A 56,906-nucleotide genomic window follows, 5' to 3' on the forward strand; every position below is an offset into this window, starting at 1 on the left:
CTCACTGCACCGATGTCGGACCCCGACCGCGTGACGGACCTGCTGGTGTCGTTCCGCGAGGCCGGCATCACCCTCGCCGAGATGAGCGTGCAGAAGCCCACCCTCGACGAGGTCTTCCTGACGATCACCGGCGCACCGGCGACCACCGACGACGACGGCACCGACGACGACAACGACAGCACCGACCGCGAACTCGCAGGGAGCATCGCATGACCACCATCACCACCACCACGGGCACCGCTGCGCCCCGGATCACCCCGCGCCCCGGCGTCGGTGCGACCGGCCTCGGCGCCACCGTCCGGCAGTCGCTCACGATGGCGTACCGCGGGCTGATCAAGGTCCGGCGCACCCCCGAGCAGCTGTTCGACGTCACCCTGATGCCGATCATCTTCACCGTGATGTTCACGTACATCTTCGGTGGTGCGATCGCGGGTGACGTCGCGAGCTACCTGCCGATCATCATCCCCGGCATCCTGGTCCAGACGAACATCACGTCGTCGATCGTCACGGGCGTGCAGCTGCGCGAGGACATGGACAAGGGCGTCTTCGACCGCTTCAAGTCCCTGCCCATCGCCCGGATCGCCCCGCTCGCGGGTGCGCTGCTCGCCGACACCGTCCGGTACGCGATCGCCACGACGATCACCTTCACGGTCGGCATCATCATGGGTCTGCGTCCGGCCGGCGGCTTCGGTGCGGTCGTCCTGGCCGGGTTGCTGGTCATCGTCGTCGCGTGGGCGATCAGCTGGATCTTCGCCTACTTCGGCGTCGTCGCGCGGACGGCGTCGAGCGTCTCCGGCATCTCCAACATGGTGCTGTTCCCACTGACGTTCCTGTCGAACGCGTTCGTGCCGGCGGACACCCTGCCGGACTGGCTGCGCTGGTTCTCCGAGGTGAACCCGATCTCGCACCTCATCACGGCGGTCCGCGAGCTCGTGAACCACGGCACGGTGGGCGTCGACCTCTGGATCAGCCTGCTCGGCGCAGCGGTCGTGGTCGCGGTGTTCGCGCCACTGACGGTCCGCGCGTACATGCGGAAGGCCTGACGGGCGCGGATCAGCGCGCGCGGAACCGCAGCTCCTCGAGCAGGAGCCGCGCCTCCGAGACGGCCTCGGTCCGGTTCGATCCGGCCGAGGCCGTCTCGGCGTCCGCCAGCACCGCGTCGCCGAGGGCGTCGGCCAGCACCGACCGCATCCGTGGGTGCGCGAGCACGCCGAAGTCCTGCCGCGAACCGAGTCGGGTCGCCAGCCCCCAGCAGCGAGCGGCGTGCTCCGGCTGTCCGTCACGGGCGGCGGCGAGCGCCAGGCCGAGCAGGGCGGTCCCGATCACGGGCAGGTCCAGCCACCACGGGTGGACGCGCAGCATCACGAGCGCACCGACGCGCAGGCGTCTCGCGACCGCCACGTCGTCGACCGGGAGGCCCGGCGCGGCTCCGTCGGACCGGTGCACCGCCGCCTCGTCCCGCGCCGCGATCCGCGCCGAGCCCGCCATGAGCGTCCAGTGCGGCGTCTGCTTCCGCAGGGGCAGCACGGAGTCCCAGGCGCGGGCGTACTCCGCCGCAGCGTCGTCGAGGGCTCCTTCCCAGCGCGAGCACTCCGCACCGATGGCCATCGCGAGCACGCCGATCTGCACCCGGTCCTCGTCGAACCCGCCGCGGGCCTCGACCGGACGGTGCTGCAGGTCGTCGGCGACCTGCCGGGCACGGACGACGTCGCCGGTGCTCGCGGCGCAGAGGCCGACGGTCCAGCCGATCTCGTACAGGTCGTCGTCGGCCCCGAACCGTTCGAGTTGCTCGCGGGCGACCTCGGCGGACCGCAGTGCGTCGGCGTGCCGGCCGGTCTGCGCCAGGAGCTGGGTCATGGTGACGGCGATCGACCCGGTGGTCCAGGCGTCGTCGCTCGACCGCGAGAGCGTCTCGGCGCGGGTCGCGTACCGCAGGGCGACAGCGGACTCCCCGTCGTTCTCGGCGAGCGGCGCGCTGAGCATGTTCGCCAGGCAGGCGACCCCGGGCTCCGGGTCGTCGCGGTAGCGGGCGAGCAGGGCGTACCCGTCGGCCGGTCGCCCCAGGGTGAGGAGCAGCGCTGCCTGGGCGTCGAGCACCGCGAACCCGGTCGTGCCGTCGCGCATCACGCGGCGCAGGGTCGACACGGCGAGGGCTGCGGTGCGCTTGTCGCTGAACGCGGACGACCCGCCGGTGACGACGAGTCCGAGCACGGTCGCGGCACGGTCCTCGGTCGCGGGTCCGGTACGGCGCAGGACCGGGACGACCTCGGGGCCGAGTGCGACGACCTCGCCGTGGGCCCCGCGCAGCGACCAGTAGCCGCCGAGGGCCGCGAACAGGTGCGCGACCGCCGCGGTGTCGTCGGCCGCCAGGCTCCAGCGGAGCAGCGTGACGAGGTTGTCGGATTCGCGGGCGACCTCGCGGAACCGCTCGAGCTGGGCGGAACCCGTGATGGTGAGGAGGTTGCGCTCGGCTGCGAACCCACGGCCCCAGCTGATCATGGCCGCACGGACGGCCTCGGTGGCGCCACGGTCCCCCAGCCGGGCCGCACCGAACTCCCGCACCGTCTCGAGCAGCCGGTACCGCACGGGCTCGCCCTCCTGCTCGACGAGCTGCACGAGCGACTGCTCCACGAGCTCGGCGAGGTCGTCGAGCGCGTCCACCCGGCGGTCCGGGGCCGCGACGGCCTCGACGGCGTCGACCGCGAGTCCGTCCGGGAAGAGCGCCAGCCGGGTCAACAGGTCCTGGGCCCCGTCGTCGAGCAGGCGCCAGCTCCACTCGATCACGGCGAGCAGGGTGCGGTGCCGCTCCGGGGCGCTCCGGTCGCCGCCGCGCAGCAGCGCGAACCGGTCGTCCAGCCGGCGCTCGATCTCGTCGGCGCTCATCCCCCGGATGCGTGCAGCCGCGAGCTCGATGGCCAGCGGTGACCCGTCGAGCCGCGTGCAGATCCGGCGCACCGCGTCCACCGGCAGCACGGCTCCGGGTCGTGCGGCCCGCGCCCGCTCGGTGAACAGCCGGACGGCCGCCCCGTCGGCCTCGACGGGCAGGGGCGCGAGGGGAGCCACGACCTCGCCGGCGATGGCGAGCGGCGCGCGTGACGTCGTCAGGATCCGCAGCTCGGGCACGGTCGCGAGCAGGTCCGCGGCGAAGGCGGCGACCTCGGCCACCAGGTGTTCGCAGTTGTCCAGGACGAGCACGGTCGGCCCGTCGGCGAGCGCCCGCACGACCCGGGTGCGCAGGTCGGCCGCGACGGCGTCCCGGAGCGACCTGGTGGAGCGGAACTCGGCGATCCCGAGCAGCGCGCCGAGGGCTGGCACGACGTCGTCAGCCGTGGCGAGCGGCGCGAGCTCGAACACGACGACGCCCTGTGTCGGCGGCAGGCCGGCGGCGACCGCCTGCGCCAGGCGGGTCTTCCCCAGCCCACCCGCACCGAGGATCGTGACGAGCCGTCCGGCGGACAGCAGGTCCGAGACGGCGGCGAGGTCGGCCTCCCTCCCGACCAAGGTGTTCGGCGCAGCACGCAGGCCGACGCGGCGGACGCTGCCCGTGGCGGGGCCGGACCGACGCAGCAACTCGGCGTTGAGGCGGACCAGGTCGGCCGAGGGGTCGGCGCCGAGTTCGTCGGCGAGCCGGTCACGGTGCGCTGCGAAGGCCGCGATGGCCTCGCTCGTGCGGCCGGCCGCGGCGAGGGCACGCATCGAACCGGCGACCGCGACCTCGTCGTAGGGGTTGGCGACGGCCTCTGCTGCCCAGAGTGCGGCGGCCTCGTCGGCGTCGCCCTCGTCGAGCAGTGCACCGCCGAGCGCGCGTCGGAGTGTCCGCCGGAGCGCTGCCGCACGGTCCGCGAGTGCTGCGCCCAGGTCGCCGTCGACGTCGGCGCCCGGTTCACCACGCCAGAGGTCGAGGGCGGCACGGACCGCTGCCGGCTCTGCCTCGCCCACCGCACGCTCGGCGCGGGCGAGGTCGACGTCCTCGGGGTCGCCGCCCAACGCGTACCCGGTGCTCGTCGACACCACGAGGCCGTCCGCCACGCTCCGGCGCAGTCGGGACACGAGCGTCTGCAGCGCCGCACGGGCACCCCGCGGCTGCACGTCCGGCCAGAGGTCGTCGATCAGGGACTCGGTGGTCAGGGCGTGGCCGCGCGCGAGCACCAGCGCCGTCACGAACGACCGAGCGAGCGCACCGGGCACCGGCGACTGCCGGCCGTCCGCACCCGTCACCGTGACCGGTCCGAGGACGTTGATTCGGGGCGGGACGGTCACGGTGCGAGTCTACGGAGCGCCGGTGTCACGGGGTCCTCGCGTCAGCCGCGCGGACGGTGGAACGCCGACGGCCCCGTGCGGGTGTCGAGGTTGTCCGTCGCACGGCGCTCGGACTCCACGATGCCGCGGAGCGCCACGAGCGCGGACGCCGTCACCGCGACGTGCGAGGGGTTCTCGCGCGAAGCGTCGAGCGCCTGCTCGAGTCGCTCGATCGCCTTGTCGCCTTCGTCCTCGGGGCACTCCCCGCGGATCATGCACGCGAGCTGACGGAGCGCCTCCGTGAGGGGCTCGGTGAACGCCGGATCCGGACGCCCGATGTTCGCGGACACCGGACCCGACCGGGCGACGAGCTCGGTGAGGTCCGTCGTGTACCAGGCGACCCGTTCGAGCGCCCGGAAGCGTGCCCCGTCCTGCTGGAGCCGAGCCCGTGACCCGCGGAGCGCCCCGCGGGGGTTGATCTTCCGGCTCTCGTGCGCGACGGACACCCGCGCGCGCACGTCGGCGATCGCACGGTCGAGCTTGTCCTGCTGCCGGTTCCAGGCGTCCTCGTCGCGTTTGCCGGTCTCCAGCACGCGCGCGAGCCCCTCGAGGTGCTCGGCCAACACGGCGTTCACCTCGTCGATCCGACGTTCGGCGTCCCAGAAGTGCAGCGGTGGGAACACCAGGAAGTTCACGAGCAGGCCGACGACGACGCCGACGCCCATCTGCACCAGGTACCCGAACGAGTAGCCTTCGGCGTTCGCCCCGCCGACGAGCAGCACGAACAACGCCGCCGTCGAGACCCAGGTGCTGCCCTCGCCGAGCACCCGGAACCCGCCGACGAGCACGCCGATGCCGACCGCCAGGGCCACGGCGAGGATCCCCGGGTCGCCCACGATCATCGTGAAGCCCGCGACGGCGATGCCGAGCAGGATGCCGACGAGCGTCTGGATGCCGTTGCGCAGCCCCGCGTAGACCGTCGTCTGCATCGCGACGATCGCCCCGAGCGGTGCGTAGTACGGGTAGTCGGACGCGACCCCGGGCACGTGCCTGGCGATGAACCAGGCCAGTGCCGCGGCGCCGGCGGCCTTGGCTGCGTGCAGCAGTCGCGGCTGTGTGCCGGACGTACGGCTCCACCGCCACGCGCGGCGACCGACGCCCGCGATGTGTTGGAACTCCATGTGGTGACTCTCCCTGTCGGGCGGACACGCTACGGGGCGCCCACTGGGAAGGCGACGGTCCTGCGTTCTCCGGACGTCGGGGAGCAGGGGTAGCGCTCCAGAACGCGACAAAGCCCCCGCGACCTGGGTCGCGGGGGCTTCGTGGTGACGCGGGGTCCTACTTGGTGTCGTCGCTCTTCTCGGCGGCGTCGGCCTCGACCTCGGCGGCAGCCTCGGTCTCGGTCTCCGACTCGACCGGCGCGGACTCCTCGGTGGTCTCGGTCTCCTCGACCGGGGCCTCCTCGGTGGTCTCGTCGGCAGCCGGCTCCTCGACCGGAGCGGCGGCGGCCGGAGCCGCGGTGCGCTTCACCGGGGCGGGCGTGCCCGACACCGGCTCGAGGACGAGCTCGATCGACGCCAGCGGGGCGTTGTCGCCCTTGCGGAAGCCGAGCTTCGTGATGCGGGTGTAGCCGCCCTGACGGTCCTCGACCTGCGGGGCGATCTCCGTGAACAGCGTGTGCACGACGGACTTGTCGCGCAGGGTCGCGATGACCCGACGACGAGCGTGCAGGTCGCCGCGCTTCGCGAACGTGATGAGCCGCTCGGCGACCGGACGGAGGCGCTTGGCCTTCGTCTCGGTGGTCGTGATGCGACCGTGCGTGAAGAGGGCGTTGGCGAGGTTGCTCAGGAGCAGGCGCTCGTGAGCGGGACCGCCACCGAGGCGGGGGCCCTTGGTGGGCTTCGGCATGTCAGTTCTCCAGTGGTGAAAGTGGTGCGCGCGGTGTCAGCGCGCTTGCGCGTGAGCGCGAGATCAGTTGTTGGACTCGTCCTCGTCGTACCCGCTGTAGAAGTGGGCGCCGTCGAATCCGGGGACGGTGTCCTTGAGGGACAGGCCGAGCTCGGTGAGCTTGTCCTTGACCTCGTCCACCGACTTCTGACCGAAGTTGCGGATGTTCATGAGCTGCGTCTCCGACAGGGCGACGAGCTCGGACACCGTGTTGATGCCCTCGCGCTTCAGGCAGTTGTAGCTGCGGACCGACAGGTCGAGGTCCTCGATCGGCGTCTGCAGCTCGTTCGACAGGACAGCGTCGACCGGCGCGGGGCCGATCTCGATGCCCTCTGCGGCCGTGTTGAGCTCGCGAGCGAGCCCGAACAGCTCGACCAGCGTGCGACCGGCCGACGCGATGGCGTCGCGCGGCGTGATCGCCGGCTTCGACTCGACGTCGACGACCAGGCGGTCGAAGTCCGTGCGCTCACCGGCACGCGTCGCCTCGACGCGGTAGGTGACCTTGAGGACCGGCGAGTAGATCGAGTCGATCGGGATCTGACCGGCCTCGGAGAACTCGGAACGGTTCTGCGTGGCCGAGACGTAGCCGCGGCCGCGCTCGATCGTGAGCTCGAGCTCGAACCGCGCGGTGTCGTTCAGGGTCGCGATGACGAGTTCCGGGTTGTGGATCTCGACGCCGGCCGGAGCGGAGATGTCCGCTGCGGTGACCTGACCGGCACCCTGCTTGCGCAGGTACGCGGTGATCGGCTCGTCGTGCTCGCTGGAGACGACGAGGCTCTTGATGTTGAGGATGATCTCGGTGACGTCTTCCTTCACACCGGGAACGGTGCTGAATTCGTGGAGGACACCGTCGATGCGGATGCTGGTGACAGCCGCGCCGGGGATCGAGGAGAGGAGCGTGCGGCGCAGCGAGTTGCCGAGGGTGTAACCGAAGCCCGGCTCGAGCGGCTCGATGACGAAGCGCGAGCGGTGCTCGGAGATCGACTCCTCGGTCAGGGTGGGGCGCTGTGCAATGAGCACTGTGGGATTCCTTTCGGCGAAGTGTCCGCTATATGACACTTGGCGGTACGACGGGGCCGCGTGGGCCCCGACGGGTCTGTTGAGTTGTGATCACGCGCACCGATGTGCGCGATCGAACGACCAGGAATGGCCGCGGGCCCTGCCCGACCCCGTCAGGGGACGAGCAGGGCGCGGCCGGTTGCTCCTCGCGTCAGACGCGACGACGCTTCGGCGGGCGGCAACCGTTGTGCGCCTGCGGAGTGACGTCGTTGATCGAACCGACCTCGAGGCCAGCGGCCTGGAGCGAACGGATCGCGGTCTCGCGGCCCGAACCCGGACCCTTCACGAAGACGTCGACCTTCTTGACGCCGTGCTCCTGCGCCTGACGCGCAGCGGACTCGGCGGCGAGCTGCGCCGCGAACGGCGTCGACTTGCGCGAACCCTTGAAGCCCACGGCACCCGAGGACGCCCAGCTGAGGACGGCACCCGACGGGTCGGTGATGCTGACGATCGTGTTGTTGAACGTGCTCTTGATGTGGGCCTGGCCCACTGCGACGTTCTTCTTCTCCTTGCGGCGCGGCTTGCGCGCGGCAGTCTTGGGGGTAGCCATCGGGGTCTCCTATCGAGCCTTCTTCTTGCCTGCCACGGTGCGCTTCGGTCCCTTGCGGGTACGCGCGTTGGTCTTGGTGCGCTGACCGCGCACCGGGAGACCACGACGGTGGCGAAGACCCTCGTAGCTACCGATCTCGACCTTGCGACGGATGTCGGCTGCCACCTCGCGGCGGAGGTCACCCTCCACCTTGAAGTTGCCCTCGATGAAGTCACGGAGGGCGACGAGCTGGTCGTCGGTCAGGTCCTTGACGCGGATGTCACCGGAGATACCGGTCTCGGCGAGTGCCTGGACCGCGCGGGTACGGCCGACGCCGTAGATGTACGTGAGTGCGATCTCCACGCGCTTCTCGCGCGGGATGTCGACGCCTGCTAGACGTGCCATGTGATGGCTGCTCCTGTTGTCGATGGAGGTGTGGAGCAGTACCGGTGCCCGGGCCTCCGACCCGAGGTGTCCCCCGGCCGTCGTGCGACCGGGTTCTGGTACTGCGTTGTCGATCTTCAGTTGTGGGTCGTGCTCGAGCAGCCTGCTGTCCGAGGGACAGCGTCGGCGCCGGTCACGCGCCCGGGACTAGCCCTGGCGCTGCTTGTGACGCGGGTTGCTCTTGCAGATCACCATGACGCGGCCCTTGCGGCGGATCACTCGGCAGTGCTCGCACATGGGCTTGACGCTGGGGTTGACCTTCATTGTTCTTTCCTCGTGCTCGCTGGCTTCGTGCGCGGCAGGATTGCCGAGCCGTTCCTTTCCAGCTCGCGGATCACTTGTAGCGGTAGACGATCCGGCCGCGGGTCAGGTCGTACGGGCTCAGCTCCACGATCACGCGGTCCTCGGGGAGGATGCGGATGTAGTGCTGGCGCATCTTCCCGGAGATGTGCGCGAGGACCTTGTGTCCGTTCGTCAGCTCAACGCGGAACATCGCGTTGGGCAGAGCTTCGAGCACCGAGCCTTCGATCTCGATGACGCCGTCTTTCTTGGCCATAGCCTCACTGTCGCTTGGTTGTGGAACAGGTGTGATCCCCGAACCGGTCTGCGGGTCGGTCGCCACACCCGAGAGGGCATGACACGCCAAAGATCGATCTTATGTGGTAAACCCGCAATTGCCAAGTGCAGGCGCGGCACGCCCCCTCACCTGGGGCTTCCGCGAGCACGCCTGAGTGTTCCACAGTGGTTTGACGGCGTGCTCCGGGCCGGAGCTTGTGCCCGGACCGTAGCGTTGCTCCGCAGCCACGTCCGCCGCCCACGTACCCTGCGCGGACCACCGAACGGAGACCACGTGCCCGACGCCACACGACGCCCCTTCGCCGCACACGGCAAGCAGGCCCGCCGTCGCGGCTGGACCACGCTCGTGACCGTCGTGGCCTCGGCGCTGGCCGTCGTGCTCGTGAGCGGGACGAGCGTCGCCGCCATCGCCGGCGCCCAGCTGGCCACCGCACCGCAGACCGTGCAGCTCAGCACCGACGACCAGAGCACCGCGAAGACCGCCGACATCACGGCGATCAAGGGCGGGGCGAACATCCTGCTCATCGGCAGCGACACCCGCGTCGGACAGTTCGACTCCGACGAGGACGTCGAGGGCGCCCGCAACGACGTCACGATGCTCATCCACATCTCCGAGGACCACCAGCAGCTCACCGCGGTCAGCTTCCCCCGCGACCTGATGGTCCCGATCCCGGCCTGCACCAACCCCGCGAGCGGGACGACGTACCCGGCCTCGACCTCCGCCATGTTCAACACGGCGCTCGGCAACGGTGGCGTCTCGTGCGTCGTCGACACCGTCGAGAACCTCACCGGCCTGAGCATCCCCTACGCCGGGCTCATCACCTTCGACGGCGTGATCGAGATGTCGAACGCCCTGGGCGGCGTCGACGTCTGCGTCGCGGAGCCCATCGACGACACCTTCACCGGGCTGCACCTCACGGCCGGCTCGCACAACCTCGAGGGCTCCGACGCCCTCGCTTTCCTGCGCACCCGCCACGGCGTCGGCGACGGCAGCGACCTGGCCCGGATCAGCTCGCAGCAGGTGTTCCTGTCGGCGCTGCTCCGCAAGGTCACCTCCGACGGGACCCTGTCGAACCCCATCACGCTCTACAAGCTCGCCGGCGCGGCCCTGTCGAACATGACGCTGTCCGACGGCCTGGCCCAGACCCGCACCCTCGTCGGCCTCGCTTCGGCACTGCGCGGCATGAGCACCGCCAACATGCTCTTCGTGCAGTACCCCGTCGCCGACGACCCCGACGACAGCGCGCGGGTGATCGTCGACCAGGAGACCGCCCACACGCTCAACGTGGCGCTGCAGAACGACGTGAAGTCCTCGCTGAGCGACTCGAGCACCGGGCGCGCGTCCGAGGAGTCACCGACCGCCGGGGGCACCGCGACGACCGCACCGTCGACCGGCACCACACCGTCCGACACAGCGTCGGCGCCCGCGTCGAGCGGCGCATCGTCGGGGACGTCGTCCGCACCGAGCTCGTCCGCCACGAGCACGGCGACGTCGACCCCGCTGCCGTCGTCGATCACCGGGCAGAGCGCCTCCGAGCAGACCTGCTCCGTCGGCAACTGACCGCCGGACAGGGCTGACGGCGCGGCGCCCTCCGGGCACTGGGCAGACGCGTCTGCGCGCGGCGGGCGACGAGGCGGGGACGACCCGCGCCTCCTGGCCGTCGCGACCGAGGCAGCCTGGAGGCCCGTCCTACGGGATCGGGACGGGCGTCACGCCCAGCGGGGCCAGGCCCGCAGCGCCGCCGTCGGCGGCCGTCAGGACCCACACGCCGTCGGCGTGCACAGCGACACTGTGTTCCCAGTGCGCGGCGTCCTTGCCGTCCATCGTGCGGACGGTCCAGTCGTCGTCGTCCGTCGAGCTGTCGATCGTGCCCGCGGTGACCATCGGCTCGATGGCCACCACCAGGCCGGGCTTCACCGCCGGACCGGCACCGCGGACGCGGTAGTTGAAGACCGGCGGGTCCTCGTGCATGGAGCGACCGATGCCGTGCCCCGTGTAGTCCTCGACGATGCCCCAGGCGCCGGTCTCGTCGATCGCGTCCTCGACCGCGGAACCGACCTCGTGCAGGTTCTTCGCGTGGGCGAGCGCCGCGATGCCGTGCCAGAGCGAGCGCTCCGTGGTGTCGCAGAGCGTCTGGCGTGCTGCGGACACCTCCGCGTCACCACCGGGGACGACCGTGGTGAACGCGCTGTCGCCGTTCCAGCCGTCGACCTCGGCACCGGCGTCCACCGACACGATGTCACCGGGAGCGAGCACGCGGTCACCGGGGATGCCGTGCACGATCTCGTCGTTCACGGACACGCACAGCGTGTGCCGGTAGCCCGGCACGAGCTGGAAGTTCGGGATCCCTCCGCCGTCGCGGATCGTCCGCTCGGCGATCGCGTCGAGCTCACCCGTCGTGATGCCGGGACGGATCGCCGCACGCACGGCGTCGAGCGCCTCGGCGGTCAGCAGCCCGGGGCGCACCATGGCGCGGAGCTCGTCCGGCGTCTTGTAGATCGAGGGCTTGCGGAAGCGGACCACGCCGGGTCAGACGCCCGCGGTCAGCCCGCGAGCCGACAGCGCGGCCTGGATGCGGTCGCCGACCTCGTCGATCGCGCCGAGGCCGTCGACGTCGAGGACGAGACCACGGTCGCCGTAGGCACCGACGATCGGGGCGGTCTGCTCGGTGTAGACCTGCTGGCGACGACGGATCGTCTCCTCGTTGTCGTCACTGCGGCCCTGCTGCTCGGCACGCTTGAGCAACCGGCCGACGAGCTCGTCCTGGTCGGCGACGAGCTGCACGACCGCGTCGATCCCGGTGCCCTGCTCGGCGAGCAGCGCGTCGAGGTACTCGACCTGCCCGACCGTGCGGGGGTACCCGTCGAGCAGGAACCCCTCGGCTGCGTCGGCCTCGTTCAGGCGCGACTTCACGAGCTCGTTCGTCAAGGAGTCCGGCACGTAGTCGCCGGCGTCCATGATCGCCTTGGCCTGCACACCGAGCGGCGTGCCCTCTGCGACGTTCTTGCGGAAGATGTCGCCCGTCGAGACCGCCGGGATCCCGAAGGACTCGGCGATCCGCCCGGCCTGGGTGCCCTTCCCCGCTCCGGGGGGTCCGACGATGATGAGACGTGCGCTCAACGGAGAAGCCCTTCGTAGTGACGCTGCTGCAGCTGCGAGTCGATCTGCTTCACGGTCTCGAGACCGACACCCACGATGATCAGGATGCTCGCGCCACCGAACGGGAAGTTCTGGTTCGCGCCGAACAGCGCCAGTGCTGCCAGCGGGATGAGCGCGATGAAACCGAGGTAGAGCGAGCCGGGCAGCGTCACCCGGGTGAGGACGTAGTCGAGGTACTCGGCGGTCGGACGACCGGCACGGATGCCGGGGATGAACCCGCCGTACTTCTTCATGTTGTCGGCGACCTCTTCGGGGTTGAAGGTGATCGCCACGTAGAAGTACGTGAACCCGACGATGAGCAGGAAGTACAGCACCATGTAGAACAGGTTGTCGCCGGAGACGAGGTTGTTCTCGATCCAGGTGACCCACGCCGCGGGCTCGGAGCCGTCCGAGGGCTTGTTGAACTGCGCGACCAGGGCCGGCAGGTACAGCAGCGACGACGCGAAGATGACGGGCACGACGCCGGCCATGTTCACCTTGATCGGGATGTACGTGTTGTTGCCGCCGTACGTGCGTCGGCCGACCATGCGCTTGGCGTACTGGACCGGGATCCGCCGCTGCGACTGCTCGACGAACACGACGGCCATCATGATGACCAGTCCGACCAGGATGACGAACAGGAAGAGCTCGAACGACTGCGACTGCTCGATGGCCCACAGCGCCGACGGGAACTGCGCCGCGATCGACGTGAAGATGAGGAGCGACATGCCGTTGCCGATGCCGCGCTCGGTGACGAGCTCGCCCATCCACATGATGAGGCCGGTACCGGCGGTCAGCGTGACGACCATGAGCATGATCGCGTACCAGCTGTCGTTCGAGATGATCGACGAGCAGGAGGACGACGCGTTCGTGCCGAAGAGGGCACCCGAGCGGGCGACCGTGATCAGGGTGGTGGACTGCAGCACGCCCAGCGCGATCGTGAGGTAGCGCGTGTACTGCGTCAGCTTCGCCTGACCGGACTGGCCCTCCTTGTAGAGGGAGTCGAAGTGCGGGATGACCACGCGCAGGAGCTGCACGATGATCGACGACGTGATGTACGGCATGATGCCGAGCGCGAAGACCGAGAGCTTCAGCAGCGCGCCGCCGGAGAACAGGTTGATCAGGTCGTAGAGACCGCCGGACGACGAGGCGCTGGCGAGACAGCTCTGCACGGCCGCGTAGTCGACGAACGGTGCCGGGATGTACGACCCGAGGCGGAACAGCGCGATGATCGCGAGGGTGAAGCCGATCTTCTTGCGAAGATCAGGGGTGCGCATGATGCGCGCGACCGCTCTGAACACGAGGACTCCGAACTTCTGGGACCGGGGCCGTCGATCGCGGCCGTTCCGGTGTCGGTCGGCAGGGCCGACCAGGCTGGCGGATGCCGGCCACTGTCAAGGAAACCGTAACGGCGGCCCGTGCGCAAACGCACGGGCCGCCGACGGGGGTTACTGGGAGACGGTGCCGCCAGCAGCCACGATCTTCTCGGCGGCGGACGCCGAGACCTTGTCGACCGTGACCGTGATCTTCACGGTGATGTCACCCTGACCGAGAACCTTGACCTTCTCGTTCTTGCGGACGGCGCCCTTGGCGACCAGGCCCGCAACGGTGACGTCGCCACCATCGGGGTAGAGCTCCGAGATCTTGTCCAGGTTCACGACCTGGTACTCGACCCGGAACGGGTTCTTGAACCCGCGGAGCTTCGGGGTGCGCATGTGCAGCGGCATCTGCCCACCCTCGAAGCCGACCCGGACCTGGTAGCGGGCCTTCGTGCCCTTGGTACCACGCCCAGCGGTCTTGCCCTTCGAGCCCTCACCGCGACCCACACGGGTGCGGTCCTTCTTGGCGCCCTCTGCGGGGCGGAGGTGGTGCAGCTTCAGCACCTGCACGCGCTCGTTCTTCTCGTCGCTCATGCGTCGACCTCCTCGACCTTCACGAGGTGCGCCACCGTTGCGATGTACCCGCGGTTCTGGGCGTTGTCCTCACGCTCGACCGTACGGCCGATGCGCTTGAGACCCAGGCTGCGGAGCGTGTCGCGCTGGTACTGCTTCTCGCTGATAACGGACTTGATCTGCGTGATCTTCAGCGTCGCCATCACGCACCTGCCTTCTCGGTCGCGGCACGCAGTGCTGCGGCCTCGGCCTGGAGCAGACGAGCCGGGACGACCCGCTCGACGTCGAGGCCACGACGGCTCGCGACGGCGCGGGGCTCCTCGAGCTGCTTCAGAGCCTCGACGGTCGCGTGCACGATGTTGATGGTGTTCGACGAACCGAGCGACTTGCTCAGGACGTCGTGGATGCCGGCGCACTCGAGCACGGCGCGGACGGGACCACCGGCGATGACACCGGTACCCGGGCCAGCCGGACGCAGGAGGACGACGCCAGCAGCGGCTTCACCCTGCACGGGGTGCGGGATGGTGTTGCCGACGCGGGGGACGCGGAAGAAGTTCTTCTTCGCCTCTTCGACACCCTTGGAGATCGCCGTGGGGACCTCCTTGGCCTTGCCGTAGCCGACGCCCACGAGGCCGTTGCCGTCACCCACGACGACGAGCGCCGTGAAGCTGAAGCGACGACCACCCTTGACGACCTTCGACACGCGGTTGATGGTCACCACGCGCTCGAGGAACTGGCTGTCGCCACCGCGGTTGTTGCGGTCGCGGCCCTGCTGACGGTCACGACCGCCACCACGACGGCCGCGGTTGTCAGCCGAGTCGCGGTTGTTCGATGCGGAACCGGCAGCGGTCTCGACGGGACGCTCGGCGACGGCAGGTGCCTCCGCCTCCTTGCCCTTCGCGGCGGTGTCGGTGCCCTCAGCGGCTGCCTCGGTGCCCTCAGCAGTTGCCTCGGTGCCCTCAGCGGTCGCCTCGGTGGTCTCGACGGCGTCCGTGGCCTCGACGGCCTCGGTCTTGGCGTCTTCGTTGGTGTTCGCGTTGTCGCTCACAGGTTCAGCCCTCCTTCACGGGCACCATCGGCGATCGCGGCGACGCGACCGGCGTACTTGCTGCCACCGCGGTCGAAGACCACGGCCTCGACGCCAGCCGACTTCGCGCGCTCGGCGAGGAGCTCACCGACGCGACGGGCCTTGGCGGTCTTGTCGCCGTCGAACGAGCGGAGGTCTGCCTCCATCGTCGAGGCGCTTGCGAGGGTGTGACCCTTCGCGTCGTCGATGACCTGCACGAACACGTGACGCGACGAGCGGGTGACGGCGAGACGGGGACGAGCCTCGGTGCCGGTGATCTTCTTGCGGAGACGGTTGTGACGACGCGCCTTGGCGGCCGCCTTGCTCTTGCCTCGTGTCTTGAGGAGTCCCATGATCACTTACCTGACTTTCCGGCCTTGCGGCGCACGTTCTCGCCGGCGTAACGGACACCCTTGCCCTTGTACGGCTCGGGCTTCCGGAGCTTCCGGATGTTCGCCGCCACTTCGCCGACTGCCTGCTTGTCGATGCCGGCGACCGTGACCTTGTTGTTGCCCTCGACCGCGAAGCTGATGCCCGCGGGCGGCTCGACCGTGATCGAGTGGGAGTACCCGAGCGCGAACTCGAGGTTCGAGCCCTTCGCCTGCACGCGGTAACCGGTGCCGACGACCTCGAGGCCCTTGGTGTAGCCCTGGGTCACGCCGATGATGTTGTTGGCGATGAGGGTACGGGTCAGGCCGTGGAGCGAACGCGACTCGCGCTCGTCGTCCGGACGGGTGACGAGAACCTGGTTCTCCTCGACCTTGGCCTGGATGGGCTCCGCGATGACGAGCGCGAGCTCGCCCTTCGGGCCCTTGACCGCCACGCTCTGACCGTCAACGGAGACGGTCACGCCGGCGGGGATGTCGATGGGAAGACGTCCGATTCGTGACATTGTCGATCACCACACGTAGGCGAGGACTTCCCCACCCACGCCCTTCTGCTCGGCTTCGCGGTCGGTCAGCAGGCCGGACGAGGTCGAGAGGATCGCCACGCCGAGGCCACCGAGGACCTGGGGGATCTCCGTCGACTTCGCGTAGACCCGGAGGCCCGGCTTCGACACGCGCTTGATGCCGGCGATCGAACGCTCGCGCTCGGGGCCGTACTTCAGGTCGATGGTGAGGGTCTGCCCGACTCGGGCGTCCTCCACCTTCCACTCGCTGATGTAGCCCTCACGCTTGAGGATGTCGGCGATGTTCTTCTTGAGCTTGGAGCTCGGGAGCGCGACGGCGTCGTGGTGCGCGGAGTTCGCGTTCCGCAATCTGGTCAGCATGTCTGCGACCGGATCGGTCATCGTCATGATGTTCGTCCATTTCTCGCCTGGTTTCGACACCCGTTCCACGAATGCCGACCTGAGCGATCGAGTGATCCCGGGGCGGTTCCCCAGGATCGGTGTGTTCGTGCGTGCGGGCCGGAGGACGTGAATCCTCCGGCCCGCACCGCCCGAAGTAGTTTAGACCGTCTGCTCGTTGGAGCGGAACGGGAAGCCGAGCTGACGGAGCAGCGCGCGTCCCTCGTCGTCCGTCTTCGCGGTGGTGACGACAGTGATGTCGAAGCCGCGGACACGGTCGATGCGGTCCTGGTCGATCTCGTGGAACACGGACTGCTCCGAGAGACCGAACGTGTAGTTGCCGTTCCCGTCGAACTGCTTGTCGCTGAGACCGCGGAAGTCGCGGATGCGGGGCAGTGCGAGGGAGATCAGGCGGTCGAGGAACTCCCAGGCGCGGTCACCACGGAGGGTGACGTGCGCACCGATCGCCTGACCCTCGCGCAGCTTGAACTGCGCGATGGACTTGCGAGCGATGTTGACCTGGGGCTTCTGACCCGTGATCGCCGTGAGGTCCTTGATGGCCCCCTCGATGATCTTCGAGTCGCGAGCGGCCTCGCCGACACCGGTGTTCACGACGACCTTGACCAGGCCGGGGACCTGGTTGACGTTCGCGTAGCCGAACTGCTCGGTGAGCGTGGCCTTGATCTCGTCCTTGTACTTCTGCTTGAGGCGCGGCTGGGCCTTGGGGGCCTCAGTCGTTGCAGTCGTGTCAGTCATCAGAGCGTTTCACCTGACTTCTTGGCGTAGCGGACACGGACGGTCTTCTTGACCCCGCCCTTCTCCACCTCTTCGGTACGGAAGCCGACGCGGGTCGGCTTCTTCGTCTTCGGGTCGACGAGAGCGACGTTGGACACGTGGATCGAGGCTTCGTGCTTCTCGATGCCACCCGTCTTCGAGCCGCGCTGCGTCTGGCCGACGCGGACGTGCTTCGTGACGAAGTTCACGCCCTCGACGACGACGCGCTGCTTGTCCTTGAGGACCTCGATGACCTTGCCCTGCTTGCCACGGTCGCCGCCACGCTCCTGCGTCGCGCCCGTGATGACCTGGACGAGGTCACCCTTCTTGATGTTCGCCATGGCTTACAGCACCTCCGGCGCGAGCGAGATGATCTTCATGAACTTCTTGTCACGGAGCTCGCGACCGACCGGACCGAAGATGCGCGTGCCGCGCGGGTCGCCGTCGGCCTTGAGGATCACTGCCGCGTTCTCGTCGAACTTGATGTAGGAGCCGTCCTGACGACGAGTCTCCTTCTTGGTGCGAACGATGACCGCCTTGACGACGTCACCCTTCTTCACGTTGCCGCCGGGGATGGCGTCCTTCACCGTGGCGACGATGACGTCACCGAGACCGGCGTAGCGACGACCCGAACCACCGAGCACGCGGATGGTCAAGATCTCCTTGGCACCCGTGTTGTCGGCGATCTTCAGGCGGGATTCCTGCTGAATCACTGCTGTCTCCTATTCCGAAGCAGGCCGAGGCCTACTTGGCCTTCTCGAGGATCTCGACCAGGCGCCAGCGCTTGGAAGCGCTGAGGGGACGGGTCTCGCTGATCACGACGAGGTCGCCGACACCAGCGGTGCCGAGCTCGTCGTGGGCCTTCACCTTGGACGTGCGACGGATGATCTTGCCGTAGAGCGCGTGCTTCACGCGGTCCTCGACCTCGACCACGATGGTCTTGTCCATCTTGTCGCTGGTCACGTAGCCGCGACGCGTCTTGCGGTAGCCGCGAGTGAGGGCGGCGGAGGTCTTCTCTTCGTTCGCCATTACTTCTCCTCGGCGGTCTCGGCCTCGGTCGACTCAGCCGGCTTGTCAGCCTTCTTCGTCGTCTTCTTGGCCTTGGTGGCGGTCTCGACGGGCGCGGGAGTGGCACGGATGCCGAGCTCGCGCTCGCGGAGGACGGTGTAGATGCGAGCGATGTCGCGCTTGACGGCACGGAGACGACCGTGGCTCTCCAGCTGGCCGGTGGCCGACTGGAAGCGGAGGTTGAAGAGTTCCTCCTTGGCCTTCTTCAGCTCGTCAGCGAGACGCTCGTTCTCGAACGTGTCGAGCTCCGTCGGACGGAGCTCCTTGGAACCGATCGCCATTATGCGTCGCCCTCCTCGCGCTTGATGATGCGTGCCTTGAGGGGCAGCTTGTGGATTGCACGGGTCAGCGCCTCACGGGCGATGTCCTCGGTGACGCCGGAGAGCTCGAAGAGCACACGACCCGGCTTGACGTTGGCGACCCACCACTCGGGCGAGCCCTTACCGGAACCCATGCGGGTCTCAGCCGGCTTCTTCGTGAGCGGACGGTCCGGGTAGATGTTGATCCAGACCTTGCCGCCACGCTTGATGTGACGCGTCATGGCGATACGAGCGGACTCGATCTGACGGTTGGTCACGTACGCCGGGGTGAGGGCCTGGATGCCGTAGTCGCCGAAGCTAACCTTGGTACCACCGGTTGCCTGACCCGAACGCTTCGGGTGGTGCTGCTTACGGTGCTTGACTCGACGGGGAATAAGCATGGTTACGCCTCAACTCCTGCGCCGGCCGGCGCGTCCTGCGGGGCCTGCTGCGGGCGGCGGTCACCGCGGTCGCCGCCACGACGGTCGCCGCCACGGTCGCCACGCTCACCGCGCGGGCCGCCACGACGCTCGGGGCGCGACGAACGCTGGTTCGCCTGCTCGCGAGCGAGCTCCTTGTTCGTGATGTCGCCCTTGTAGATCCAGACCTTCACGCCGATGCGGCCGAACGTGGTCCGGGCCTCGTAGAAGCCGTAGTCGATGTTCGCGCGGAGGGTGTGCAGCGGCACACGGCCTTCGCGGTAGAACTCCGAACGGGACATCTCGGCGCCGCCGAGACGGCCCGACACCTGGATGCGGACACCCTTGGCGCCGGCGCGCTGTGCACCCTGCAGGCCCTTGCGCATGGCGCGACGGAACGCGACACGAGCGGAGAGCTGCTCGGCGATGCCCTGCGCGACGAGCTGGGCCTCGGTCTCGGGGTTCTTGACCTCGAGGATGTTCAGCTGGATCTGCTTCTTGGTGAGCTTCTCGAGCTCACCGCGAACGCGCTCCGCCTCGGCGCCGCGGCGGCCGATGACGATGCCCGGACGCGCCGTGTGGATGTCCACGCGGACACGGTCACGGGTGCGCTCGAGCTCGATGCGAGCGACACCGGCGCGGTCGAGGGTCTTCTTCAGGTACTCGCGCACCTTGATGTCCTCGGCCACGTAGTCGGCGTAGCGCTGACCGGCCTTCTTGCTGTCGGTGAACCAGTGCGAGACGTGGTCCGTCGTGATCCCGAGACGGAAGCCGTACGGGTTGACCTTCTGGCCCATTAGTTGCTCGCCTTCTTGCTCGTCGCGGCAGCCTCGGCCTCTTCCGGCGTCGCGAGGACGACCGTGATGTGGCTGGTGCGCTTGTTGATGCGGAAGGCCCGGCCCTGGGCGCGCGGCTGGAACCGCTTCAGGGTCGTTCCCTCGTCGACGAAGACGCGGCTCACGTAGAGGTCGCGCTCGTCGAGGAAGCTGTTCGTCGAGTCAGCCTTCACCCGGGCGTTCGCGATCGCCGAGGCGACCAGCTTGTACACGGGCTCCGAAGCGCCCTGGGGGGCGAACTTCAGGATGGCGAGCGCCTCGTGGGCCTGCTTGCCGCGGATCAGCTCGATGACGCGACGGGCCTTCTGAGGCGTGACGCGGATGTGTCGCACGCGTGCGATCGACTCCACCATTTCGTTCCTCCTCTGCGTCCCCGCGTTAGCGGCGACGGCCCTTCTTGTCGTCCTTCACGTGACCACGGAAGGTGCGGGTCGGCGCGAACTCGCCGAGCTTGTGACCGACCATCGACTCGGTGACGAACACCGGGATGTGCTTGCGGCCGTCGTGCACCGCGATGGTGTGACCGAGCATGTTCGGGACGATCATCGACCGTCGCGACCAGGTACGGATCACGTTCTTGGTGTTGGCCTCGTTCTGCGTGACGACCTTGCGGAGCAGGTGCTCGTCGACGAAGGGGCCCTTCTTCAGACTGCGTGGCATCTTCTGAACTCCTACTTGCGCTTCTTGCCGGCGTTACGGCGACGGACGATGAGCTTGTCGCTCGGCTTGTTCGGCTTGCGCGTGCGACCCTCGGCCTGGCCCCAGGGGCTGACCGGGTGACGACCACCGGAGGTCTTGCCCTCGCCACCACCGTGGGGGTGGTCGACCGGGTTCATCGCGACACCACGCACGGTCGGGCGGACGCCCTTCCAGCGCATGCGGCCGGCCTTGCCCCAGTTGATGTTCGACTGCTCGGCGTTGCCGACCTCGCCGATCGTGGCGCGGCAGCGTGCGTCGACGTTGCGGACCTCGCCCGACGGCAGACGGAGCTGCGCGTAGGGGCCGTCCTTGGCGACGAGACGCACCGAGGCGCCGGCCGAGCGGGCCATCTTCGCGCCGCCACCGGGGCGGAGCTCGATGGCGTGCACGACGGTACCCACGGGGATGTTGCGCAGCGGCAGGTTGTTGCCGGGCTTGATGTCGGCGCCGGGGCCCTGCTCGATGACGTCGCCCTGCTTGAGCTTGTTCGGCGCGATGATGTACCGCTTCGTGCCGTCCACGTAGTGCAGGAGCGCGATGCGCGCAGTGCGGTTGGGGTCGTACTCGATGTGAGCGACCTTGGCGTCCACGCCGTCCTTGTCGGAGCGACGGAAGTCGATCACGCGGTACTGGCGCTTGTGGCCACCACCGATGTGACGCGTGGTGATGCGGCCGGAGCTGTTGCGACCACCGGTCTTCGGCAGCGGACGAAGCAGGGACTTCTCCGGAGTCGAACGGGTGATCTCAGCGAAGTCGGCGACCGACGAGCCGCGACGACCGGGGGTCGTCGGCTTGTAGTTACGAATAGCCATGATTTATCCCTCTGGTCCTCAGCCGACAGCCGTGAAGATGTCGATCGAACCGGACTTGAGCGTCACGATGGCGCGCTTGGTGTCCTTGCGCTTGCCGAGACCGAACTTGGTGCGACGGGTCTTGCCCGGGCGGTTCAGCGTGTTGATGCTCGCGACCTTGACCTCGAAGATCTTCTCGATGGCGAGCTTGATCTCGGTCTTGTTCGAACGGGGGTCCACGATGAACGTGTACTTGCCCTGGTCGATGAGCGCGTAGCTCTTCTCCGAGACGACCGGCGAGATGATGACGTCGCGCGGGTCCTTGTTGAAGCCGCTCATGCGGTGATCTCCTTCGCGGTCTTCGACGCGATGAAGGCGTCGAGGGCGCTCTTGCTGAAGACGACGGCGTCCGACTTGAGGACGTCGTAGGCGTTCAGCTGGCCGTACGAGAGCGCGTGGACGTTCGGCAGGTTGCGGATCGACTTGAGCGTCAGCTCGTCGTTCGACTCGAGCACGATCAGCACGTGCTTGACGGGCGCGACCTTCTCGAGGAGCGTGCGAGCGACCTTGGTCGACGGCACGTCGGCCTCGACGAAGCCGTCGACAGCCGAGATGCGGCCACCGCGGGCGCGGTCCGAGAGCGAGCCGAGCAGCGCTGCGGCGATCATCTTCTTGGGGGTGCGCTGCGAGTAGTCGCGGGGGGTCGGCCCGTGGACGACGCCACCACCGGTGTGCTCGGGAGCACGGACGGAACCCTGACGGGCGCGGCCGGTGCCCTTCTGCTTGAACGGCTTGCGACCGGCACCGCGGACTTCGCCGCGGTTCTTGGTCTTGTGGGTGCCCTGACGCGCGGCTGCGAGCTGCGCGGTGACGACCTGGTGGATCAGCGGGACGTTGGTCTCGACGTCGAAGAGAGCTGCGGGCAGCTCGACGGTGCCGGACTTGACACCCGATGCGTCGAGGACGTCGATCGTGGTTGCGGTCGTGGTGGCCATGATCACTTACCCTTCACGGCGGTGCGGACGAAGACGGAGCGGCCACGAGCACCGGGGACGGCGCCCTTGACGAGCAGCAGACCCTTCTCGGCGTCGACGGCGTGCACCGTGAGGTTGAGGACGGTCACGCGGTCGCCACCCATACGACCGGCCATGCGCATGCCCTTGAAGACACGCGACGGGGTCGAGGAAGCACCGATCGAGCCGGGCTTGCGGTGGTTGCGGTGTGCACCGTGCGAGGCGCCGACGCCGTGGAAGCCGTGGCGCTTCATGACACCGGCGAAGCCCTTGCCCTTGGAGGTACCGACGACGTCGACCTTCTGGCCCGCCGTGAACGTGCCGTCCACGGTGAGCTCCTGGCCGAGCGTGTACTCAGCGGAGTCGTTGGTCCGGATCTCGGTGAGGGTGCGACGCGGGGTCACGCCAGCGGCCTCGAAGTGGCCAGCGGCCGGCTTGTTGACCTTGCGCGGGTCGATGGCACCGGCGGCGATCTGGATCGCCTCGTAGCCGTCGCGCTCAGCGTTGCGGATCTGGGTGACCACGTTCGGGCCGACCTCGATCACGGTGACGGGGATGAACTTGTTGTTCTCGTCCCACACCTGGGTCATCCCGAGCTTCTTGCCGAGGAGGCCCTTGACGGTCTTGGTTGAGTTCGCCATTGGTCAGCCCCCTTACAGCTTGATCTCGATGTTGACGTCTGCCGGCAGGTCGAGTCGCATGAGCGAGTCAACGGCCTTCGGCGTCGGGTCGACGATGTCGATGACCCGCTTGTGCGTGCGCTTCTCGAAGTGCTCGCGCGAGTCCTTGTACTTGTGAGGGGAACGGATCACTGCGATCACGTTCTTCTCGGTGGGGAGTGGCACCGGGCCGACCACGGTTGCACCGGCACGGGTCACCGTGTCGACGATCTTCCGGGCCGACGTGTCGATGACCTCGTGGTCATACGACTTGAGCCGGATGCGGATCTTCTGTCCCGCCATGTGTCTCTTGTCCTCTCTCTGCGCCGCGCACCCGCAGGCCGCCTGACGCCGCTCGGCTCCGCATTGCTGCAGACCGTGCTGTTTTCCTGAACCAACCGGCCGCATCCGCTGGGGATGACCGCTGTTCACCTGTCAACCGCGCGGGCGACCTTGGCCGTCCAGCGTGGGCAATCGACTTCCTCGCACTCCGGGCGCAACAGTGTCGCGTCCGTCATGACCTCGGGGAGTCGTGTTCTGCTGCCTGCGGCCCAACCCAGCCCTGCTGAACAGGGGGGTTGTGCACTGCCAGAGCAGTGATCCTGCGGACTCGCACCCGCGGGGAATTCGGAACCGGACAAGTCTCGCATGTCCCGAGCCCACGTGCAACCCGGGCGTGTCGCGATGTGCCGGGCGTGTCGACACCGGCTCGCTTCCCCGGATCCACGCGGATCGGACGGCCTGGAGGCACGGGTCGCCGCCGCAACGCGGAGCGCCCTCCGGACATGGTCCGGAGGGCGCTCGTGGAGACGGTTACTCGGCCGTCACCGGAGGGACGAACCACGGCGGGAAGACCGCCACGCGCGGCGCGTGGCCGCCGTGGTCGGCGAGCACCGCACGGACCGTCTGACGGGCCTTGTCGTTCGGGACACCGATCACCGCGACGGACGAGAACGGCACGCTCGGCCCCGCGAGGAGCTCGAGTCCGAGCATCTCGGGGTCGGAGAAGTCGGTGCGGCGGATCAGGTTCGTCCCGGCGTCGGGGCCGACGGCGAACCGGACGTCGTCGGCGTCGGCGTCCTGGTCGGCGACGACCACCGAGTCACCGAACGCCGAGACCGGGACGACGAGCACGACGTAGTCCACCGCGCGCGTGCGTCGGGCGGCGTCGGACCACCGCTCCCCGACGGCGCCGGTGCGGAGTTCGTCCCACCGGACGGCATCCGGCGACAGGGTGAACGGCACGTGGCTCGCGATGGTGCTGCCGTCGGGCGCTTCGGCCTCGGCGCGTGCGGCCCGGGTCTCGGGGCTGCTGACGTCGACGGCGGGCTCCGCCTGGTCGGCCGCCAGGATGGCGCCGGACCCGACGATGCCGTCGAGGTTGTCGATGTGGGTCACGTGGTGCGCACGCAGCGACGCGAACACCCGAGCCTCGGGCAGGTCGGCCGACGACGACCGGAGCGACGTCGGTGAGCGCAGCGACGTCCCGGGGCCGGAGGCCGGCGGGTCGACGCGCAGGTTGGTGGTGATGCGGGTCCGCCGTGGCGCCGGAGCGGCTGGGATCGCCGACTCCTCACGCTGCCGGGGCGCGCAGATGTCGCAGAGCTCGGTGGGGAAACCGTGGATGCACTCGTCAGTCACGACTGTTGTGGGTCCTTCCGTGCCGTGTGGGGTGGTCCGGCACGTCGACCAACGCTACGTCATCCGGACGCTCCCGGGGTCATTGTCGGTAGAGCAGTGCCCGGACCTCGGACTCGGCGGCGTGGATCCGGGCCGGATCGATGGTCTCGCCGTGCTCGTAGGCGTCGAGCAGCCGCGGGTCGATGTAGCTCTGCCGGCACACCGTCGGGGTGTTGCCGAGCTCGTCGCTCGCGGCCTTCACGGCATGGGACACCGCACGCTTCCGCTTCGCCTGCGACGACAGCGGACCGGTCTGGGCAAGGTCGACGGCCGCGGCCACCGTGCCGTGCAGGGTGCGGAAGTCCTTCGCCGTGAAGTCGTCACCAGCACGCTCCTTGACGTAGGCGTTGATGTCCTCGGCGGACAACGGCTCCCACTCGTCACCGCGGCGTTCGCGGAACGACAGCAGTCGGGCGTTCGGCCCACGGCGCTTCATGCCGGCGATCACCGTCGCGAGGTCGGCGTCGTGGATCGACGACGACCACTCCTGCCCGCTCTTGCCGGGGAAGTCGAGCTCGATGTCGTCACCGGAGACGTGGGCGTGCGCGCACAGCAGGGTCGACAGTCCGCGGCTGCCGTGCTCGCTGGCGTACCGCTCCGATCCGACCCGCAGCGAGCCCTGGTCGAGCATCCGGAACGCTGCGGCCAGCGCTCGGCGGCGATCGGGTTCCGGTCGTCGGAGGTCCTGCGTGACCCCGCGCCGTGCGACCGGCAGCGACTCCGCGAGGGCGAGCGCCCGGTCGTACTTGATCCGGTCCATCCGTTCGCGCCACGACGGGTGGTACATGTACTGGCGGCGTCCGGCTCCGTCGATGCCGGTCGCGAGGACGTGCCCGTTCTCGTACGGCGAGATCCAGACGTCGTCCCAGGCCGGCGGGATGACGAGGTCCTCGAGCCGCTGACGCACCGCGGCATCGGTGACGGTCGCACCGTCGGGGTCACGGTACGAGAAGCCGCGGCCGCTCCGGACACGGTGGTAGCCACGACCGGAGGTCGTGGAACGGCGCAGACGAGTCACCCGGCCGAGCCAACTCCCCGCTGCCTGGGACGCCGTACGGGGCGGACGGACGCCGTCGTGGCGGGCGTACCCCGGGCCTCCCGTCCGCCGCCCGCCAGGGCCGTGAGCGGCCGACAGTGGCTCCGAGCGCTGCCACGTCGACCGGGGCAACGACACAGCGGGGCCGAGCCCGAAGGCTCGACCCCGCTGCGGCAGGTAACCGGAGTTACTTGAGGATCTTCTCGACCGTACCGGCGCCGACCGTACGACCACCCTCACGGATGGCGAAACGGAGGCCCTCTTCCATGGCGATCGGCTGGATCAGCTCGACGGTCATGGCGACGGTGTCACCGGGCATGACCATCTCGGTGCCCTCGGGCAGCGTGATGACGCCGGTGACGTCCGTGGTGCGGAAGTAGAACTGCGGACGGTAGTTCGCGTAGAACGGGTTGTGACGCCCGCCCTCTTCCTTGGTCAGGATGTAGGAGTTCGCCTGGAACTCGGTGTGCGGCGTGACCGAACCCGGCTTCACGACGACCTGGCCGCGCTCCACGTCCTCGCGCTTGAGGCCACGGATGAGCAGACCGGTGTTGTCACCGGCGACCGCCTGGTCGAGCAGCTTGCGGAACATCTCGATGCCCGTGACCGTGGTCTTCTGCGTCGCGCGGATGCCGACGATCTCGACCTCGGCGTTCAGGTTGAGCGTTCCACGCTCGACACGACCGGTGACGACCGTTCCACGACCGGTGATCGTGAAGACGTCCTCGATCGGCATCAGGAAGGGCTGGTCGGTGGCGCGCACCGGGTCCGGCACGTGCTCGTCGACCTGGGCCATGAGCTCCTGGACCGACTTGACCCACTTCTCGTCGCCCTCGAGCGCCTTGAGCGCCGAGACCTGCACGACGGGGGCGTCCTCGTCGAACTGCTGCGAGCCGAGGAGCTCGCGGACCTCGAGCTCGACGAGCTCCAGGATCTCCTCGTCGTCCACCATGTCGGACTTGTTCAGCGCGACGACGATGTAGGGGACGCCGACCTGGCGGGCGAGCAGCACGTGCTCACGCGTCTGGGGCATCGGGCCGTCGGTGGCGGCGACCACGAGGATCGCGCCGTCCATCTGCGCCGCACCCGTGATCATGTTCTTCACGTAGTCGGCGTGACCGGGGGCGTCGACGTGCGCGTAGTGACGCTTCTCGGTCTGGTACTCGACGTGCGAGATGTTGATCGTGATGCCGCGCTGGCGCTCCTCGGGAGCGTTGTCGATCTGCGCGAAGTCACGGGCCTCGTTGAGGTCCGGGTACTGGTCGTGCAGAACCTTGGTGATCGCCGCCGTGAGCGTGGTCTTGCCGTGGTCGACGTGACCGATGGTTCCGATGTTGACGTGCGGCTTGGTGCGCTCGAACTTGGCCTTGGCCACTGTGGGTCCTCCTCAGGACTCGGAAGCGTCATCCCCGGCCGGCCCTGGATGGGCTCGCGACCGTTGATGCGCGGTGTGTGTCTGTACTTTACTTGGTGGCGAGGGGCCCGTCGCCGGGCACCCCCGCCTGTGGAGAAGCGCTGAGCGCTACTCCCCCGCGTTCTTCGCGATGATCTCCTCGGCGACCTTGGCCGGGACCTGGCTGTAGGTCTCGAAGGTCATCGAGTAGACCGCACGACCAGAGGTCTTCGACCGCAGGTCGCCGACGTAGCCGAACATCTCGGACAGCGGCACGCTCGCGCGGACCACCTTGACGCCCGAGGCGTCCTCCATCGAGGCGATCTGGCCACGACGGGAGTTCAGGTCACCGATGACGTCGCCCATGTACTCCTCAGGAGTACGGACCTCGACGGCCATGATCGGCTCGAGGATCGCGGGACCGGCCTTGCGGGCCGCTTCCTTGTAGGCGATGGAACCGGCGATCTTGAACGCCATCTCGGACGAGTCGACGTCGTGCGCCGCGCCGTCCTTGAGGATGGCCTTCACGCCGACGGTCGGGTAGCCCGCGAGGATGCCGACCTGCATGGCGTCCTGGATACCGGCGTCGACCGAGGGGATGTACTCGCGCGGGACACGGCCACCGGAGGTCGCGTTGACGAACTCGTAGACCTTCTCGCTCGTGACCTCCATCGGCTCGAGCGCGATCTGCACCTTCGCGAACTGACCGGAACCACCGGTCTGCTTCTTGTGGGTGTAGTCGTAGCGCTCGACGATCTTGGTGAGCGTCTCGCGGTAGGCCACCTGGGGCTTGCCGACGCTCGCCTCGACGTGGAACTCGCGCTTCATGCGGTCGACGAGGATGTCGAGGTGGAGCTCGCCCATGCCCTTGATCGTCGTCTGACCGGTCTCGGCGTTGAGCTCGACGCGGAACGTCGGGTCCTCTTCGGCGAGCTTCTGGATGGCCGTGGAGAGCTTCTCCTGGTCAGCCTTCGTGTTCGGCTCGATCGCGACCTCGATGACCGGCTCCGGGAACGTCATCGACTCGAGGACGACCTGGTTGGTCGGGTCGCACAGGGTGTCACCGGTGGTGGTGTCCTTGAGGCCGATGACCGCGTAGATGTGGCCAGCGGTCACGTTGGCGACCGGGTTCTCCTTGTTGGAGTGCATCTGGAAGATCTTCCCGATGCGCTCCTTCTTGCCCTTGGTCGAGTTGATGACCTGTGCGCCGGACTCGATCGAGCCGGAGTACACGCGGACGTAGGTGAGGCGACCGAAGAAGGGGTGCACCGCGACCTTGAACGCGAGAGCCGAGAACGGCTCCGACGCGTCGGGCTTGCGGATGATCTCCTTCTCCTCGTCCTTGACGTCGTGGCCGATCATCGGCGGCACGTCGAGCGGGGACGGGAGGTAGTCGATGACGGCGTCGAGCATCGGCTGGACACCGCGGTTCTTGAACGCGGAACCGCACAGCACCGGGTAGAGCGTGCTGCTCACGGTGAGGGCGCGGATCGCGGCCTTGATCTCGTCGACCGAGAAGTCGGTGTCGCCCTCGAGGTAACGCTCCATGAGGACGTCGTCCGCCTCGGCCACGCGCTCGATGAGCTTCTCGCGGTACTCGGCGGCGCGGTCCTGCAGGTCGGCCGGGATCTCTTCGATCTCGTACTTCGCACCCATCGCGACGTCACCCTTGGCGTCGCCGCGCCAGGTGAGTGCACGCATCTGGACGAGGTCGACGACGCCTTCGAACGAGCTCTCCGAACCGATCGGCAGCTGGAGCACGAGGGGCTCCGCACCGAGGCGGTTGATGATCGTGTCGACGGTGTAGTAGAAGTCCGCGCCGAGCTTGTCCATCTTGTTGACGAAGCAGATGCGCGGGACGTTGTACTTGTCAGCCTGACGCCACACGGTCTCGGACTGGGGCTCGACGCCCTCCTTGCCGTCGAAGACGGCGACCGCACCGTCGAGGACGCGGAGCGAACGCTCCACCTCGACCGTGAAGTCCACGTGACCGGGGGTGTCGATGATGTTGATCTGGTTGTTGTCCCAGAAGCAGGTCGTCGCGGCCGACGTGATCGTGATGCCGCGCTCCTGCTCCTGCGCCATCCAGTCCATCGTGGCAGCGCCGTCGTGGACCTCACCGATCTTGTGCGTGATGCCCGTGTAGAACAGGATGCGCTCGGTCGTCGTGGTCTTGCCGGCATCGATGTGCGCCATGATGCCGATGTTGCGGACCTTGTTCAGGTCGGTGAGCACGTCCTGTGCCACAGGGTTCCTCCGGAAGAGTTGTAGGAGAGGTTGGCGGCCGTCCGGGCGCCGGGGTTCTTGACCACCGGTGCCCGGACGGTGCCGGGACTACCAGCGGTAGTGGGCGAAGGCCTTGTTCGACTCGGCCATCTTGTGCGTGTCCTCGCGGCGCTTGACCGCGGCACCGAGACCGTTCGACGCGTCGAGGATCTCGTTCATGAGACGCTCGGTCATCGTCTTCTCGCGACGGGCCTTGGCGTACGAGGTCAGCCAGCGGAGCGCGAGGGTGTTCGCGCGGTGCGGCTTGACCTCGACCGGGACCTGGTAGGTCGAGCCACCGACGCGGCGGCTGCGGACCTCGAGGGTCGGACGGACGTTGTCGAGCGCCTTCTTGAGCGTGACGACAGCATCCTGCTGGTTCTTGGCAGTGACGCCCTCGAGTGCACCGTAGACGATGCGCTCGGCGAGGCCCTTCTTGCCGTCGAGCAGGATCTTGTTGACGAGCTGGCTGACGATCGGCGCACCGTAGACCGGGTCGGCGACGACGGGACGCTTGGGGGCGGGACCCTTACGAGGCATCTAACTCAACCCTTCTTCGCGCCGTAGCGGCTACGAGCCTGCTTACGGTTCTTCACGGCCTGGGTGTCCAGGGCGCCACGGATGATCTTGTACCGCACACCGGGGAGGTCCTTCACACGACCGCCACGGACGAGCACCATCGAGTGCTCCTGGAGGTTGTGGCCCTCACCGGGGATGTACGCCGTGACCTCGGTGCCGTTCGAGAGCTTCACACGAGCGACCTTGCGCAGTGCAGAGTTCGGCTTCTTCGGGGTGGTGGTGTAGACGCGGGTGCACACACCACGCTGCTGGGGGTTCGCCTTCAGGGCGGGCGCCTTGGTCTTGGTGACCTTCGGCGTACGACCCTTGCGAACCAGCTGCTGAATAGTAGGCAACTGTTCTCCTGGTTCTTCGCTCGTGCTCTCTGGCCGGCGCGATCCGCCGGCTTCCTCGTCCCACGCTGATGACCGCCTGACGGCGGAGGAACCTGCGGGGGGACGGAGTGGTCCGACTGGGCGATCTCGCTCGCCGGACTTTTCGGGCGCGCCCGAGGGCGCACACCCAGAAGAGACTACCCGCGTAACGGGACGAAATCAATCCGGGCCGGCACCACGCCGGACACCGTCATGAGCCGGTGTCCGAGGACCCGTTGCCGACCGCCGACCGGAACGTCGCGCCCGAGCTCGAGAACCCCGTGATGTACCCGCTCGCGTTGACGTTGAGCGGTCCGGCCGTGGCCGTCCCGGTACCGCCCGCGCCGGCGATGTCCGCCGTGAAGGTGGCCCGGCCGAAGGTGGTGGTGGAGACGAGCCAGCCGTTCGTGGTCCAGCTGCCGACGGCGACGGTCGGCCGCGACTCGAGCGTCCACTTCTCGTTCGTGTAGGTGTACGCGGGGTTCTCGCCGTACGCGTAGAAGCTGCACCCGGCCGGTGCGGCGTCGTTCGAGGCGATGCAGCCGTCCACCCAGGCGTCCACGGCCCGCTTCGCCGCCTGGTCGCCCGCGTTCGTGAGCGTCGCGGTCATCTGCACGGGCGTCGAGGTGCTGCCACCGAACCCGCCCACGACGGCGCTGCCACCCGTGGCCTTCGTCCACTTGCCGCCGTCGTACGTGACCGCGTAGGTGCCGGGGAGGGCGCGGAGACCGACGGTGCCGTCCTTCGGGGTCTTCGTCGACGTGCCCGCGACCTGCACCGAGGCGCCGGCCGGACCCCGGACGCTGACGTCGACGCTGCCGAGCTCCGGCGCCTGCAGCTCCCACACCGGGAACACGCCCCAGTCGGTGCCGGTCTTGTCGAGCGTGAAGGTCGCCGCGACGTCACGGCCGGCCTGGCGCAGGTAGGCGCGGACGGTGGCGGTGTCGCCGTCCGTGCGCGTCGCGGCCACCCGGTAACCGGTGACCTTCGCGGTCGCCTTCGCGTACGCGGCGTCGGTGAGGAGCACGTCCGACTTCGTCCGGTCGATGCCCGCTGCGTCGAGGGCGTCGGTGACCTTCCCCGCGGTCAGGTCGTCGAGGAACGCCCGCACGGGGCGGTCGGCCGAGTGGGTGGCCGATCCGATCAGCGACCCGGCGATGCCGCCGACCAGGAGCAGCGACAACGCCGCGATGCCCGCGATGATCCCGACGACCTGGCCGCGGCGGAGCTTCCGGCGCGGAGCGCGCGACGCGGTCGGAGCGTACTGCGCGCCGTGCGCGGTCGTCCCGACCTGCGCCGTCGACCCGGCCGGCGCGTTCTGCGCGGCCGCGGGCGTCTCTTGCGTCCCGCGGATCGACGCCACCGACGGCACGGCTCCCCAACCGTCCTGCTGGTCCGGATCCGGCGTGTGCTGGTCGCTCATCGTTCCCCCGTTGCGTGTGCGTCGTGCCCGGGCAGACTACCGCCCGACGGTGTCGTCACCCGCGACGGTCGGCTCCTGCCGCTGCCCTGCCGTGGATGTCGAGCCCGTCGTCCGGGCCTGGTGCCGGGCCATGGAGATCCCGCCGATCACCGACAGGAGCGCCACCACGACGGAGCCGACGACGAACGGCCCGAGTGCGTAGCCGGCCGGGAAGACGAGGAGCTCGGTCAGGTCGCGGCGGATCGCCGCGTACCCGACGGCACCGACGCCGAGCATGACCAGGTAGGCGGTCGCGGCGGCGACCAGGCCGGTGACACCGGGGTTGCCCTCTCGCGCGCCGACCGCGGTCGCGAGGAACACCACCACTGCGGCGCCGATCACCATGGCCGGGCCGAGGTACGGGGTCGCGTCCGGCTGCGCGATCGCCTCGACGTCAGCGAGGAGCGCTTCGAACCCCGCGACGGCGACGACGAGCGCGATGAAGAGGACGGACGTCATCGTCGCGATCAACCACCGGGACATGAGGTGATCGTATCGCCGACGGGACGGTCAGCGGGTGGCTTCGGTCCGCTCCGCGTGGTCGGCGCCTTCAGGGGAGACTGCGCTGTCCGCGGTGTCCGCACGCTCCACGTGCCCCTGCGCTGCGGCGACCAGGGCCAGTGCGATCGTCGCGGTGATGATCGGGACGGTCTCGGTCATCGGAGCGACCTGCGTCGTGCTCGTGGTCGGCGCTGCCTGGAGGCCCGGGGCTGCGTCCGCCTCGAAGGGCTCGTCAGGCTCGTGGTCACGCAGGGCCGGGCCGATGATCGGCAGGACGCCGGTGGTGGCCGCCGGCTCGGCGTGCAGGACGGTCGCCTCGGAGGCCGCCGGCTCGCCGCGCTTCGCCGCACGACGGGCGCGTCCCATCTTCACCAGGACGACCACGGCCACGATCGCCCAGATGCCGTTGACGATGGTCGACGGCACCGCGTGGTGCGCGGCCACGTTGACGGCGACGGCCAGCCCGCCGACGAGGTTGAAGAGCTGGTAGACCGGCCCGTTCGGGAGCTTCCCCGTGGAGAAGAGAATGTAACCAGCCAGCACGGTTACAGCACCGAACCAACCAAGGAATTCCACGATTCCGACCAACACGCGCGACTCCGGGCACGACGGGAACGGCCGGTTCGAGCCGACCGTTCGAGAGGGAGATGAGCAGCCGCGATCACGGCGCCGTGAGCATCGTACGCACAGCGACGGGTGTCGCGGAAGAGGGGTCGGCGTGGCGCGTCACACCCCAGTGGGAGGGGGTCGGATCAGCTCTTCGCGGAGGCCGTGCCTGCGGTGTCAGCACCCGCGTCAGGGGACCGGTCGAGCACGTAGACCGATCCACCGAAGGTCCATGAGCTGCTGCTGCTTGCAGTGCCGTCGTCCCCGCTCTTCTCTGCAGACGAGACGGTCGTGATCAGGAACAGTCGATCGCCACCCTGGACTCCCTTGACGAACTGCAGCGCCTGGTCGAACGAGCCGTCGACCGCGACGGTGACGGGGATCACCGAGAAGTTCTGGCCGGTGACCGCCGCGTCCGTGACGAGGCTCGGCGCCTGCGGGGCGGACGGCACCGCTCCGGCCGTCGCGGACGGCGATGCCGACGGCGTTGCAGCGCCCTGCCCCGCAGCCGCGGGCTCCGCCGCGACCGCTGGCGAGTACGCCGTCGCGTCGCTCGCCGTGAACGACGACACCTGCATCCCGGAAGCCGCGGCGATGGTGTTGAGCTCGTCGATGAACGCCGACAGCCGAGCGGTGTCCGGCACCGAGGCCGCACGGGTCGACAGCTCGCGCTTCATGGCTGGCAGGTCCGCCGCCTGCTCGCGCAGGCGTGCGAGCTCGCTCCGGCTGGTGTCGTTCGTCTGCTCGACGGACGCCGTCTGGGTGTGCGCTGATGCCGTCTGAGCGAGCTGCGGCTGCACAGCGAGGAAGAACCCGCCGACGGCGACGACCGCCATCGCGAGGACGGCGAGCAAGAGACTCAGGCGGTTGCGCGACATGGTCAGTCCTTCTCCGCGTTCTTGACGGCGTACCGACCGTCGAACGCCTTCTCGTCGAGGTGGATGGTCATGTTGACCGCGTACCCGCCGCCGTCCTGCGACCGGGCGACCGAGTTGGCGTTCGCATCGACGAACCCGTTGACCCCGCCGACGGCGGTCAGCCAGTCCGGGATCGAGGGCAGGGCGTCGCTCGTGGCGTCGAAGGTGAGCGTCGCGATGCGTTGCCCCTGCAGGGGGTCGTCCGACTGCGCGTACGCTTCCTCGGCGCCGGCGGAGTCGATCGTGAGTCCGGTGATCTGCACCCCGGCCGGCAGTCTCGACCGCACCGACGCCAGCGTCGTCGCCCAGTCGATCTCCGTTGATCCGCCGACCGTCTGCGCGCTCTGCAACAACGCGCTCTCGGATTCAGCCACACGGACGTCCCGGTACTGCCCCTGCTGCTTGGCGAGCGTCGCCGTCTCACTCTGGGCTGCGGCCAGGTCCTGCTCGGCGGACATGCGGTCCGCCATCGCCCAGGCAGTCGCCAGTCCGACTACGACGGCGACGACCAGCACGCCCGCCCACGCACGCCGGATCGTGGCGCGCTGCCGCCGGCTGACGTGGACCTCGGTGGGGAGCAGGTCCACTCGCGGCGGTCCTCCGACCACCAGGACACGCGACTTCGCGCCGGCTCTCGCCGTGCGAGAGGTCGCCTCTGTGCTGCTGCCGGGAACCGCCTTGGCTGGCCGGCGTCGGGCGGTCGAACCGGTCTCGATCATCTTGGTCATGCTGCTCGGCCTCCGACCGCGAGGCTCCAGGCGACCGAGATGGAAGCCGACCGCTCACGGAGGAGTTCCGGGGTGATGCCCCGTGCCGTCCGAGCGGACACGAACGGGTCCCCGACGGCGACCGGCAGGCCGGAGTAGTCACCGAGACTCTCCCGGAAGCCGGGGAGTGCCGCACCGCCACCGACGAGCACGATGCCCCGCACGACATCGGCTGGTCGGGTGTTGGCGTAGTAGGTCACCGTGTTCCGGACGCTGGTGAGCAGTTCACCGACCGTCTCACGCGTCACGGCCACGGCACGGGCGTCGTCCGGCGTCTGCGCTCGTCCGACCAGACCGAAGTGCCGCTTGATCGCCTCGGCTTCGGTGAGGGAGACCTCGAGCCGGGTGGCGATCGTCTTGGTCACGTGATCGCCACCCGTCGGGATGATGCGCACGAACGTGGGGACCCCGTCGTTGGCGATCACGACCGACGTCGTGTTGCCACCGCAGTCGACGATCGCGACCGTCCCGGCACCGGCGACCCGGGGCGCCAGGACCCGTGACAAGGCGAACGGGATCAGGTCGACACCCACCGGGCGCAGTCCGGCCAGCTCCGCAGCGCGCACGTTCGCGAGGACCGCGTCCTTGATCGCGGCGACGAGCAAACCGTTCACGACCGGTCCGGACTCCCCGACGCCCTCGGACACCGGGTAGAAGTCGAGGATCGCGTCCACGACCGGAACGGGGAGCATGTCCTGGACCTGGAAGGGGAGCGACTCGCGGATCTGCGCGAGCGGCGCCTTCGGCACGGTGAGGTCACGCGAGAGGACGCGCTGGTTCCCCATGCCCAGGACGACGTCCTTGGTCCGGAAGCGGCCGATCGACCAGAGTTCGCGGAATGCCGCCGCGACCGTGTTCGCTTCGAGGACCTCGCCCTGCTTCGTCGCATCCTTCGGTACCGGGACCTCAGCGACGCGCACGATCGTCGGGTTCGCCTTCTCGGCGTCGGCGACCTCGACTGCGCGGATCGACTCGGCGCCGATGTCGATGCCGACGATGTTCTTCGTCATGTCGTGTTCCTTCCGGTCGAGCCGGGCTCTGGGGGGGGGGTGTCAGCCCGGTTCGTCAGGCGAGACCGAGGAGTCGGAGGTAGGCGTTCCAGATCGGGACCCCGGAGAACGCGCCCACCCACGCGCCGAGGAGCATCCACGGGCCGAACGGGATCCCCGTCGAGCGACCCGCACGCCTGGTCAGGAGGAGGACGATCCCGAAGGTACCGCCGAGGAGGAACGCTCCGAAAGCACCCACAGCGAGGGGTCCCCATCCGAGGTACGCGAGCAGGAGTCCCAGTGCACCGGCGAGCTTCACGTCCCCGAACCCCATCCCCCGTGGTGCCGCGATCGCGAGGACCAGGTAGACGCCACCGAGGATCACGAGACCGAGCAGACCCCGGAGCATCGCACCCCAATCGCCGGTCAGGACACTCGAAGCGGCCAGCAGCCCGACGAGCACCGGGTACATCGGCAGGACGATCCGGTTGGGCAACGTGTGCGTGTCGATGTCGATGAGCGCCAACGCGACGCTCACCGCCATGACGAAGAGCAGGGCGACGAGCAGGACCGTCTGACCCGCGACAACCGCACCGGGTGAGCCGTCCTGTGGCAGGAACCGGAGCACCACCGCGATGAACAACACCCCGGTCGAGGCCTCGACGATCGGGTACCGGACGGAGATCGGTTCGGCGCAGTCACGGCATCGGCCCCGGAGGACCAACCAGGACACCAACGGAACGTTGTCGAAGCCCCGGATCGCGCGCCCACACTTCGGACACGCGGATGCGGGGGCGACGACGGACATCCCAGCCGGGACCCGATGGACGACCACGTTGAGGAACGAACCGACGGCGAGCCCGAACACCGCTCCGAACGCAGCCACGAACGCCGCGAGGGTCGAGACGGCGCTGGTCACGAGATCGGGGCTCCGTTCCGGTCGTACGCCGTCTTCGATTCGACCTGGGTGGCCACTCGGTACGTCGTCACGGTCGGCTGCGGGAACTTCGGCGGCGTGTAGGTCGCCAAGCTCGAGTCGAACGTGTACGCCTTCGTGTAGCCCTGCCCGCTCGCCAGACCGACCGCACCGCGGAAGTTCTGCGCGATCGATCCGCTGACCGTGAGGGTCCCCCGGCCGTTCGACGAACCCCGTGTCCAGTTCTGCACGACGAACGTGCCGGTGTTCGAGAGGATCGCTGCGTCGATCTCGCGATCGTTCGACAGGATCGCAGCGTTGTTCGTGTTGATCGGGTTCCACACCCAGACCGCACGCTGACCGATCAGCCCGAGGACCGTGGACGCGGACCGCGTCGCCGGGTACCGGATGTCGCCGGTGACGTAGAGGTAGTTCTCGGCAGCGATGGTGACCGCCTTGTCGACCGTGCCCTGCACGAACGCGTCACCGCGATCGCAGCCGTACGGCGCCGTCACCGAGGTGCCACCGCCAGCGGTGGGGTCCGTCTCGGAGTTGTTCGCCGAGGAACCGACGAAGGGGAAACCGACACCGTTCGGCTTCAGGGTGGTCGCGGTGCTCGCGGCCGAGGTCGCATCACACGCTGTCGCGACGTTCTTGAGGGTGGCGTTGCCCTTCCAGTAGTTCGGGTCCGGCGTCGTCCCGGCCGCACGTGCGCTCGGCTCGTTCTGCACGAAGATCAGGTTGTTCTTCGGGATCGTGACCCGAGCCCCGCTGGCGCTCCGGAGGTCGGTGGGAGCACCGCACTTGGCCGCGGCTGCCGACGTGTCGCTGTTCACGCCGGTGATCTGCGCCCCCGGTGTCGCGGTCGCTCCGGTGACCTGCGTCGCGATCGTCATCGGCGAGCGCACCGTCATCGTGCCGTCACCGTTGAACGTGATCTTCGTCGGCCCGGTGTAGATGCAGCCGGCTCCCTCGACGGTGCTGGTGGTCGAGGGCAGATCGGAGCGCGTGTAGTCGCGCAGGTCACCGATCGTGGCCGGCGGGGTCAACGTCGAGGACGTCGTCGGGTTCGAGGCGTACCGCCCGAGCGTGCACCCGCTGCTGCTCACGCCGTAGACGCTCTGGACCGTGCTCTTGAACTGCGCGCCGCACACCTTGAGTTGATCGTTCGACCGCACCGGGCCCTCGAGCACGTCACCGCCGCCGAACTGGATCTGGTCGCAGGTCGCCGACGTCGCGACCGGTCGGTACACCGAGGTGCACGGCAGCGTCCCGACGCCCTTCTCGTTCGTGACGGTCGGGTCACCGGACTCGAAGTTGGTGAAGTAGAGGTAGTTCGAGAACCCGTCCGGCCGCACGTTTGCGACGACGGTCCTGGTCGTCGTGCCGGAACGCCCGGTCGACTGCACCCGGATCACGCCCTGCGACGAGAGCTTGCTGTTGTCGACGGCGTACCGGAACGACGAGTCGCTGGCGGAGCCGTCGCCGGTGGGGACGGACACCCACTGCTGACCGGTCTGGTAGTTGAACGCCGCGTTGTCGCCGGTGCCCTTGCTGAAGGTGCTGTTCGACGCGGCGCTGAACGGTGCGCTCGACTGCCCGTAGTTGCCGTAGGTGTTGTCGGCGTTGAGCCGCGACTGGTAATCGGCGACGCCGGCGTAGGCCGCCGCGATGGCTCGGTTCCAGGATCGGTCCGTCGACGTGACCTTCGCGCCCGACGTCGCGATCGCGACCATCGTCGCGACCAGGATCATCACGACCATGCCGATGCCCACGACGGCAACGAGGGCGACACCACGTTCGTCGTCCCGGGAACGGATGACGCGGAGGAGTCGGATCACGAGGAGGCTCCCATCACGATGTTCGGCATGCTGGCCCTGTTGGTCAGGGTCACGGCGTTCGGGTCCGTCGTGCTCGACCCGACGGTCAGCGTCACGCTGACCGATCGGATGTTCGGCAGGTCCGTCACCGCGACCGGTGATGTCAGCGTTCCGAGCACGTTGTTCGACGCATCGGTGAACGAGAACGCGACGCCGTTCACCGCGGAGGACACCAGCGTGCGCTTCGACGTGGGAGTCGACGTCAGCGTGGCACCGAGGGCCAGCGGGAAGGAGAAGTACGAGGAGTTGCCGGAGACGGCGGTACCCTTCCAGGTCGTCTCCGTGATCCGGTTCGTGACCGGATCGAGCGTCAGCTGGACCTGGACCGGCTGGGAGAGTGTCGAGTCGAGGTTCACGTACGCGAAGAAGCGGATCGACGTCGCGCTGGCGTACTGGAAGGCGAACTGCGAGTCGTCGCCGGTCGGCACCGGGTTGTCGGTCGCCGCCCGGAGCATGCGGCCCATCTCGTTCATGGCTGTCGACGCAGCTCGGGTGTTCTGACTGATCGAGCTCGCCGTCACGGAGGCCTTCTGGGACGCGACGAGGAACGAGCCCGCGATCGTCAGCACGAGGAGCGAGAGACTCATGCCCACGATGAGCTCGACGAGCGTGATGCCCCGTTGGTCGGTGCGGGCGCGGTCGAGGACTCGGCGGATCCGGCCGATCACGAGGTCGGTACCGTTCGCGGGTCGAGCGTCACGACGTTGCCGCTCGAGGAGACCTTGAGGTTCGACACGTTCGGGTTCGAGGCGATGGTCTGCGTGTTGCTGCTCAACACGCCACCGAGCACGGTCGTCCCGCGCAGCGTCCAGGTTCCGAACGGCAGCGCGATCGTCGTCGCGACGGACGGGCTCATACCGGTGAACGTGTACGTCGTCGACGGTGCGCATCCAGGATCGCCGTTGGTCACCGCTGCCGTGTTCTTGACCGTCGCGACGAGGACGGTGTCCACGCCGCCCATCTTCACGTCGAACACCCCCATGGGAGCCCGCGCGGTGGCGGTGAGCGCGGTCGTCGGGTTGTAGCCCGGGGTGGCGCCGTCTGCCGCGTTGAAGATGTTCGGTGACGTCGTCAGGTTGCTCGCCGTGGGCCACGCCGTCGGGTCGACGTCCTTGCACGTCGAGGTGTACGCGCCGGCGATCGCGGTCCACTGGTAGGGGAAGAGCACGGTGGACGTGGTGGTGACGGTCCTTACCGTGTCGTCGTAGCGGTAGGTCATCGGGAGCGACGTCGGCAGCTTCGCCGTGACGCCGTCCTTGAGGTTCAGCGGCGCACCGGCCGTCACGGTGATCGCCTGGTCGTAGAGGAACGTCGCGTTGCCGACGCCGCCGGCGGTGGTGGCCACCGACGAGGACGGAGCGGTCGCTCCGTCCTTGTCGATGTTCCCGGCCTTGGCGATCGTCACCTTGTAGGTTCCCGGGGTGACCCCGACCGCGTAACTGCACCCGTTCGTGTCGGTCACCGCTGGCGGGTTCGACAAGCCGGTCGCGCCGCCGGACACGGGCGTGATCGTGACGGCGACGCCAGGGTTCGGTCCGCCCGTCGCGGTCTGGACCCCGACCACGATCGTGGACGCGCTCGCGCTCGACACCGCAGCGGAAGGCGAGATCAGGGTGTCGAGCACGACGTTCTTCTGTCGCGGCGACGTCCCACTCGTCCAGGAGACGGTGATCGACACGCGCTTGTAAGCGAGGACACCCGACCCCGCGCCGCACGAGTTGTCGGAGCCGTCCGAGTTGATCCAGTTCGTGGTCTGCTTGATCGTGTACGCCTGGTTGCCGACCGACTGCAGCGACGTGTCGTCGTCGAGCGTGAAGACGTCCTTCGTGCTGCGTGCCGCGTCGAGCGCCTGGTTCGCAAGGTTGAGCGCTGCTTCGCGCGAGCGGTTGTCCTGCGTGAGGTAGAGCGTGGAGACGATGCCCGCTGCGACACCCGCGGCGATCATCGCGAAGACGGTCATCGCGACCATCACCTCGATGATCGAGAAGCCCTCGTCGGACTCACGGGCCGCCCGGAGGCGGTCGACGATGCGCAGCAACACGTTCTGCCTCTCTGTCGGAGCGGTGGTCGCGACGAGCCGTGACGGACGTCACGGCTCGTCGCTGGACGGCAGGTCAGCAGGTCGAACCGCTGACGACGCCGGAGGTGTCCGACGTGCAGAAGGTGCTGTTGGTCGAGCTGGTGCCGACGATCTTGAACGTCGGCGCAGCGGTGGTGCCGCCGATCGTGTAGACGATCGACGACGTGTCGCTGCCGAGGCTCGCCCCGGCACCCTTCAACGCCGTGGTGAGCGCGGTGGTTCCGTTGTACGTCCCTGCGGCGGGGAACGAACCGCTGGTCGACTGGATGCTGATCACCGCGGTCTTGAAGTTGGTGATGTCCGACTTCGTGCTCGATTCCTTAGCGTTGTTTGTGATGCCCAGGTACACCGGGATGGCGATCGCGGCGAGGATACCGATGATGATCACGACGACGAGGAGCTCGATGAGCGTGAAGCCCTTCTCGTTCTCTTCGAGAAGACCCTTGCGGCGAGCGTTCAGCTTGCCCATGAGAGCGAAGTACATGGTGTTTCCATTCTTTCGGGAATGTGATGGGGAAAGTGTCCGGCACTTGCTCGGCCGCCGGTGACGAGCGTATTCACACGAGGTTCGGTGCAGAATCCCGAGAACGGGGGTGATCGGGGGTGCGAAATACCCCCAGTACCGGGGGTGGAACAGCACGGGCCACCCCCGTCAGAGGGTGACCCGTGCTGTTGGATCCGTTACTTGACGAGCGACGAGATCTGGAAGATCGGCAGGTACAGGGCGACGATCATGCCGCCGACCACCACCCCGAGGAACCCGATGAGCAGCGGTTCGATCAACGAGGTCAGCGCTTCTGTCGATGCCTCGACCTCGTTGTCGTAGAAGACCGCGATCCGCTCGAGCATCAATTCCATCGAGCCGGCGTCCTCGCCGACGGCGATCATCTGCGTCACCATCGTCGGGAACACTGATTCCCGCTCGAGCGGGGCGGCGATTGATTCCCCTTTCCGAACCGCTTCAGAAACGCGCCCCAACGCCTGCTCGACGACGAAGTTGTTCGACACCTGTCCGGCGATCTGCAATGCCTCGAGAATGGGGACGCCAGCTCCGATCATGTTCGACAGGTTGCGCGCGAACCGGGCCATCACGATCTTGCGGTTGAGTTGCCCGAACACTGGAAGGCGCATCCGGAGCGGATCGATCACCCGACGCACACGGTCGGTGTTCTTGTTCGCGCGCCACCAGAACCAGCCGACGACCACGGCGACCGCGAGGACCGGCCCGACGTACACCATCGCGTGCGACAGGTAGACGAGCATCAGCGTCGGCAACGGCAGCTGCCCGCCGAGCGACTCGAACATGCCTTGGAAGATCGGCACGATGAACACGAGCATGATGACGACCGCGGCCAGCGACATGCACAGCACGACCACCGGGTAGGTCATCGCCGACTTGATCGTCGAGCGGAGCTTGTGCTCCTTCTCGAAGTTGGTCGCGATGGAGTCCATGGCCTGGTCGAGGAACCCGCCGGTCTCGCCCGCACGGATCATGTTGATCATGATCGGCGGGAAGTCGACCGGGAACTTCGCCACCGCGTCGGAGAACGAAACACCGCGTTCGACGTCGTCGCGGACCTTGCCGAGGATGTCCTTGAGCTTCTTGTTCTCGGTCTGGTCGGCGAGGATCGACAGCGCGCGCAGCAGCGAGAGTCCCGAGGTGAGCATCGTCGAGGCCTGCCGCGACATGATCGCGAGGTCCTTGAGCCCGACGCCCTTCTCGAACCCGGGGATCTTGATCTCGGTCTGCAGGCCGGTGCCGGCCTTGGACTCCGTGATCGCGATCGGTGAGACGCCCATGCCCCGGAGCCGCTGGACGACCGCTCCTTCGGACGAGGCGTCGAGACGGCCCTTGACGAGCTTGCCGGCACCGTCGCGCCCGCGGTAGTCGAATGCGAGGGACATCAGTAGCCTCCGGAGAACTTGTCGCCGAAGTCGATCCCGCTGGCGGCGATCGCGGCTGCCGAGGAGTCGGACGGGGACTCGACGCGCTGCACCAGCCGGTCGAAGCCCTCTTCGTCGTGCACCTTGTCCATCGCGGCCTTGCGCGAGATCGTGCCGACGTTGACCAGTTCGGCGAGGTCCTGGTCCATGGTGTGCATGCCGAGATCACGCCCGGCCTGCATGGCCGAGGTGATCTGGTAGGTCTTGCCTTCGCGGATCAGGTTGCCGATGGCGGGGGTGATCGTCATGATCTCGGTGGCGACGACCCGGCCGACGCCGTTGGCCTTCGGCACCAGGGTCTGGCAGACGACGCCCTGCAGGGTCGCCGCGAGCTGCGTGCGGATCTGGCCCTGCTGGTGTGGCGGGAAGACGTCGATGACACGGTCGATCGTGCCGGGGGCGCTCTGCGTGTGCAGGGTGGCGAACACCAGGTGACCGGTCTCGGCCGCGGTGAGCGCGACCGAGATGGTCTCGAGGTCGCGGAGTTCGCCGATCAGGATGACGTCGGGGTCCTGACGCAGCACGTGCTTCAGCGCGGCGGCGAAGGAGTGCGTGTCGGCACCGACCTCGCGCTGGTTGATGATCGCCTTCTTGTGCTCGTGCATGAACTCGATCGGGTCCTCGACCGTCACGATGTGGTCGGCACGGCTCTCGTTCACCAGGTCGATCAGGGCGGCGAGGGTCGTGGACTTGCCGGAACCGGTCGGGCCGGTGACCAGGACGAGTCCGCGGGGCAGGCCGGCGAAGTCGCCGACGTGCTCGGGGATGCCGAGCTGCTTGAGCGTCTTGATCTTGGTGGGGATGATGCGGAAGGCTGCGCCCCAGTTGCCGCGCTGCTGGTAGAAGTTCACGCGGAATCGGTACTCCGGCGACAGCGAGTAGGCGAAGTCGAGTTCCTGCTCTTGGTCGAACTGACCGGCCTGTTCGGCCGACAGCATGGTCTTGAGTGCAGCGATCACCTTGCCGCGCGACCACGCGCCGCCGGGCACCGCGGGACGGAGCGAGCCGTCGACGCGGACGGTGGGCGGGGCGTCGGCGGTGACGTGCAGGTCGGACGCGCCCTGGTACACGACCTGGGCGAGCGCGGTGATCAGGTCGGGGTCGGCGACCTCGCGCGCGTGGCGGGAGAACTCGATGTCGCCGCCGATCGTGGCGGTCGGTGCCGGGGCCGCAGGCGCCGTGGGCAGCTGCTGCGTCGGGGCCTCGGCGTAGCCGTAGGTCGCGATCGACGACGGCACGCCGGCGGGCGGCGTCGCCGGAGCGGCGAGCGGCTGCGCGACGGGCACGGCGACGGGCGACCCGGACGGTGCCGGCCAGCCGGCGGTGTCGTCCCCGAGGTCGTACACCTGCTCCGGAGGGGCCGACGCTGCGGCGGCAGCCAGGCGTGCTGCACGGCGGGAGCCCACCTCGGTGCCGGGGTTGCCCGGGTGCCAGCCGGCGACGGGTTCGTCGCCGGGGTGCGTGATGTCGTACACGGAGTCGGTCATCTGCTGCGCTCTCTCGTGACTACGCGACCACGCGCAGGATCTCGTCGACGCTCGTGAGACCGAGCTTGACCTTCTCGAAGCCGTCCTGGCGGAGCGTCAGCATCCCCTGCGCCTGGGCGACACGGCTGATCTCGGCGCTCGAGGCGCGCGAGACGGCGAGGCGTTCGATCTCCTCGGTGACGGTCATGACCTCGTGCAGGGCGATGCGGCCGCGGTACCCGGTGTTCGAGCAGACCGCGCAGCCGATGGGGGCGAAGAACGCCGGGACCTCGTCGCCGGGGCGCAGGAACCCGAGGGTGCGGAGCTGTTCGGCCTCGTACACGGCGGGGGCCTTGCACCGGTCGCACAGCCGTCGCGCCAGACGCTGGGCCACGACGGAGTCCAACGCGGAGCCGACCAGGAAAGGCTCGATGTCCATCTCGGTGAGTCGGGTCACGGCGGAGGGGGCGTCGTTCGTGTGCAGGGTGGACAGCACCAGGTGGCCGGTGAGAGATGCCTCGATGGCGATCTGGGCGGTCTCGTGGTCGCGGATCTCACCGAGCAGGACGACGTCGGGGTCGGAGCGCAGGATCGAGCGCAGCGCCGAGGCGAAGGTCAGCCCGGCCTTCGGGTTGACCTGCACCTGGTTGATGCCGGCCATCCGGTACTCGACCGGGTCCTCGACCGTGATGACGTTGATCTCGGGCTTCGCGACCGCGTTCAGGGTCGTGTACAGCGTCGTGGACTTGCCGGAGCCGGTGGGCCCGGTGACCAGGATCATGCCGTACGGCTTCGAGTACGACCGCTGGTACGCCTGGAAGTTCTGCTCGAGGAGGTTGAGGTCCTTGAGGGTCAGCGACGTGTTCGTGTTGTCGAGGATCCGCATGACGACCTTCTCGCCCCACACGGTGGGCAGCGTCGCCACACGGAGGTCGATCTGGCGGCCACCGTGGCGGACCGACATGCGGCCGTCCTGCGGCTTGCGACGCTCGGCGATGTCGATGTCGCTCATGATCTTCAGGCGGCTGATGACGCCGTTCTGGATGTTCTTCGGCGCCGGGGCCATCTCGTGCAGCACACCGTCGATGCGGTAGCGGATCCGGACCTCGTGCTCACCGGGCTCGATGTGGATGTCCGAGGCGTGGTCCTGGATCGCCTGCGAGACGAGCAGGTTCACGAAGCGGACGATCGGGACGTCGTCGAGGGCACCGTCGGCCAGGTCCACCTGGGCCGAGGAGCTGACCGAGGCTTCTTCTTCGAGCGACGAGGTCAGGTCGTTGAGTTCGTCGTCGGCACGCAGGTAGCGGTCGAGAGCGGTGAGCAGGTCGCGCTCGTCGACCTGGAGCGGCTTGATCGGTCGGCCGGACGCAGCGCGGGCGTCGTCGATCGCGAGCACGTTGGTCGGGTTGACCATCGCGAGGATGAGCAGCTCGCCCTCGAACCCGACGCCGAGGACGCCGTGGCGCCGGCAGAGCGCAGCGGGGAGGATCGAGACCGCGGTGCCGTCGACCGGGTAGTCGGTCAACGGGACGGTGCGGGAGTTGTTCGACGCTGCGCGGGCGGTGATGAACTGCGCCTCGCTCACGACGCCCTGGTCGACCAGGCCGCGGATGGCGCGCTCGTCCAGGTCTTCGTCGCCCGTCATCGAGTCGAGGTGCTCGATCGGCAGGGCGCCGTTGAGGATGAGGATCTCGGACAGGGTCGCCATGAGTCCTGTGCCTCCTTGGACTCGCGCGCGGCGAGACGTGGTCGGGTTGCGCACCACCAGGGATGTGGCGCTCGACCACGCTACTTCTGCGACAGTCGTCGGCCGCAGTCCCAGAAGGAGGGGGCGGAGGGGGTCCGGATGCACCCAGAACTGGGGTCCAGGCCCCCCGACGCGACGGTCAGAGCGACGTCGACGCGGTGACGTGGACCTCGCGGGCGACGAACCCGAGTCGCTCGTAGATGCGCCCGGCTCCGCTCGGGTTCTCGGCGTCGACGTGCAGCACCGCTGCGGACAACCCGTCGGCGCGGATGGCCTGCAGCGTGGCGTCGAGGACGATCGGGGCGAGCCCCGTCCCCCGTGCTGCACGCACGACGCCGACCCAGTGCACGTACCCGTACGAACGGCCCCGGGCAGCGAACCCGTCGGGCTCCACCTCGACGATCGTGAACGCCACGACCGAGTCGTCGGCACCGACGACGACCCGCGACAGGTCCAGCCGGCTCTTGTCCGAGGTGAGGAACCCCCGCCAGTCCGACGCGACCATCGGCTGGGAACCCCAGTGGTCGCGGAAGGCGTCGTTCTTGGCCGTCCGGAGCGGTTCGATGTCGTCCGCCGTGGCGGGCCGCAGGACGAGCCCGTCCCCCAGGACGGGCACTGCGTCGGTGTCCGACGCGCGGTCGTCGAACACGACCTGCATGTCGAGCCAGGTGCGCACCGGCGCGAAGTCGTGGTGCGCCGCCAGCCGCAGCGCCGAGGACCCCTGCCGCCCACCGACGTCGAGCGTCGCCGGCAGGTCGACGTCGAGCGTCGCCAGGCGCTGCCGGGCCCGGCCGACCTGCCAGGCCAGTACCCGCCGTCCGATCCCCTGCCCGCGCAGGTCGGGGTGGACCGCCCCGTCGAGCACGGCGCGCGCAGCGGTGACGCGGGAGGGGACGTCGATGACGATGCCGTAGGCCTGCACATGCCCTCCAGCATCGACGCCCACCACGGTGTCCCTGGTGACGTCCAGCCCCTCGGTGGACAACGACCGTTCGAGGTCGGCTGTGGAGGGACGAGCGTGCGGGTCGTCGACCGCGGCCGACGCGACCGCGACGGCGTGCATCGCCCCGACGTCGTCGAGCCCGCCCGCGCGGAACGTCAGCCCGCCGATCGGCGTGGGGAACGAGAGGTGTGCCGGGGCCGTGATCCGTTCGCGCAGGGTCGCCATCCGTCCAGCCTGCCAGTTCCGCCGCGCGGCGAGACGCCGCCGAAAGCCCTCGACGAGCAGGCCCGACCGGGACCATGATGAGTCATGGACATCACGAGCGTGACCGTGGGGCTGCCCGTCACCGACATCGAGGCGTCCTGCCTCTGGTACGGCGCGGTCTTCGAGCGCACCGAACCGGACCTCGAACCCGAGGACGGTGTCGCCGAGTACGAGGTCGGCGGGATCTGGCTCCAGCTCTACGAGGACGACTCCGCCGAGGAGAACCCCGTGAGCGTCCGGTTCGGCGTCGACGACGTCGGCGCGCAGCACGCCCGCATCGGCTCGCTCGGCATCGACATCGGACCGGTCGAGTGCGTCGACGGCGCCGTGAACTGGTTCGACGTCCGCGACCCCGACGGCAACGTCCTCAGCCTGTTCTCGCTCGTGGACGAGACCGGTCGCGGATCGGGACGCGACAACGGCGCGGACCGCGCGCTCTAGACGCACCCGCTTGACGGACGGGAGGCCCGTGGCGGCCTGGCACCGGGCCTCCTGTCCGTCACGTGGTGACGACACGACGAAGGCCCCGCCTCCTTGCGGAGACGGGGCCTTCGTGGGATCACATCAGACTCAGTTGTACGTGCCCGGCGTGAAGTCGTCCGACGAGAAGCTGTCGAAGTCGACGAAGCTCAGGTCGGCGTCCGAGAACGACGAGTCGTCGGCGAAGATGCGGTTGGGGTACCGCTCTGCCTTCGCTTCTTCCGTCGCGTTCACGTCCACGTCGCGGTACCGGCTGAGGCCCGTCCCGGCGGGGATGAGCTTACCGATGATGACGTTCTCCTTGAGGCCGACGAGGTGGTCCTGCTTGCCCTCCATGGCCGCCTGCGTGAGCACGCGGGTGGTCTCCTGGAAGGAAGCGGCGGACAGCCACGACTCGGTCGCGAGGGACGCCTTCGTGATGCCCATGACCTCCTGACGAGCCGAGGCGGTCTTGCGACCCTCCTGCAGCGCCGCACGGTTCAGCATGTTGTAGCGCGACCGGTCGACGAGCTCACCCGGCAGCAGGTCGGTGTCGCCGTGGTCGACGACGGTGACCTTGCGGAGCATCTGACGGACGATGACCTCGATGTGCTTGTCGTGGATCGGCACACCCTGCGAGCCGTAGACGTCCTGCACACCGTTGACCAGGTGCTTCTGGACCTCTCGGACACCCTTGACCCGGAGGACTTCCTTCGGGTCGACGGTGCCGGCGATGAACTGCTCGCCGAGCTCGACGTGCTGGTTGTCCTCGATGAGGAGCGTCGCACGCTTGAGCACCGGGTAGATGAACGGCTCGTCACCGTTGTCCGGCGTGAGGATGATCCGACGACCCTTGTCCGTGTCCTCGACGACGACGCGGCCGGGGGCCTCGGCGATCGGGGACGCGCCCTTGGGCGTACGGGCCTCGAAGAGCTCCGTGACACGCGGCAGACCCTGGGTGATGTCGTCGGCCGAGGCCGAACCACCCGTGTGGAAGGTACGCATCGTCAGCTGGGTACCGGGCTCACCGATGGACTGCGCGGCGATGATGCCGACTGCCTCACCGATGTCGACCAGGTTGCCGGTGGCGAGCGAACGGCCGTAGCACTTCGCGCAGACACCGACGGCCGACTCGCAGGTCAGGACCGAGCGCACCTTGATGCTCTCGACACCGGCTGCCAGCAGCTTCTCGAGGAGCACGTCACCGACGTCCTCGCGAGCCTCGGCGACGACCGTGCCCTTGGCGTCCACGGCCTCGGTGGCCAGGGTGCGCGAGTACACGGTGTTCTCGACGCGCGGGTCGCGGACCAGCTTGCCGTCCGCGTCCACGGTCGCGATCGGCAGCTCGAGGCCACGCGTCGTACCGCAGTCGTCTTCGCGGATGATGACGTCCTGCGAGACGTCCACGAGACGACGGGTGAGGTACCCGGAGTCCGCGGTACGGAGCGCGGTGTCGGCAAGACCCTTGCGAGCACCGTGGGTGGCGATGAAGTACTCCGCCACGGTCAGGCCCTCGCGGTACGAGTTGATGATCGGGCGGGCGATGATCTCGCCCTTCGGGTTGTTCACCAGACCACGCATACCCGCGATGTTGCGGACCTGCAGCCAGTTACCACGAGCACCCGACGACACCATGCGGTTGATCGTGTTGTCGACGGGGAAGTTGTCCCGCATCTCCTGCGCGATCTCGTTGGTGGCCTCGGTCCAGATCTTGATCAGGTCGGCGCGACGCTCGGAGTCGGTGATCAGACCCTTGTCGAATTCGCCCTGCACCTTGGCGGCCTGGATCTCGTAGCCCGCGATGATCTCCTTCTTGCGAGGAGGCGTCACGACGTCCGACAGGGCGACGGTCACACCGGAGCGCGTGCCCCAGTAGAAGCCGGCGTCCTTGATCCGGTCCAGCGCAGCGGCCGTCTCGGTCTTGGAGTACCGCTCGGCGAGGTCGTTGACGATCGCGGACAGCACACCCTTGTCGGTGACCTTCTGGACGAACGGGTAGTTCGCCGGGAGGGTCTCGTTGAAGAGCGCACGGCCCAGGGTCGTCTCGAGGAGGACGGTGTCGCCCTGCTCGTAGCCCTCGGGAGCTTCACCCTCGGCGAAGTGGACACCCGTCATGCGGATCTTCGCCATGGCGTTGAGGTGCAGCGTGTGCTGGTCGTTGGCCAGGATCGCCTCGGCGACCGAGGAGAACGCACGGCCCTCACCGACGGCGCCCTCGCGGACGGTCGTCAGGTGGTGCAGACCGATGATCATGTCCTGTGCGGGCAGGGTCACCGGACGGCCGTCGGACGGCTTCAGGATGTTGTTCGAGGCGAGCATCAGGATGCGGGCCTCGGCCTGGGCCTCCACCGACAGCGGCAGGTGCACGGCCATCTGGTCACCGTCGAAGTCCGCGTTGAACGCAGCACACACGAGCGGGTGGAGCTGGATGGCCTTGCCCTCGACGAGCTGCGGTTCGAACGCCTGGATGCCCAGACGGTGCAGCGTCGGCGCACGGTTCAGCAGCACGGGGCGCTCGCGGATGATCTCCTCGAGCACGTCCCACACCTGCGGACGCGAACGCTCGACCATGCGCTTGGCCGACTTGATGTTCTGCGCGTGCGACAGGTCGATCAGGCGCTTGATCACGAACGGCTTGAAGAGCTCGAGCGCCATCTGCTTGGGCAGACCACACTGGTGCAGCTTCAGCTGCGGGCCGACGATGATGACCGAACGGCCCGAGTAGTCGACGCGCTTGCCGAGCAGGTTCTGGCGGAAACGACCCTGCTTGCCCTTGAGCATGTCGCTCAGGGACTTCAGGGCGCGGTTGCCGGTACCCGTGACCGGACGTCCACGACGACCGTTGTCGAACAGCGCGTCGACGGCCTCCTGCAGCATGCGCTTCTCGTTGTTCACGATGATCTCGGGGGCACCGAGGTCGAGCAGGCGGCGGAGACGGTTGTTGCGGTTGATCACACGACGGTAGAGGTCGTTGAGGTCCGACGTGGCGAAACGGCCACCGTCGAGCTGGACCATCGGGCGCAGTTCCGGCGGGATGACCGGCACGACGCCGAGCACCATCGCTGCCGGCGAGTTGCCGGTGGCGAGGAAGGAGCTGACGACGCGCAGACGCTTGATCGCGCGGATCTTCTTCTGGCCCTTGCCCTCGGCGATCTGCAGACGCAGCGCCTCGGCCTCGGCAGCCAGGTCGAACGCCTCGAGCCGGAGCTTGATCGCCTCGGCGCCCATGTAGGCGTCGAAGTAGATCCCGAACCGGTCCTGGAGCTCGTGGAAGACGGCGTCCTCGGGCTTGAGGTCGCCCACCTTGAGGTTGCGGAAGTCCTCCCACACACGCTCGAGACGGGTGATGTCCTCGTCGAACGACTTGCGGACCTGGGACATCTCCTTCTCGGCGGTGTCCTTGGTGCGCCGCTTGACGTCGGCCTTCGCACCCTCTTCCTCAAGGGCTGCGAGGTCGTCCTCGAGCTTCTTGAGGCGGTCGGCGATGATCGAGTCGCGCTGGCCCTCGAGGGTCTTGATCTCGAGACGCATCTCGTTCTCGAGACCGGGCATGTCCGCGTGACGGCCCTCTTCATCGATGTCGATGATCATGTACGCCGCGAAGTAGATGACCTTCTCGAGGTCCTTCGGCGCCATGTCGAGGAGGTACCCGAGGCGCGACGGGACGCCCTTGAAGTACCAGATGTGCGTGACGGGGGCAGCGAGCTCGATGTGGCCCATGCGCTCACGACGGACCGAGGACTTGGTGACCTCGACGCCGCAGCGCTCGCAGACGATGCCCTTGAACCGGACACGCTTGTACTTGCCGCAGGCGCACTCCCAGTCGCGGGAAGGACCGAAGATCTGCTCGCCGAACAGACCGTCCTTCTCGGGCTTCAGGGTGCGGTAGTTGATGGTCTCCGGCTTCTTGACCTCGCCGTACGACCACTGACGGATGTCCTCGGCGGTCGCGAGGCCGATCCGAATGGCGTCAAAGGAAGTTGCTTCGAGCAATGTTCTTCTCTCTTGCTTGATTCAGGCTTCGATGTACGGGCGGGATCAGATGTCGTCGACGGACGACGACTCGAACCGCGAGGAGATGTTGATGCCCAGCTCCTCCGCAGCGCGGAAGACCTCGTCATCGTTGTCGCGCAGGCTGACCGCCTGGCCGTCGGCCGAGAGGACCTCGACGTTCAGGCAGAGCGACTGCATCTCCTTCATGAGGACCTTGAAGGACTCGGGGATGCCGGGTTCCTGGATGTTCTCGCCCTTGACGATCGCCTCGTAGACCTTCACGCGGCCGAGGATGTCGTCGGACTTGATCGTCAGGAGCTCCTGGAGGGCGTAGGCGGCGCCGTACGCCTCGAGCGCCCACACCTCCATCTCACCGAATCGCTGGCCACCGAACTGCGCCTTACCACCCAGCGGCTGCTGCGTGATCATCGAGTACGGACCCGTCGAACGAGCGTGGATCTTGTCGTCGACCAGGTGGTGCAGCTTGAGGATGTACATGTAGCCGACCGAGACGGGCTCGGGGAACGGCTCGCCGGAGCGACCGTCGAAGAGCTGCGCCTTGCCGGACGAGCCGATCAGGCGCTCGCCGTCGCGGTTCGGGAGGGTCGAGTCGAGGAGGCCCTCGATCTCGCGCTCGTACGCACCGTCGAACACCGGGGTGGCGACCTTCGTGCCCGGAGCGGCGCTGTGCGCTGCCTCGGGGAGGGCCGATGCCCACTCCTGGATGCCCTCGACGTTCCAGCCCTGCTTGGCGAGCCAACCGAGGTGGATCTCGAGGACCTGGCCGAAGTTCATGCGGCCGGGGACGCCGAGCGGGTTCAGGACGATGTCGACCGGGGTGCCGTCGGCGAGGAAGGGCATGTCCTCGACCGGGAGGATGGTCGAGATGACGCCCTTGTTGCCGTGACGACCGGCGAGCTTGTCACCCGCGGTGATCTTGCGCTTCTGGGCGATGTAGACGACCACGCGCTGGTTGACACCAGAGCCGAGTTCGTCGTCGCCGTCCTGCGAGTCGAACACCTTGACGCCGATGATCGTGCCCTCTTCACCGTGGGGCACCTTCAGCGAGGTGTCGCGGACTTCGCGCGACTTCTCGTTGAAGATGGCGCGGAGGAGGCGCTCTTCAGCGGAGAGCTCGGTCTCGCCCTTCGGCGTGACCTTGCCGACCAGGATGTCGCCGGGGCGGACCTCGGCACCGATGCGGATGATGCCACGCTCGTCGAGGTCGGCCAGCAGGTCCGGGCTGACGTTGGGGAGGTCACGGGTGATCTCCTCCTTGCCGAGCTTCGTGTCGCGGGCGTCGACCTCGTACTCCTCGATGTGGATCGAGGAGAGCGTGTCGTCCTTGATGAGGTTCTGCGACAGGATCATCGCGTCCTCGTAGTTGTAGCCCTCCCACGGCATGAACGCGACGAGGAGGTTCTTGCCGAGCGCGAGCTCGCCGTTCTCCGTCGCGGGACCGTCGGCGATGACCTCGCCCTGCTCCACACGCTCGCCGGCCGAGACGACCACGCGGTGGTTGTAGCTCGTGCCCTGGTTGGAGCGGTCGAACTTGCGCAGGTAGAAGGTCTGCGTGCCACCCTCGTCGAGCTGCAGGGTCACGGCGTCGGCCGAGACCTCGGAGACGACACCGGCCTTGTCGGCGGTGACGACGTCACCGGCGTCGATCGCGGTGTAGCCCTCCATGCCGGTGCCGACGAGCGGCGACTCGGAACGGAGCAGCGGGACGGCCTGACGCTGCATGTTCGCACCCATGAGGGCGCGGTTCGCGTCGTCGTGCTCGAGGAACGGGATGAGCGAGGTCGCGACCGACACCATCTGGCGCGGCGAGACGTCCATGTAGTCGACTTCACCCTTGGCGACGAGTTCGACCTCGCCACCCTTCTTGCGGACGAGGACCTTGTCGTCGGCGAAGTGGAACGAGTCGGTCAGCGGCGCGTTGGCCTGCGCGACGACGAACTCGTCCTCTTCCGAGGCGGTCAGGTAGTCGATGGTCTTCGTGACCTCGCCGTTGACGACGCGACGGTACGGGGTCTCGATGAAGCCGAACGAGTTGATCCGACCGAACGACGCGAGCGAGCCGATCAGGCCGATGTTCGGGCCTTCCGGGGTCTCGATCGGGCACATGCGGCCGTAGTGCGACGGGTGGACGTCACGGACCTCGACGCCGGCACGCTCACGGGACAGACCACCCGGGCCGAGGGCCGACAGACGACGCTTGTGCGTCAGGCCCGCGAGCGGGTTGTTCTGGTCCATGAACTGCGACAGCTGGGAGGTTCCGAAGAACTCCTTGATCGCGGCGACGACCGGACGCACGTTGATGAGCGTCTGGGGCGTGATCGCCTCGATGTCCTGCGTGGTCATGCGCTCGCGGACGACGCGCTCCATGCGGGACAGACCCGTGCGGACCTGGTTCTGGATGAGCTCGCCCACGGCGCGGATGCGACGGTTGCCGAAGTGGTCGATGTCGTCCACGTCGAGGCGCAGCTGCACCGGCTCGCCGTCACGCACGCCGTTCAGCGTGGTCTTCTCGGCGTGCAGGGACACGAGGTACTTGATCGTCGCGACGATGTCCTTAACGGTCAGCACCGAGTCGGACAGCGGGGCGTCGATCCCGAGCTTGCGGTTGACCTTGTAGCGGCCCACCTTCGCCAGGTCGTAGCGCTTCGAGTTGAAGTAGAAGTTGTCGAGCAGCGCACGCGCGGCCTCGGCAGCGACCTGCTCGCCCGGGCGCAGCTTGCGGTAGATGTCCTTGAGCGCCTCTTCCTTCGTGAGGATGGCGTCCTTCTCGAGGGTCGACTCGATCGAGGCGAAGCCCTGGAACTCCTCCATGATCTCCTCGCTGGTCAGACCCAGCGCCTTGAGGAAGACCGTGACGGACTGCTTGCGCTTGCGGTCGATGCGCACGCCCACCTGGTCGCGCTTGTCGATCTCGAACTCGAGCCACGCACCACGCGAGGGGATGACGCGAGCGGAGTAGATGTCCTTGTCGGACGTCTTCTCCTGCTGGCGCTCGAAGTACACGCCGGGCGAACGGACGAGCTGCGACACGACGACGCGCTCGGTGCCGTTGATGATGAACGTGCCGCGTTCGGTCATGAGCGGGAAGTCGCCCATGAAGACCGTCTGCGTCTTGATCTCACCCGTCATGTGGTTCATGAACTCGGCGTTGACGTACAGCGGAGCGGCGTAGGTCTTGCCGCGCTCCTTGCAGTCGTCGATCGAGTACTTGGGGTCCTCGAGCTCGGGCGCCGTGAACGAGAGCTGCATGGTCTCGCCGAGGTCCTCGATCGGGGAGATCTCCTCGAAGATCTCCTCCAACCCGGAGTGCAGGGCGAGGTCGGTGCGACCCTGCTCCTGTCCCTCTGCGAGACGGGCCTTCCAGACGTCGTTGCCGACGAGCCAGTCGAAGCTCTCCGTCTGGAGTGCGAGCAGATCAGGAACCGTGAGGGTGTCCGTGATCTTGGCGAACGAGAGTCGCGAGTGGTTGCGACCGTTCTTGGGGTTGGTGGATGCGTTGGGCGCAGCAGCCAAGGGTGTGACCTCCGTAGGCCCCGTCGGGCCGATACTGACGAGCAGCATGTAGGTGAGTAGATGATCGCTCGGCGATCCCCGCGAGTTCTTGCCCTGCGACCACGCCGACGCGTGCCTGACGCGGAACGTCGGTGCACGTGTGGGATGATCTCCGTGAGCGGGACCCGCCGCCATATACGGGTCCGGCTGCACCAGGGCGAGTTGAGCTTGTCCAACTCAGAACTCTGCGTCGACCGCAATATGACGACACGGATGCCAGGGAGCGCGAACTGCCATCATAGTTCGCGCCGAGTCGTGCTGTCCAGTCCTGGCTTGACCAGATTCGGCAGTGGCGTGTATAAGCCGCTGCGTGCCCGCGGAATTCCCGGCCCGCGCCCGGCCCGCGACGGCCCGCGTCCGGCCCGCGACGGCCCGCAACAGGCCTGCGCACGCCGCCCGCGCGGTGGACCCGGCCGTACGCTCAGCCGAGGCGCTCGCGCTCGACGTGCCCCGCGCCTCCCGGCTGGCCCTGCAGTCCGGCCAGCGCACGGAAGGCGTCCTCGGGTCGGCGGGTGCGCACGAAGGTGACGCGACCACGGTCGTCGGTGAGCTCGATCCCGAGTCCGGGGGTGAGGATCAGGGCGCGCACACCGCGACCGATCCGCAGGCCGACGCCGCCGTAGGTGCGGGCGTCTGCCTCCACGAGTCGGACGTCGGCGATGCGCCGACGTGCGATGCGCCGTGGCGGCAGCGGCCGGAAGTGCAGCGTGACGTGCGTGTCGGTGACAGCGAACCCGGCTCGTGCGAGCAGCAGCAGCACGCCCGCCACGACGGCGACCAACGCCGGAACGATGAGCGCGGTCTCCGGTGCGTCGCCGGGCCAGGCGGTCACCGCCGCGGTCAGGCCGAGGCCACCGAGGAGCAGGACCGCGCCGACGACACGCATCCAGGTGGGCGCCGCCTCGTGGTCGGCGTGGGCCGGACGGGAGGCGCGGGGCACCCGCGTCGTCCGGCTCGCGGTCGTGCGCGTGGTGTCGCGGGTCGTCGGTGCGGCCAGGCGTGCGGTGGGCACGCTCATCGTGTCAGCGGTCATGTCGGGTCTCCTGCGGCTCGGCGGAGTGTTGCATCCCGTATTTTACATGACGGGTGCGGTGTGATCACGGCCAGCGCGCGCGGGTGACCGGAAGGGGCACGCGGACGCGTGCCGACGGCGCGCACGCTCGAGCGGTGGGGGCGCTCGACGGCACGTCGTGGTCACGTCGGGAGGGCGGACGCGCGAGGTGTGGGGCACTGCACGCATCGACGCGGTCCCGCGTGACGACCGGATGAACAGTACGGAACGAGTCTTGGCGTCCGCTGGCCGTCCATGTGTACGCATTCACGTACCGGCCAGGACCGGTCAGCGCAGGACGCGCGCGACCGCCTCGGCGCGGGTGGCGACCCCGAGCTTCGCGAACACCTGGTTCACGTACGACTTCACCGTCGGCACCGTCAGGAACAACTCCGCCGCGATCTGCGGGTTCGTCCGGCCGGCCGCGATGCGCTCGAGCACGTCGGCCTCGCGCGGGGTGAGGTCCGGGAACCGGTCACGCAGCGCCGGCACAGCGGGTGCGGATGCCGTCGCCCCGCCGCCGGCGAGCTGCGCCACCAGCCGCGCCCCCACCGTGGCGTCGAACGTCGACTGCCCCGACGCGACCGCCCGGATCGCCGTCGCGATCTCGGTCCGTCCGGCGTCCTTCGTCAGGTACCCGCGCGCACCGGCCCGGAGCGCGGTCACGATCGACTCGTCGTCCGCGTAGGTCGTCAGCACGAGCACCGCCACCTGCGGGTGGTCGGCCACGATGCGCGCGGTCGCCGTCGGCCCGTCGGTACCGGGCATGCGGAGGTCCATCAGCACGACGTCGGGAGCGTCACGGTCCACCGCTGCGATCGCCTCGGCGCCGTCGGCGGCCTCACCCGTCACCTGCAGGTCCGGCACGAGCGACAGCACCGTCACCAGGCCGTCGCGGACGATCGCCTGGTCGTCGACGACGAGGACACGGATGGTCACGAGGCCTCTCCCTCGGTGGTGGCCACGGCGTCCACAGGCAGGTGCAGCGCGACGACGAACTCGTCGTCGGACCGCTCCGCCTCGACCGTCGCGCCGCTACCGAGCTCCTCGACGCGCTCGCGCATCCCGAGCAGGCCCTGGCCGCCGCCGGTGAGCGGGTTGGCCACGACGACGTCCACGGCGTCGCCGTCACGGTTGACGGACAGCGACACGGGGCGGCCGGGGGCGTGCCGGCGGGCGTTGCTGAGGGCCTCACGGACGACCTGGACGACGGCAGCGCGGTGCGCCTCGTCGAGTGCGGCCAGGGTCGCGTCGCCCTGCACCACGATGGTGCCGCCGAACGAGCGGTGGGCGGCGACCAGGGCG

61 protein-coding genes (2 of these 61 cut by a window edge) are annotated in these 56,906 nt (G+C 68.4%); 4 read left to right on the forward strand and 57 right to left on the reverse strand.

Going from position 1 to position 56,906, the window contains the following annotated elements; translation table 11 throughout:
* Together EDF48_RS01325 and EDF48_RS01330 are read left to right on the forward strand one after the other, a co-directional pair.
* Positions 1–213 carry the end of an ATP-binding cassette domain-containing protein gene (locus tag EDF48_RS01325; protein WP_123293153.1) on the forward strand. The gene continues 801 nt to the left of window position 1, outside the view, so the window shows 213 of its 1,014 coding nt (coding positions 802–1,014); the start codon falls outside the window, past its left edge; the stop codon is at positions 211–213.
* Positions 210–1,043: an ABC transporter permease gene (locus EDF48_RS01330; protein ID WP_123339476.1), complete on the forward strand. Its 834-nt coding sequence runs from the start codon at positions 210–212 to the stop codon at positions 1,041–1,043. Before EDF48_RS01325 ends, EDF48_RS01330 begins: the two co-directional genes overlap by 4 nt.
* 10 nt (positions 1,044–1,053) lie before the next feature.
* Here EDF48_RS01330 and EDF48_RS01335 read toward each other — a convergent pair whose 3' ends face one another.
* The 8 genes from EDF48_RS01335 to infA form a co-directional block, all read right to left on the reverse strand.
* Entirely contained in the window at positions 1,054–4,260 is a 3,207-nt protein-coding gene (locus EDF48_RS01335) for a BTAD domain-containing putative transcriptional regulator (RefSeq protein WP_131877650.1), read from the reverse strand.
* Between the two features lie 41 nt (positions 4,261–4,301).
* Positions 4,302–5,420, reverse strand: coding sequence for an aromatic acid exporter family protein (locus tag EDF48_RS01340; RefSeq protein WP_123293150.1), 1,119 nt, complete (start codon positions 5,418–5,420; stop codon positions 4,302–4,304).
* Positions 5,421–5,577: 157 nt separating this feature from the next.
* Complete coding sequence (gene rplQ, locus EDF48_RS01345; RefSeq protein ID WP_131845954.1) at positions 5,578–6,147, reverse strand: 50S ribosomal protein L17; 570 nt, start codon at positions 6,145–6,147, stop codon at positions 5,578–5,580.
* A 63-nt stretch (positions 6,148–6,210) separates the two neighbouring features.
* Positions 6,211–7,206 carry a DNA-directed RNA polymerase subunit alpha gene (locus tag EDF48_RS01350; RefSeq protein WP_071259847.1) on the reverse strand — a complete coding sequence of 332 codons (996 nt, stop codon included), beginning with the start codon at positions 7,204–7,206 and terminating at the stop codon, positions 6,211–6,213.
* Positions 7,207–7,396: 190 nt separating this feature from the next.
* On the reverse strand, positions 7,397–7,795 hold the full coding sequence (rpsK, locus tag EDF48_RS01355; RefSeq protein WP_017885507.1) for a 30S ribosomal protein S11: 399 nt from the start codon (positions 7,793–7,795) through the stop codon (positions 7,397–7,399).
* Between the two features lie 9 nt (positions 7,796–7,804).
* A complete protein-coding gene (gene rpsM / locus EDF48_RS01360; protein ID WP_058728274.1) occupies positions 7,805–8,179 on the reverse strand; it encodes a 30S ribosomal protein S13 in 375 nt (124 codons plus the stop codon).
* Between the two features lie 186 nt (positions 8,180–8,365).
* Complete coding sequence (gene rpmJ / locus EDF48_RS01365) at positions 8,366–8,482, reverse strand: 50S ribosomal protein L36 (RefSeq protein WP_071276701.1); 117 nt, start codon at positions 8,480–8,482, stop codon at positions 8,366–8,368.
* Positions 8,483–8,552: 70 nt separating this feature from the next.
* Entirely contained in the window at positions 8,553–8,774 is a 222-nt protein-coding gene (gene infA, locus EDF48_RS01370; protein ID WP_017885509.1) for a translation initiation factor IF-1, read from the reverse strand.
* A gap of 294 nt (positions 8,775–9,068) precedes the next feature.
* Here infA and EDF48_RS01375 point away from each other — a divergent pair, with 294 nt between their 5' ends.
* Positions 9,069–10,355 carry an LCP family protein gene (locus EDF48_RS01375; RefSeq protein WP_165901022.1) on the forward strand — a complete coding sequence of 429 codons (1,287 nt, stop codon included), beginning with the start codon at positions 9,069–9,071 and terminating at the stop codon, positions 10,353–10,355.
* A gap of 129 nt (positions 10,356–10,484) precedes the next feature.
* On the opposite strand, the gene map is transcribed toward EDF48_RS01375, so the two are convergent.
* The 44 genes from map to EDF48_RS01595 all read right to left on the reverse strand — a co-directional run bounded on the left by map (position 10,485) and on the right by EDF48_RS01595 (position 46,486).
* On the reverse strand, positions 10,485–11,318 hold the full coding sequence (map, locus tag EDF48_RS01380) for a type I methionyl aminopeptidase (RefSeq protein ID WP_123293145.1): 834 nt from the start codon (positions 11,316–11,318) through the stop codon (positions 10,485–10,487).
* A 6-nt stretch (positions 11,319–11,324) separates the two neighbouring features.
* On the reverse strand, positions 11,325–11,915 hold the full coding sequence (locus EDF48_RS01385; protein ID WP_123293144.1) for an adenylate kinase: 591 nt from the start codon (positions 11,913–11,915) through the stop codon (positions 11,325–11,327).
* On the reverse strand, positions 11,912–13,234 hold the full coding sequence (secY, locus tag EDF48_RS01390) for a preprotein translocase subunit SecY (protein WP_111083457.1): 1,323 nt from the start codon (positions 13,232–13,234) through the stop codon (positions 11,912–11,914). The genes EDF48_RS01385 and secY overlap by 4 nt, the downstream gene beginning before the upstream one ends.
* Before the next feature lie 147 nt (positions 13,235–13,381).
* Positions 13,382–13,846 carry a 50S ribosomal protein L15 gene (gene rplO, locus EDF48_RS01395; protein WP_027466723.1) on the reverse strand — a complete coding sequence of 155 codons (465 nt, stop codon included), beginning with the start codon at positions 13,844–13,846 and terminating at the stop codon, positions 13,382–13,384.
* Positions 13,843–14,028, reverse strand: a complete 186-nt coding sequence (gene rpmD, locus EDF48_RS01400) for a 50S ribosomal protein L30 (RefSeq protein WP_173168934.1) — start codon at positions 14,026–14,028, stop codon at positions 13,843–13,845. The genes rplO and rpmD overlap by 4 nt, the downstream gene beginning before the upstream one ends.
* Positions 14,028–14,873: a 30S ribosomal protein S5 gene (rpsE, locus tag EDF48_RS01405; protein WP_131877654.1), complete on the reverse strand. Its 846-nt coding sequence runs from the start codon at positions 14,871–14,873 to the stop codon at positions 14,028–14,030. Before rpsE ends, rpmD begins: the two co-directional genes overlap by 1 nt.
* Positions 14,870–15,244 (reverse strand): 50S ribosomal protein L18, encoded by a 375-nt coding sequence (gene rplR / locus EDF48_RS01410; RefSeq protein WP_031259041.1) that lies wholly within the window; start codon positions 15,242–15,244, stop codon positions 14,870–14,872. Before rplR ends, rpsE begins: the two co-directional genes overlap by 4 nt.
* Positions 15,245–15,246: 2 nt before the next feature.
* Positions 15,247–15,783 (reverse strand): 50S ribosomal protein L6, encoded by a 537-nt coding sequence (rplF, locus tag EDF48_RS01415; protein WP_111083459.1) that lies wholly within the window; start codon positions 15,781–15,783, stop codon positions 15,247–15,249.
* A gap of 6 nt (positions 15,784–15,789) precedes the next feature.
* The gene (gene rpsH / locus EDF48_RS01420) at positions 15,790–16,188 is read right to left on the reverse strand and encodes a 30S ribosomal protein S8 (RefSeq protein WP_017885519.1); all 399 of its coding nucleotides are present in this window, start codon (positions 16,186–16,188) and stop codon (positions 15,790–15,792) included.
* Positions 16,189–16,341: 153 nt separating this feature from the next.
* Positions 16,342–16,935 carry a 50S ribosomal protein L5 gene (gene rplE / locus EDF48_RS01425; protein WP_111083460.1) on the reverse strand — a complete coding sequence of 198 codons (594 nt, stop codon included), beginning with the start codon at positions 16,933–16,935 and terminating at the stop codon, positions 16,342–16,344.
* A complete protein-coding gene (rplX, locus tag EDF48_RS01430; RefSeq protein ID WP_111083461.1) occupies positions 16,935–17,294 on the reverse strand; it encodes a 50S ribosomal protein L24 in 360 nt (119 codons plus the stop codon). Before rplX ends, rplE begins: the two co-directional genes overlap by 1 nt.
* A gap of 3 nt (positions 17,295–17,297) precedes the next feature.
* Positions 17,298–17,666: a 50S ribosomal protein L14 gene (gene rplN / locus EDF48_RS01435; RefSeq protein WP_111083462.1), complete on the reverse strand. Its 369-nt coding sequence runs from the start codon at positions 17,664–17,666 to the stop codon at positions 17,298–17,300.
* 31 nt (positions 17,667–17,697) lie between these two features.
* Positions 17,698–17,982, reverse strand: coding sequence for a 30S ribosomal protein S17 (rpsQ, locus tag EDF48_RS01440; protein WP_111083463.1), 285 nt, complete (start codon positions 17,980–17,982; stop codon positions 17,698–17,700).
* The gene (gene rpmC / locus EDF48_RS19515) at positions 17,982–18,302 is read right to left on the reverse strand and encodes a 50S ribosomal protein L29 (protein WP_111083464.1); all 321 of its coding nucleotides are present in this window, start codon (positions 18,300–18,302) and stop codon (positions 17,982–17,984) included. Before rpmC ends, rpsQ begins: the two co-directional genes overlap by 1 nt.
* Positions 18,302–18,721, reverse strand: coding sequence for a 50S ribosomal protein L16 (gene rplP / locus EDF48_RS01450; protein ID WP_111083465.1), 420 nt, complete (start codon positions 18,719–18,721; stop codon positions 18,302–18,304). The genes rpmC and rplP overlap by 1 nt, the downstream gene beginning before the upstream one ends.
* 2 nt (positions 18,722–18,723) lie before the next feature.
* On the reverse strand, positions 18,724–19,536 hold the full coding sequence (rpsC, locus tag EDF48_RS01455) for a 30S ribosomal protein S3 (RefSeq protein WP_017885527.1): 813 nt from the start codon (positions 19,534–19,536) through the stop codon (positions 18,724–18,726).
* Positions 19,536–19,928 carry a 50S ribosomal protein L22 gene (rplV, locus tag EDF48_RS01460; RefSeq protein ID WP_111083466.1) on the reverse strand — a complete coding sequence of 131 codons (393 nt, stop codon included), beginning with the start codon at positions 19,926–19,928 and terminating at the stop codon, positions 19,536–19,538. The genes rpsC and rplV overlap by 1 nt, the downstream gene beginning before the upstream one ends.
* Positions 19,929–19,953: 25 nt before the next feature.
* A complete protein-coding gene (gene rpsS, locus EDF48_RS01465; RefSeq protein ID WP_017885529.1) occupies positions 19,954–20,235 on the reverse strand; it encodes a 30S ribosomal protein S19 in 282 nt (93 codons plus the stop codon).
* A gap of 11 nt (positions 20,236–20,246) precedes the next feature.
* On the reverse strand, positions 20,247–21,086 hold the full coding sequence (gene rplB, locus EDF48_RS01470; protein ID WP_111083467.1) for a 50S ribosomal protein L2: 840 nt from the start codon (positions 21,084–21,086) through the stop codon (positions 20,247–20,249).
* An 18-nt stretch (positions 21,087–21,104) separates the two neighbouring features.
* Positions 21,105–21,404, reverse strand: coding sequence for a 50S ribosomal protein L23 (gene rplW, locus EDF48_RS01475; RefSeq protein WP_111083468.1), 300 nt, complete (start codon positions 21,402–21,404; stop codon positions 21,105–21,107).
* The gene (gene rplD / locus EDF48_RS01480; protein ID WP_111083469.1) at positions 21,401–22,060 is read right to left on the reverse strand and encodes a 50S ribosomal protein L4; all 660 of its coding nucleotides are present in this window, start codon (positions 22,058–22,060) and stop codon (positions 21,401–21,403) included. Before rplD ends, rplW begins: the two co-directional genes overlap by 4 nt.
* A 2-nt stretch (positions 22,061–22,062) precedes the next feature.
* Positions 22,063–22,719 carry a 50S ribosomal protein L3 gene (gene rplC / locus EDF48_RS01485; RefSeq protein ID WP_027466731.1) on the reverse strand — a complete coding sequence of 219 codons (657 nt, stop codon included), beginning with the start codon at positions 22,717–22,719 and terminating at the stop codon, positions 22,063–22,065.
* A 12-nt stretch (positions 22,720–22,731) separates the two neighbouring features.
* The gene (gene rpsJ / locus EDF48_RS01490) at positions 22,732–23,040 is read right to left on the reverse strand and encodes a 30S ribosomal protein S10 (protein ID WP_017885534.1); all 309 of its coding nucleotides are present in this window, start codon (positions 23,038–23,040) and stop codon (positions 22,732–22,734) included.
* 510 nt (positions 23,041–23,550) lie between these two features.
* Positions 23,551–24,378, reverse strand: coding sequence for a DarT ssDNA thymidine ADP-ribosyltransferase family protein (locus EDF48_RS01495; RefSeq protein WP_123293140.1), 828 nt, complete (start codon positions 24,376–24,378; stop codon positions 23,551–23,553).
* A gap of 79 nt (positions 24,379–24,457) precedes the next feature.
* A complete protein-coding gene (locus EDF48_RS01500; protein WP_123293138.1) occupies positions 24,458–25,435 on the reverse strand; it encodes a DNA topoisomerase IB in 978 nt (325 codons plus the stop codon).
* A gap of 205 nt (positions 25,436–25,640) precedes the next feature.
* Positions 25,641–26,828: an elongation factor Tu gene (gene tuf / locus EDF48_RS01505; protein ID WP_123293136.1), complete on the reverse strand. Its 1,188-nt coding sequence runs from the start codon at positions 26,826–26,828 to the stop codon at positions 25,641–25,643.
* Between the two features lie 147 nt (positions 26,829–26,975).
* Positions 26,976–29,093, reverse strand: coding sequence for an elongation factor G (gene fusA, locus EDF48_RS01510; RefSeq protein ID WP_111083473.1), 2,118 nt, complete (start codon positions 29,091–29,093; stop codon positions 26,976–26,978).
* Positions 29,094–29,180: 87 nt separating this feature from the next.
* Positions 29,181–29,651, reverse strand: coding sequence for a 30S ribosomal protein S7 (gene rpsG, locus EDF48_RS01515; RefSeq protein WP_055950927.1), 471 nt, complete (start codon positions 29,649–29,651; stop codon positions 29,181–29,183).
* Between the two features lie 5 nt (positions 29,652–29,656).
* Positions 29,657–30,025 carry a 30S ribosomal protein S12 gene (rpsL, locus tag EDF48_RS01520; RefSeq protein ID WP_017885540.1) on the reverse strand — a complete coding sequence of 123 codons (369 nt, stop codon included), beginning with the start codon at positions 30,023–30,025 and terminating at the stop codon, positions 29,657–29,659.
* Between the two features lie 229 nt (positions 30,026–30,254).
* Positions 30,255–31,466, reverse strand: a complete 1,212-nt coding sequence (locus EDF48_RS01525; protein WP_131877656.1) for a hypothetical protein — start codon at positions 31,464–31,466, stop codon at positions 30,255–30,257.
* Between the two features lie 36 nt (positions 31,467–31,502).
* Positions 31,503–31,988 carry a DUF6121 family protein gene (locus EDF48_RS01530; RefSeq protein WP_131877658.1) on the reverse strand — a complete coding sequence of 162 codons (486 nt, stop codon included), beginning with the start codon at positions 31,986–31,988 and terminating at the stop codon, positions 31,503–31,505.
* Between the two features lie 27 nt (positions 31,989–32,015).
* The gene (locus EDF48_RS01535) at positions 32,016–32,549 is read right to left on the reverse strand and encodes a hypothetical protein (RefSeq protein WP_131877660.1); all 534 of its coding nucleotides are present in this window, start codon (positions 32,547–32,549) and stop codon (positions 32,016–32,018) included.
* A 209-nt stretch (positions 32,550–32,758) separates the two neighbouring features.
* Positions 32,759–33,490, reverse strand: coding sequence for a hypothetical protein (locus EDF48_RS01540; RefSeq protein ID WP_131877663.1), 732 nt, complete (start codon positions 33,488–33,490; stop codon positions 32,759–32,761).
* 2 nt (positions 33,491–33,492) lie between these two features.
* Positions 33,493–34,116: a hypothetical protein gene (locus tag EDF48_RS01545; RefSeq protein ID WP_131877665.1), complete on the reverse strand. Its 624-nt coding sequence runs from the start codon at positions 34,114–34,116 to the stop codon at positions 33,493–33,495.
* Between the two features lie 137 nt (positions 34,117–34,253).
* Positions 34,254–35,306 carry a type IV pilus assembly protein PilM gene (gene pilM / locus EDF48_RS01550; RefSeq protein ID WP_131845942.1) on the reverse strand — a complete coding sequence of 351 codons (1,053 nt, stop codon included), beginning with the start codon at positions 35,304–35,306 and terminating at the stop codon, positions 34,254–34,256.
* Positions 35,307–35,361: 55 nt separating this feature from the next.
* Entirely contained in the window at positions 35,362–36,204 is an 843-nt protein-coding gene (locus tag EDF48_RS01555; protein ID WP_243649956.1) for an A24 family peptidase, read from the reverse strand.
* A complete protein-coding gene (locus EDF48_RS01560; RefSeq protein ID WP_131845941.1) occupies positions 36,201–38,042 on the reverse strand; it encodes a hypothetical protein in 1,842 nt (613 codons plus the stop codon). The genes EDF48_RS01555 and EDF48_RS01560 overlap by 4 nt, the downstream gene beginning before the upstream one ends.
* Positions 38,039–38,749, reverse strand: a complete 711-nt coding sequence (locus EDF48_RS01565; protein ID WP_165901380.1) for a type II secretion system protein — start codon at positions 38,747–38,749, stop codon at positions 38,039–38,041. The genes EDF48_RS01560 and EDF48_RS01565 overlap by 4 nt, the downstream gene beginning before the upstream one ends.
* Positions 38,746–40,122 (reverse strand): prepilin-type N-terminal cleavage/methylation domain-containing protein, encoded by a 1,377-nt coding sequence (locus EDF48_RS01570; protein WP_131877667.1) that lies wholly within the window; start codon positions 40,120–40,122, stop codon positions 38,746–38,748. Before EDF48_RS01570 ends, EDF48_RS01565 begins: the two co-directional genes overlap by 4 nt.
* A gap of 73 nt (positions 40,123–40,195) precedes the next feature.
* Complete coding sequence (locus tag EDF48_RS19520) at positions 40,196–40,645, reverse strand: prepilin-type N-terminal cleavage/methylation domain-containing protein (protein WP_131845938.1); 450 nt, start codon at positions 40,643–40,645, stop codon at positions 40,196–40,198.
* 197 nt (positions 40,646–40,842) lie between these two features.
* Positions 40,843–42,066 (reverse strand): type II secretion system F family protein, encoded by a 1,224-nt coding sequence (locus EDF48_RS01580; RefSeq protein WP_131845937.1) that lies wholly within the window; start codon positions 42,064–42,066, stop codon positions 40,843–40,845.
* On the reverse strand, positions 42,066–43,592 hold the full coding sequence (locus tag EDF48_RS01585) for a type IV pilus twitching motility protein PilT (protein ID WP_131877669.1): 1,527 nt from the start codon (positions 43,590–43,592) through the stop codon (positions 42,066–42,068). Before EDF48_RS01585 ends, EDF48_RS01580 begins: the two co-directional genes overlap by 1 nt.
* A 19-nt stretch (positions 43,593–43,611) precedes the next feature.
* Complete coding sequence (locus tag EDF48_RS01590) at positions 43,612–45,279, reverse strand: ATPase, T2SS/T4P/T4SS family (protein ID WP_111083486.1); 1,668 nt, start codon at positions 45,277–45,279, stop codon at positions 43,612–43,614.
* Between the two features lie 178 nt (positions 45,280–45,457).
* Positions 45,458–46,486: a GNAT family N-acetyltransferase gene (locus EDF48_RS01595; RefSeq protein WP_131877671.1), complete on the reverse strand. Its 1,029-nt coding sequence runs from the start codon at positions 46,484–46,486 to the stop codon at positions 45,458–45,460.
* Positions 46,487–46,570: 84 nt separating this feature from the next.
* Between EDF48_RS01595 and EDF48_RS01600 the strand changes: the two genes are divergently transcribed.
* The gene (locus EDF48_RS01600) at positions 46,571–46,966 is read left to right on the forward strand and encodes a VOC family protein (protein ID WP_131877673.1); all 396 of its coding nucleotides are present in this window, start codon (positions 46,571–46,573) and stop codon (positions 46,964–46,966) included.
* Positions 46,967–47,095: 129 nt separating this feature from the next.
* Here the strand turns inward: EDF48_RS01600 and rpoC are convergent, their stop codons facing one another.
* The 5 genes from rpoC to EDF48_RS01625 form a co-directional block, all read right to left on the reverse strand.
* Positions 47,096–50,977 (reverse strand): DNA-directed RNA polymerase subunit beta', encoded by a 3,882-nt coding sequence (rpoC, locus tag EDF48_RS01605; protein ID WP_111083489.1) that lies wholly within the window; start codon positions 50,975–50,977, stop codon positions 47,096–47,098.
* A 45-nt stretch (positions 50,978–51,022) separates the two neighbouring features.
* Positions 51,023–54,511, reverse strand: coding sequence for a DNA-directed RNA polymerase subunit beta (gene rpoB / locus EDF48_RS01610; RefSeq protein ID WP_111083490.1), 3,489 nt, complete (start codon positions 54,509–54,511; stop codon positions 51,023–51,025).
* Positions 54,512–54,971: 460 nt separating this feature from the next.
* Entirely contained in the window at positions 54,972–55,583 is a 612-nt protein-coding gene (locus EDF48_RS01615) for a hypothetical protein (RefSeq protein WP_131877675.1), read from the reverse strand.
* 306 nt (positions 55,584–55,889) lie between these two features.
* On the reverse strand, positions 55,890–56,540 hold the full coding sequence (locus EDF48_RS01620; protein ID WP_131877677.1) for a response regulator transcription factor: 651 nt from the start codon (positions 56,538–56,540) through the stop codon (positions 55,890–55,892).
* On the reverse strand, positions 56,537–56,906 hold the 3' end of the coding sequence (locus EDF48_RS01625; protein WP_131877679.1) for a histidine kinase. It continues 998 nt past the right edge of the window; only the last 370 of its 1,368 coding nucleotides appear in the window; its start codon lies off the right edge, out of view — the gene reads right to left on this strand; it ends in the stop codon at positions 56,537–56,539. The genes EDF48_RS01620 and EDF48_RS01625 overlap by 4 nt, the downstream gene beginning before the upstream one ends.

The organism is Curtobacterium sp. PhB191 (assembly GCF_004346515.1).
Taxonomy (GTDB): Bacteria; Actinomycetota; Actinomycetes; order Actinomycetales; family Microbacteriaceae; genus Curtobacterium.

Bases quoted from the DNA above. Each gene is read 5' to 3' on its own strand.
- EDF48_RS01330 (WP_123339476.1), top strand. From the start codon at position 210: ATGACCACCATCACCACCACCACGGGCACCGCTGCGCCCCGGATCACC.
- EDF48_RS01340 (WP_123293150.1), bottom strand. From the start codon at position 5,420: ATGGAGTTCCAACACATCGCGGGCGTCGGTCGCCGCGCGTGGCGGTGG.
- rplQ (WP_131845954.1), bottom strand. From the start codon at position 6,147: ATGCCGAAGCCCACCAAGGGCCCCCGCCTCGGTGGCGGTCCCGCTCAC.
- rpsK (WP_017885507.1), bottom strand. From the start codon at position 7,795: ATGGCTACCCCCAAGACTGCCGCGCGCAAGCCGCGCCGCAAGGAGAAG.
- rpsM (WP_058728274.1), bottom strand. From the start codon at position 8,179: ATGGCACGTCTAGCAGGCGTCGACATCCCGCGCGAGAAGCGCGTGGAG.
- rpmJ (WP_071276701.1), bottom strand. From the start codon at position 8,482: ATGAAGGTCAACCCCAGCGTCAAGCCCATGTGCGAGCACTGCCGAGTG.
- infA (WP_017885509.1), bottom strand. From the start codon at position 8,774: ATGGCCAAGAAAGACGGCGTCATCGAGATCGAAGGCTCGGTGCTCGAA.
- rplO (WP_027466723.1), bottom strand. From the start codon at position 13,846: ATGAGCGACGAGAAGAACGAGCGCGTGCAGGTGCTGAAGCTGCACCAC.
- rpmD (WP_173168934.1), bottom strand. From the start codon at position 14,028: ATGGCGACGCTGAAGATCACGCAGATCAAGTCCGTTATCAGCGAGAAG.
- rplR (WP_031259041.1), bottom strand. From the start codon at position 15,244: ATGGGACTCCTCAAGACACGAGGCAAGAGCAAGGCGGCCGCCAAGGCG.
- rplF (WP_111083459.1), bottom strand. From the start codon at position 15,783: ATGTCACGAATCGGACGTCTTCCCATCGACATCCCCGCCGGCGTGACC.
- rpsH (WP_017885519.1), bottom strand. From the start codon at position 16,188: ATGACGATGACCGATCCGGTCGCAGACATGCTGACCAGATTGCGGAAC.
- rplE (WP_111083460.1), bottom strand. From the start codon at position 16,935: ATGACTGACACGACTGCAACGACTGAGGCCCCCAAGGCCCAGCCGCGC.
- rplX (WP_111083461.1), bottom strand. From the start codon at position 17,294: ATGGCGAACATCAAGAAGGGTGACCTCGTCCAGGTCATCACGGGCGCG.
- rpsQ (WP_111083463.1), bottom strand. From the start codon at position 17,982: ATGGCGAACGAAGAGAAGACCTCCGCCGCCCTCACTCGCGGCTACCGC.
- rpmC (WP_111083464.1), bottom strand. From the start codon at position 18,302: ATGGCGATCGGTTCCAAGGAGCTCCGTCCGACGGAGCTCGACACGTTC.
- rplP (WP_111083465.1), bottom strand. From the start codon at position 18,721: ATGCTTATTCCCCGTCGAGTCAAGCACCGTAAGCAGCACCACCCGAAG.
- rpsC (WP_017885527.1), bottom strand. From the start codon at position 19,536: ATGGGCCAGAAGGTCAACCCGTACGGCTTCCGTCTCGGGATCACGACG.
- rplV (WP_111083466.1), bottom strand. From the start codon at position 19,928: ATGGTGGAGTCGATCGCACGCGTGCGACACATCCGCGTCACGCCTCAG.
- rpsS (WP_017885529.1), bottom strand. From the start codon at position 20,235: ATGCCACGCAGTCTGAAGAAGGGCCCCTTCGTCGACGAGCACCTGCTC.
- rplB (WP_111083467.1), bottom strand. From the start codon at position 21,086: ATGGCTATTCGTAACTACAAGCCGACGACCCCCGGTCGTCGCGGCTCG.
- rplW (WP_111083468.1), bottom strand. From the start codon at position 21,404: ATGAGCGGCTTCAACAAGGACCCGCGCGACGTCATCATCTCGCCGGTC.
- rplD (WP_111083469.1), bottom strand. From the start codon at position 22,060: ATGGCCACCACGACCGCAACCACGATCGACGTCCTCGACGCATCGGGT.
- rplC (WP_027466731.1), bottom strand. From the start codon at position 22,719: ATGGCGAACTCAACCAAGACCGTCAAGGGCCTCCTCGGCAAGAAGCTC.
- rpsJ (WP_017885534.1), bottom strand. From the start codon at position 23,040: ATGGCGGGACAGAAGATCCGCATCCGGCTCAAGTCGTATGACCACGAG.
- rpsG (WP_055950927.1), bottom strand. From the start codon at position 29,651: ATGCCTCGTAAGGGTCCCGCCCCCAAGCGTCCCGTCGTCGCCGACCCG.
- EDF48_RS01525 (WP_131877656.1), bottom strand. From the start codon at position 31,466: ATGAGCGACCAGCACACGCCGGATCCGGACCAGCAGGACGGTTGGGGA.
- EDF48_RS01530 (WP_131877658.1), bottom strand. From the start codon at position 31,988: ATGTCCCGGTGGTTGATCGCGACGATGACGTCCGTCCTCTTCATCGCG.
- EDF48_RS01540 (WP_131877663.1), bottom strand. From the start codon at position 33,490: ATGTCGCGCAACCGCCTGAGTCTCTTGCTCGCCGTCCTCGCGATGGCG.
- pilM (WP_131845942.1), bottom strand. From the start codon at position 35,306: ATGACGAAGAACATCGTCGGCATCGACATCGGCGCCGAGTCGATCCGC.
- EDF48_RS19520 (WP_131845938.1), bottom strand. From the start codon at position 40,645: ATGTACTTCGCTCTCATGGGCAAGCTGAACGCTCGCCGCAAGGGTCTT.
- EDF48_RS01580 (WP_131845937.1), bottom strand. From the start codon at position 42,066: ATGTCCCTCGCATTCGACTACCGCGGGCGCGACGGTGCCGGCAAGCTC.
- EDF48_RS01585 (WP_131877669.1), bottom strand. From the start codon at position 43,592: ATGACCGACTCCGTGTACGACATCACGCACCCCGGCGACGAACCCGTC.
- EDF48_RS01590 (WP_111083486.1), bottom strand. From the start codon at position 45,279: ATGGCGACCCTGTCCGAGATCCTCATCCTCAACGGCGCCCTGCCGATC.
- EDF48_RS01595 (WP_131877671.1), bottom strand. From the start codon at position 46,486: ATGGCGACCCTGCGCGAACGGATCACGGCCCCGGCACACCTCTCGTTC.
- EDF48_RS01600 (WP_131877673.1), top strand. From the start codon at position 46,571: ATGGACATCACGAGCGTGACCGTGGGGCTGCCCGTCACCGACATCGAG.
- EDF48_RS01615 (WP_131877675.1), bottom strand. From the start codon at position 55,583: ATGACCGCTGACACGATGAGCGTGCCCACCGCACGCCTGGCCGCACCG.